Annotated in this window: 53 protein-coding genes and 2 tRNA genes (2 of these 55 running past the window's edge); 35 read left to right on the top strand and 20 right to left on the bottom strand. The window is 67.2% G+C overall.

Annotated elements, in window-relative coordinates:
- Window positions 1–268, bottom strand: the 5' portion of a protein-coding gene (locus AB0H61_RS05895; protein WP_357299672.1) for a PQQ-dependent sugar dehydrogenase. 833 nt of this gene lie to the left of the window's left edge; 268 of the gene's 1,101 nt are visible here — the first part of the coding sequence; it begins with the start codon at window positions 266–268; the stop codon falls past the left edge of the window.
- Between the two features lie 213 nt (window positions 269–481).
- Between AB0H61_RS05895 and AB0H61_RS05890 the strand changes: the two genes are divergently transcribed.
- Window positions 482–1,339, top strand: coding sequence for a DoxX family protein (locus AB0H61_RS05890; protein ID WP_357299669.1), 858 nt, complete (start codon window positions 482–484; stop codon window positions 1,337–1,339).
- A gap of 61 nt (window positions 1,340–1,400) precedes the next feature.
- Here the strand turns inward: AB0H61_RS05890 and ilvD are convergent, their stop codons facing one another.
- Together ilvD and AB0H61_RS05880 are read right to left on the bottom strand one after the other, a co-directional pair.
- Entirely contained in the window at window positions 1,401–3,242 is a 1,842-nt protein-coding gene (gene ilvD / locus AB0H61_RS05885; protein WP_357299666.1) for a dihydroxy-acid dehydratase, read from the bottom strand.
- A 523-nt stretch (window positions 3,243–3,765) separates the two neighbouring features.
- Window positions 3,766–4,275: a PH domain-containing protein gene (locus AB0H61_RS05880; protein WP_357299663.1), complete on the bottom strand. Its 510-nt coding sequence runs from the start codon at window positions 4,273–4,275 to the stop codon at window positions 3,766–3,768.
- 455 nt (window positions 4,276–4,730) lie between these two features.
- Between AB0H61_RS05880 and AB0H61_RS05875 the strand changes: the two genes are divergently transcribed.
- Genes AB0H61_RS05875 through ilvC form a run of 3 tightly spaced genes read left to right on the top strand, consistent with a single transcriptional unit; the run spans window position 4,731 to window position 8,237 of the window.
- Entirely contained in the window at window positions 4,731–6,677 is a 1,947-nt protein-coding gene (locus AB0H61_RS05875; RefSeq protein ID WP_357299660.1) for an acetolactate synthase large subunit, read from the top strand.
- Window positions 6,674–7,177 carry an acetolactate synthase small subunit gene (ilvN, locus tag AB0H61_RS05870; RefSeq protein WP_040708923.1) on the top strand — a complete coding sequence of 168 codons (504 nt, stop codon included), beginning with the start codon at window positions 6,674–6,676 and terminating at the stop codon, window positions 7,175–7,177. The genes AB0H61_RS05875 and ilvN overlap by 4 nt, the downstream gene beginning before the upstream one ends.
- Before the next feature lie 58 nt (window positions 7,178–7,235).
- Complete coding sequence (gene ilvC, locus AB0H61_RS05865) at window positions 7,236–8,237, top strand: ketol-acid reductoisomerase (protein ID WP_357299930.1); 1,002 nt, start codon at window positions 7,236–7,238, stop codon at window positions 8,235–8,237.
- Between the two features lie 56 nt (window positions 8,238–8,293).
- On the opposite strand, the gene AB0H61_RS05860 is transcribed toward ilvC, so the two are convergent.
- The 3 genes from AB0H61_RS05860 to AB0H61_RS05850 all read right to left on the bottom strand — a co-directional run bounded on the left by AB0H61_RS05860 (window position 8,294) and on the right by AB0H61_RS05850 (window position 9,771).
- The gene (locus AB0H61_RS05860) at window positions 8,294–8,746 is read right to left on the bottom strand and encodes a hypothetical protein (protein WP_357299657.1); all 453 of its coding nucleotides are present in this window, start codon (window positions 8,744–8,746) and stop codon (window positions 8,294–8,296) included.
- Window positions 8,747–8,890: 144 nt separating this feature from the next.
- Complete coding sequence (locus tag AB0H61_RS05855; RefSeq protein ID WP_357299654.1) at window positions 8,891–9,307, bottom strand: hypothetical protein; 417 nt, start codon at window positions 9,305–9,307, stop codon at window positions 8,891–8,893.
- A gap of 146 nt (window positions 9,308–9,453) precedes the next feature.
- Entirely contained in the window at window positions 9,454–9,771 is a 318-nt protein-coding gene (locus AB0H61_RS05850; RefSeq protein WP_357299651.1) for a hypothetical protein, read from the bottom strand.
- A 548-nt stretch (window positions 9,772–10,319) separates the two neighbouring features.
- Here AB0H61_RS05850 and AB0H61_RS05845 point away from each other — a divergent pair.
- The 3 genes from AB0H61_RS05845 (at window position 10,320) to AB0H61_RS05835 (ending at window position 15,217) form a co-directional block, all read left to right on the top strand.
- Window positions 10,320–11,684, top strand: a complete 1,365-nt coding sequence (locus tag AB0H61_RS05845; protein ID WP_357299648.1) for a DUF2252 domain-containing protein — start codon at window positions 10,320–10,322, stop codon at window positions 11,682–11,684.
- A 202-nt stretch (window positions 11,685–11,886) separates the two neighbouring features.
- Window positions 11,887–12,780, top strand: a complete 894-nt coding sequence (locus AB0H61_RS05840; RefSeq protein WP_357299646.1) for a MoxR family ATPase — start codon at window positions 11,887–11,889, stop codon at window positions 12,778–12,780.
- Window positions 12,781–13,792: 1,012 nt separating this feature from the next.
- Window positions 13,793–15,217, top strand: a complete 1,425-nt coding sequence (locus AB0H61_RS05835; RefSeq protein WP_357299643.1) for a VWA domain-containing protein — start codon at window positions 13,793–13,795, stop codon at window positions 15,215–15,217.
- Between the two features lie 61 nt (window positions 15,218–15,278).
- Here the strand turns inward: AB0H61_RS05835 and AB0H61_RS05830 are convergent, their stop codons facing one another.
- The 4 genes from AB0H61_RS05830 to AB0H61_RS05815 all read right to left on the bottom strand — a co-directional run bounded on the left by AB0H61_RS05830 (window position 15,279) and on the right by AB0H61_RS05815 (window position 19,504).
- A complete protein-coding gene (locus AB0H61_RS05830) occupies window positions 15,279–16,271 on the bottom strand; it encodes an HNH endonuclease (RefSeq protein ID WP_357299640.1) in 993 nt (330 codons plus the stop codon).
- Between the two features lie 132 nt (window positions 16,272–16,403).
- Window positions 16,404–17,033 (bottom strand): DUF559 domain-containing protein, encoded by a 630-nt coding sequence (locus AB0H61_RS05825; protein WP_357299638.1) that lies wholly within the window; start codon window positions 17,031–17,033, stop codon window positions 16,404–16,406.
- A 381-nt stretch (window positions 17,034–17,414) separates the two neighbouring features.
- Window positions 17,415–18,434: a Gfo/Idh/MocA family oxidoreductase gene (locus AB0H61_RS05820; RefSeq protein WP_357299635.1), complete on the bottom strand. Its 1,020-nt coding sequence runs from the start codon at window positions 18,432–18,434 to the stop codon at window positions 17,415–17,417.
- 65 nt (window positions 18,435–18,499) lie between these two features.
- Window positions 18,500–19,504 (bottom strand): LacI family DNA-binding transcriptional regulator, encoded by a 1,005-nt coding sequence (locus AB0H61_RS05815; RefSeq protein ID WP_357299633.1) that lies wholly within the window; start codon window positions 19,502–19,504, stop codon window positions 18,500–18,502.
- Window positions 19,505–19,764: 260 nt separating this feature from the next.
- On the opposite strand from AB0H61_RS05815, the gene AB0H61_RS05810 reads away from it, so the two are divergent.
- From AB0H61_RS05810 to AB0H61_RS05760, 11 genes are all read left to right on the top strand, one after another.
- The gene (locus AB0H61_RS05810; RefSeq protein WP_357299631.1) at window positions 19,765–20,706 is read left to right on the top strand and encodes a TIM barrel protein; all 942 of its coding nucleotides are present in this window, start codon (window positions 19,765–19,767) and stop codon (window positions 20,704–20,706) included.
- A gap of 85 nt (window positions 20,707–20,791) precedes the next feature.
- Entirely contained in the window at window positions 20,792–21,826 is a 1,035-nt protein-coding gene (locus tag AB0H61_RS05805; RefSeq protein ID WP_357299629.1) for a sugar ABC transporter substrate-binding protein, read from the top strand.
- 17 nt (window positions 21,827–21,843) lie between these two features.
- Window positions 21,844–22,896, top strand: coding sequence for an ABC transporter permease (locus tag AB0H61_RS05800; protein ID WP_357299627.1), 1,053 nt, complete (start codon window positions 21,844–21,846; stop codon window positions 22,894–22,896).
- Window positions 22,893–23,729 carry an ATP-binding cassette domain-containing protein gene (locus AB0H61_RS05795; RefSeq protein WP_357299625.1) on the top strand — a complete coding sequence of 279 codons (837 nt, stop codon included), beginning with the start codon at window positions 22,893–22,895 and terminating at the stop codon, window positions 23,727–23,729. Before AB0H61_RS05800 ends, AB0H61_RS05795 begins: the two co-directional genes overlap by 4 nt.
- A 25-nt stretch (window positions 23,730–23,754) precedes the next feature.
- Window positions 23,755–24,693, top strand: coding sequence for a 5-dehydro-2-deoxygluconokinase (iolC, locus tag AB0H61_RS05790; RefSeq protein ID WP_357299623.1), 939 nt, complete (start codon window positions 23,755–23,757; stop codon window positions 24,691–24,693).
- A gap of 126 nt (window positions 24,694–24,819) precedes the next feature.
- Complete coding sequence (locus tag AB0H61_RS05785) at window positions 24,820–25,713, top strand: aldolase (protein ID WP_357299621.1); 894 nt, start codon at window positions 24,820–24,822, stop codon at window positions 25,711–25,713.
- A gap of 106 nt (window positions 25,714–25,819) precedes the next feature.
- Complete coding sequence (iolB, locus tag AB0H61_RS05780; RefSeq protein ID WP_357299619.1) at window positions 25,820–26,707, top strand: 5-deoxy-glucuronate isomerase; 888 nt, start codon at window positions 25,820–25,822, stop codon at window positions 26,705–26,707.
- Window positions 26,708–26,756: 49 nt separating this feature from the next.
- Entirely contained in the window at window positions 26,757–28,595 is a 1,839-nt protein-coding gene (iolD, locus tag AB0H61_RS05775; RefSeq protein WP_357299617.1) for a 3D-(3,5/4)-trihydroxycyclohexane-1,2-dione acylhydrolase (decyclizing), read from the top strand.
- Between the two features lie 195 nt (window positions 28,596–28,790).
- The gene (locus AB0H61_RS05770; RefSeq protein WP_014987157.1) at window positions 28,791–28,994 is read left to right on the top strand and encodes a cold-shock protein; all 204 of its coding nucleotides are present in this window, start codon (window positions 28,791–28,793) and stop codon (window positions 28,992–28,994) included.
- A gap of 160 nt (window positions 28,995–29,154) precedes the next feature.
- On the top strand, window positions 29,155–29,649 hold the full coding sequence (locus AB0H61_RS05765) for a helix-turn-helix domain-containing protein (protein WP_357299614.1): 495 nt from the start codon (window positions 29,155–29,157) through the stop codon (window positions 29,647–29,649).
- A 110-nt stretch (window positions 29,650–29,759) separates the two neighbouring features.
- On the top strand, window positions 29,760–29,966 hold the full coding sequence (locus AB0H61_RS05760) for a cold-shock protein (RefSeq protein ID WP_357299611.1): 207 nt from the start codon (window positions 29,760–29,762) through the stop codon (window positions 29,964–29,966).
- On the opposite strand, the gene AB0H61_RS05755 is transcribed toward AB0H61_RS05760, so the two are convergent.
- Complete coding sequence (locus tag AB0H61_RS05755) at window positions 29,967–30,785, bottom strand: nucleotidyltransferase domain-containing protein (protein ID WP_357299608.1); 819 nt, start codon at window positions 30,783–30,785, stop codon at window positions 29,967–29,969.
- Between the two features lie 112 nt (window positions 30,786–30,897).
- Between AB0H61_RS05755 and AB0H61_RS05750 the strand changes: the two genes are divergently transcribed.
- From AB0H61_RS05750 to AB0H61_RS05730, 5 genes are all read left to right on the top strand, one after another.
- Complete coding sequence (locus AB0H61_RS05750) at window positions 30,898–32,424, top strand: hypothetical protein (RefSeq protein ID WP_357299606.1); 1,527 nt, start codon at window positions 30,898–30,900, stop codon at window positions 32,422–32,424.
- Window positions 32,425–32,736: 312 nt separating this feature from the next.
- Window positions 32,737–32,907 (top strand): hypothetical protein, encoded by a 171-nt coding sequence (locus AB0H61_RS05745; protein WP_357299604.1) that lies wholly within the window; start codon window positions 32,737–32,739, stop codon window positions 32,905–32,907.
- Between the two features lie 223 nt (window positions 32,908–33,130).
- Window positions 33,131–34,729 carry a phosphoglycerate dehydrogenase gene (gene serA, locus AB0H61_RS05740; RefSeq protein ID WP_357299601.1) on the top strand — a complete coding sequence of 533 codons (1,599 nt, stop codon included), beginning with the start codon at window positions 33,131–33,133 and terminating at the stop codon, window positions 34,727–34,729.
- A 310-nt stretch (window positions 34,730–35,039) separates the two neighbouring features.
- Window positions 35,040–36,047, top strand: coding sequence for a 3-isopropylmalate dehydrogenase (locus AB0H61_RS05735; protein WP_357299598.1), 1,008 nt, complete (start codon window positions 35,040–35,042; stop codon window positions 36,045–36,047).
- Window positions 36,048–36,157: 110 nt separating this feature from the next.
- Complete coding sequence (locus AB0H61_RS05730) at window positions 36,158–36,649, top strand: hypothetical protein (protein WP_357299596.1); 492 nt, start codon at window positions 36,158–36,160, stop codon at window positions 36,647–36,649.
- A gap of 82 nt (window positions 36,650–36,731) precedes the next feature.
- Here the strand turns inward: AB0H61_RS05730 and AB0H61_RS05725 are convergent, their stop codons facing one another.
- Window positions 36,732–37,805 carry an ADP-ribosylglycohydrolase family protein gene (locus tag AB0H61_RS05725; protein ID WP_357299594.1) on the bottom strand — a complete coding sequence of 358 codons (1,074 nt, stop codon included), beginning with the start codon at window positions 37,803–37,805 and terminating at the stop codon, window positions 36,732–36,734.
- A gap of 95 nt (window positions 37,806–37,900) precedes the next feature.
- Entirely contained in the window at window positions 37,901–39,088 is a 1,188-nt protein-coding gene (locus AB0H61_RS05720; protein WP_357299591.1) for an MFS transporter, read from the bottom strand.
- A gap of 331 nt (window positions 39,089–39,419) precedes the next feature.
- On the opposite strand from AB0H61_RS05720, the gene AB0H61_RS05715 reads away from it, so the two are divergent.
- The 4 genes from AB0H61_RS05715 (at window position 39,420) to AB0H61_RS05700 (ending at window position 42,121) form a co-directional block, all read left to right on the top strand.
- Window positions 39,420–40,196 (top strand): fumarylacetoacetate hydrolase family protein, encoded by a 777-nt coding sequence (locus tag AB0H61_RS05715; RefSeq protein ID WP_357299589.1) that lies wholly within the window; start codon window positions 39,420–39,422, stop codon window positions 40,194–40,196.
- A gap of 21 nt (window positions 40,197–40,217) precedes the next feature.
- Window positions 40,218–41,690 (top strand): glutamate--tRNA ligase, encoded by a 1,473-nt coding sequence (gene gltX, locus AB0H61_RS05710; RefSeq protein WP_357299586.1) that lies wholly within the window; start codon window positions 40,218–40,220, stop codon window positions 41,688–41,690.
- 133 nt (window positions 41,691–41,823) lie between these two features.
- A tRNA-Gln gene (locus tag AB0H61_RS05705) sits at window positions 41,824–41,895 on the top strand.
- Between the two features lie 153 nt (window positions 41,896–42,048).
- Window positions 42,049–42,121: transfer RNA gene (locus AB0H61_RS05700), tRNA-Glu, on the top strand.
- 620 nt (window positions 42,122–42,741) lie between these two features.
- Here the strand turns inward: AB0H61_RS05700 and AB0H61_RS05695 are convergent.
- The 3 genes from AB0H61_RS05695 to AB0H61_RS05685 all read right to left on the bottom strand — a co-directional run bounded on the left by AB0H61_RS05695 (window position 42,742) and on the right by AB0H61_RS05685 (window position 44,347).
- On the bottom strand, window positions 42,742–42,924 hold the full coding sequence (locus AB0H61_RS05695; RefSeq protein WP_357299584.1) for a DUF5302 domain-containing protein: 183 nt from the start codon (window positions 42,922–42,924) through the stop codon (window positions 42,742–42,744).
- Between the two features lie 187 nt (window positions 42,925–43,111).
- Window positions 43,112–43,612: a PPOX class F420-dependent oxidoreductase gene (locus AB0H61_RS05690; protein WP_357299581.1), complete on the bottom strand. Its 501-nt coding sequence runs from the start codon at window positions 43,610–43,612 to the stop codon at window positions 43,112–43,114.
- Window positions 43,613–43,645: 33 nt separating this feature from the next.
- Complete coding sequence (locus tag AB0H61_RS05685; protein WP_357299578.1) at window positions 43,646–44,347, bottom strand: IclR family transcriptional regulator; 702 nt, start codon at window positions 44,345–44,347, stop codon at window positions 43,646–43,648.
- 187 nt (window positions 44,348–44,534) lie between these two features.
- On the opposite strand from AB0H61_RS05685, the gene leuC reads away from it, so the two are divergent.
- From leuC to AB0H61_RS05670, 3 genes are all read left to right on the top strand, one after another.
- Window positions 44,535–45,959 (top strand): 3-isopropylmalate dehydratase large subunit, encoded by a 1,425-nt coding sequence (gene leuC / locus AB0H61_RS05680; RefSeq protein ID WP_357299575.1) that lies wholly within the window; start codon window positions 44,535–44,537, stop codon window positions 45,957–45,959.
- Window positions 45,960–45,996: 37 nt separating this feature from the next.
- Window positions 45,997–46,605 (top strand): 3-isopropylmalate dehydratase small subunit, encoded by a 609-nt coding sequence (leuD, locus tag AB0H61_RS05675; protein ID WP_357299573.1) that lies wholly within the window; start codon window positions 45,997–45,999, stop codon window positions 46,603–46,605.
- Window positions 46,606–46,762: 157 nt separating this feature from the next.
- On the top strand, window positions 46,763–47,425 hold the full coding sequence (locus AB0H61_RS05670) for an HU family DNA-binding protein (protein ID WP_357299570.1): 663 nt from the start codon (window positions 46,763–46,765) through the stop codon (window positions 47,423–47,425).
- A gap of 143 nt (window positions 47,426–47,568) precedes the next feature.
- Here AB0H61_RS05670 and AB0H61_RS05665 read toward each other — a convergent pair whose 3' ends face one another.
- The 3 genes from AB0H61_RS05665 to cofC form a co-directional block, all read right to left on the bottom strand.
- Window positions 47,569–48,513, bottom strand: a complete 945-nt coding sequence (locus tag AB0H61_RS05665; protein WP_357299927.1) for a bifunctional NUDIX hydrolase/histidine phosphatase family protein — start codon at window positions 48,511–48,513, stop codon at window positions 47,569–47,571.
- 20 nt (window positions 48,514–48,533) lie between these two features.
- Window positions 48,534–50,660 carry an RNA degradosome polyphosphate kinase gene (locus tag AB0H61_RS05660; RefSeq protein WP_357299925.1) on the bottom strand — a complete coding sequence of 709 codons (2,127 nt, stop codon included), beginning with the start codon at window positions 50,658–50,660 and terminating at the stop codon, window positions 48,534–48,536.
- Window positions 50,661–50,856: 196 nt separating this feature from the next.
- A complete protein-coding gene (gene cofC, locus AB0H61_RS05655; protein ID WP_357299567.1) occupies window positions 50,857–51,531 on the bottom strand; it encodes a 2-phospho-L-lactate guanylyltransferase in 675 nt (224 codons plus the stop codon).
- 96 nt (window positions 51,532–51,627) lie between these two features.
- Between cofC and AB0H61_RS05650 the strand changes: the two genes are divergently transcribed.
- Genes AB0H61_RS05650 through AB0H61_RS05640 form a run of 3 tightly spaced genes read left to right on the top strand, consistent with a single transcriptional unit; the run spans window position 51,628 to window position 54,120 of the window.
- Complete coding sequence (locus AB0H61_RS05650; RefSeq protein ID WP_357299565.1) at window positions 51,628–52,638, top strand: NAD(P)H-dependent glycerol-3-phosphate dehydrogenase; 1,011 nt, start codon at window positions 51,628–51,630, stop codon at window positions 52,636–52,638.
- 43 nt (window positions 52,639–52,681) lie between these two features.
- Entirely contained in the window at window positions 52,682–53,773 is a 1,092-nt protein-coding gene (locus AB0H61_RS05645; RefSeq protein ID WP_357299563.1) for a D-alanine--D-alanine ligase family protein, read from the top strand.
- A 44-nt stretch (window positions 53,774–53,817) separates the two neighbouring features.
- Complete coding sequence (locus AB0H61_RS05640) at window positions 53,818–54,120, top strand: DUF6191 domain-containing protein (RefSeq protein ID WP_357299561.1); 303 nt, start codon at window positions 53,818–53,820, stop codon at window positions 54,118–54,120.
- 26 nt (window positions 54,121–54,146) lie between these two features.
- Here AB0H61_RS05640 and AB0H61_RS05635 read toward each other — a convergent pair whose 3' ends face one another.
- Entirely contained in the window at window positions 54,147–54,749 is a 603-nt protein-coding gene (locus tag AB0H61_RS05635) for a DUF3515 domain-containing protein (RefSeq protein ID WP_357299560.1), read from the bottom strand.
- 243 nt (window positions 54,750–54,992) lie between these two features.
- Here AB0H61_RS05635 and thiL point away from each other — a divergent pair, with 243 nt between their 5' ends.
- Window positions 54,993–56,048 carry a thiamine-phosphate kinase gene (gene thiL, locus AB0H61_RS05630; RefSeq protein WP_357299558.1) on the top strand — a complete coding sequence of 352 codons (1,056 nt, stop codon included), beginning with the start codon at window positions 54,993–54,995 and terminating at the stop codon, window positions 56,046–56,048.
- Window positions 56,049–56,059: 11 nt separating this feature from the next.
- Window positions 56,060–56,411: the 5' portion of a uracil-DNA glycosylase gene (locus tag AB0H61_RS05625; RefSeq protein WP_357299556.1), read on the top strand. Its footprint extends 332 nt past the window's final position; only the first 352 of its 684 coding nucleotides appear in the window; its start codon is at window positions 56,060–56,062; the stop codon falls past the right edge of the window.

Genomic DNA, 56,411 nt, shown 5'->3' with positions numbered 1-56,411 from the left:
CCACCAGCGCGCCCTCGCCGGTGGCGATGATGCCGCCGGTGGTATCCAGGCAGGTGGCGACGACCGCCGGATCCGGGTCGATGCACGGTCCGCTCGGCCGGGTGGTCGAGGCGGGCGTCTTTTTCGGCGCTTTGGGGTCCGCGGGATTGAATGTCGGTTCCGGTGTGAACGGGCTCGACGCGGAATCGTCGAACCGGGCGCATCCGGCCACCAGAACGGAGCCGAGCGCAAGACACATCGCGACGCGACCCACGACAACCAAACTCATGGTTCAGACGTTACGGAAATACCGGCGACCGCGCCCCTCCCGGGTCGGTGTTGCGGCGTCGACGGGCGCGCCGGGGCGATTGACACGCCGTTGCGTTGCGCTGCCGAGACCATGAGGGTCGGCATAGGGTGTGGCGGTGAGTGAGTGCAGCGATCGAACCATCGACACAGTCCCGTCGGGCCCGGCGGAGCCGAGTGACAGCGAGGCGCGGCGGTGAACGAGAAGTCATCGATCGACACATCCGGGCCGGCTACGGCGTCGATAGACGCGCAGGAGGCGGTGTCGACCACCAGCCGAGGGGTGACCAGCCCCTACGATTCACCGACCGGGCAGCTACCACGCGTCGATATGTCGAAGGCTCCCGCACCGCGCAAGGACGTGCCACGGACGGATGAGGAACTGGGCCTCGACCCCGACGTGCCCACGGTGTCGGAGAGCGCGGATTCGGCCTACGCCTACGCCAGCATCCCGCCCGCCATGAATCCGCCGGGCGAGCCGAGTAGGTCCCTGCGCCGCCGCAATGCCGAAAACCGGCGCGGCACCCTGGATCTCGGCCTGTTCCTGTTGCGCCTGGTCGTCGGCGGTACCTTCATCTACCACGGCCTGCAGAAGCTGACCGGATGGTTTCACGGCTCCGGCCTGGACGGCACCCGCGACATGATGGCCGACGGCGGCTGGGATCACGCCACCGTGTGCGCCCTCCTGGTCACCGCCGGCGAACTCGGCGGTGGCGCACTCCTGGTCCTCGGCCTGATGACCCCGCTCGCCGCGGGCGCGGTGCTGGCCGTAATCCTCGATGCCTGGGCCTGGAAGCAGGGCATGATTCCCGGCTTCCAGTACCAGGGCAGGGTCCCCAGCGGTGTCGAACTCGAAAGCGTCCTCGCGGGCACCGCCGCCGTCATCATCTTGACCGGCCCCGGCCGCTGGTCCTTCGACCGCAACCGCGGTTGGGCCAGCCGACCCGCCTATGGATCCTTCGTGGTCCTGCTGCTCGCCGTCGCGGCCGCCGCCGTCACGTACTGGTACCTGCACGGCGGCAACCCCCTTACCGGCATCGGTCCCTTCGACTGACGAGGCCGACCTATGAGCGACGCCCCGTAACCCGCGGGGCGTCGCTCTTCGGTTCTTCCGGCTATGGCACGCGGCGGACGGCGCCCTTGTCGGCGGACGTGGCCAGCGCGGCGTAGGCACGCAGCGCGGTGGTGACCGTTCGCTGGCGGTCCACCGGCTGCCAGGGGCGTTCGGACGCTTCCATTTTGGCGCGGCGTTCGGCGAGCACGGCATCGTCGACGACGACCTCGAGGGTGCGGGTGGCGACGTCGATGCGGATCTGGTCGCCGTTCTCGACCAGGCCGATCACGCCGCCGCTGGCCGCCTCGGGTGAGATGTGCCCGATGGACAGGCCCGAGGTGCCGCCGGAGAAGCGGCCGTCGGTGATCAGCGCGCACTGCTTGCCGAGGCCCGCGCCCTTCAGGAAGGCGGTGGGGTGCAGCATCTCCTGCATGCCGGGGCCGCCCGAAGGACCCTCGTAACGGACCACGATCACATCGCCCGGCTTGATCTGCTTGCCGAGGATGACCGAGACGGCCTCCTCCTGCGACTCGACCACCACGGCCGGGCCCTGGAAGGAGAACAGTTCCTCGTCGATGCCCGCGGTCTTGAGGATCGCGCCGTCCGGAGCGATGTTGCCGCGCAATACGACCAGACCGCCTTCGACGGTGTAGGCGTGCTCCTTGTCTCGGATGCAGCCGCCCGCGGCATCGGTATCCAGCGAGGACCAGCGGTTCTCGGTGGAGAACGGCTCGGTGGTCCGCACGCCGCCCGGCGCCGCGTGGAACAGTTCGATGGCTTCCTCGGAGGCCTTGCCGGAGCGGATATCCCAGGTGTCGAGCCACTCGTCGAAGCCGGCGGAGTGCACGGTGGACACGTCGGTCTCGAGCAGACCGGCGCGGCGCAGCTCGCCGAGGATGGCGGGGATGCCGCCCGCGCGATGCACGTCCTCCATGTGGTAGTCCGAGTTCGGCGAAACCTTGGACAGGCAGGGCACCCGGCGGCTGATCTCATCGATGGTGGTGAGATCGAAGTCGATCTCACCCTCCTGCGCGGCGGCCAGCGTGTGCAGCACGGTGTTGGTGGAACCGCCCATCGCGACATCCAGTGCCATCGCATTGCGGAAGGCCTTTTCGTCGGCCACATTTCGCGGCAGCACCGACGCGTCGTCCTCGCGGTACCAGCGGTTGGCGATATCGACGATGACCGTGCCTGCCCGCTCGAACAGTGCGCGGCGCGCGGCATGCGTGGCCAGGGTGGAACCGTTGCCGGGCAGCGTGAGGCCGAGCGCCTCGGTGAGGCAGTTCATCGAGTTGGCGGTGAACATGCCGGAACAGGAACCGCAGGTCGGGCATGCGCTGCGCTCGACCTCGGACAAACCCTCCTCGGAGACAGCCTGATTCGCGCTGGCGGCGATCGCGGTGATCAGGTCGGTCGGCGCCTGTGCGACACCACCGACCACGACCGCCTTACCGGCCTCCATCGGACCGCCGGAGACGAATACGGTCGGGATGTTCACCCGCATGGCGGCATTCAGCATGCCGGGAGTGATTTTGTCGCAGTTGGAGATACAGACCAGTGCGTCGGCGGTATGCGCGTTGACCATGTATTCGACCGAATCGGCGATGATCTCGCGCGAGGGCAGCGAGTAGAGCATGCCGCCGTGACCCATGGCGATACCGTCATCGACGGCGATGGTGTGGAATTCGCGCGGCACACCACCCGCGGCGCGCACCGACTCGGCCACGATCTCGCCGACATCCTTCAAATGCACGTGGCCAGGGACGAACTGGGTGTAGGAGTTCGCGATGGCGACGATCGGCTTACCGAAATCGGAGTCGGTCATACCGGTGGCCCGCCAGAGGGCGCGAGCGCCCGCGGCATTGCGGCCGATGGTGGTGGTGCGTGAACGAAGCGGTGGCATGAAATGGTCCTCGATGGGGTCGCGGGGGCTGATGTGCGACTGCGCAGAGTTGGCTCGGCGGCGTCCCCACGGTACTCCCGGCGGGCGTTGGCGCTGTCGGCGGGAGCAGCGCGGATGAGCCGGTCGCGGAGCCCGTTCGGCGCCGCGGCGCGCGGCGCTGTGCGGACCGCGCGGCACCGTCGCGGCATACGGACCGGTGCACCCGGCGAACTACTGTGCGGTCGCGCACGCTGTCGGTGTCGCCGCGAGGGTGTCGTCGGCGCTGGCGGTGTCATCGGGGAGGTGTCGGTACCCGAACCGTCTGGGCGGCACGCGGATCGGAGTGTGTCGCCGGATCCGAGCACCTGATTGTGGAGCTGTACCGAGTCTATCGGGGCCGCGCCACCGGATATTCCCTCGGTGTAATCGGTCACAGCTCGCTTGCCGCGCGCGCCCATCGATGCCGATCGCCCCGCTCGCGTCGAACAGCGTGCGCGCGGGGTCGGTGCGGCCGTCGCTCGGCGACCCGCGGTCCGCGGTGAGGTCAGGCGTCTTTGGTCGGCCGCTGCTCGTCGCCGGATGTGTCGTCACTGGATGTGGCGTCGCCGGGTGTGGCGTCGTCGCGGTTGTCGGCCGATTCCTCGGACGCGACGCGTTCGGCGTAGGCCCGATCCTCGGCTTCCGCCGCCGCCGCGAACAGATCCGGGATCCGGCCCTTGGACGCGGCGATCAGGTCGCGCAGCCGGTCGTAACTCACCGCGGGCAGCTTCACCTCGGAATCGTCGGCGAGATGTGCCCGGACGAAACCGCGCTTGGGGATGCGCACGCCCTTGACCTGCGCCCAGTCCAGGTGCCGGGAACCGAAGACGGTCCGCAGATCCAGCCCCTTCTCCGAGACCGTCGTCTGCGTGCGCGTCACCCACACCGCCACCGCGACCGGCAGTAACAGCAGCCACCACAGGAAGGTCGGTGAGCCGACGAAAAAGAAGAACACGCAGAACAACAACACGACCACGCCCAGGTAGGCGAGCCGCGGGATGCGAATGATCTTCACGTCGGCCTCCGGCCGCGTCGGGGCCGACTCGCTACCCGTATCCGATCCCTCGGGTGCGGTATGGGACGATTTAGCCGGTGGCACGGACTGATGCGGTGATGACACACCACCATCCTCGCATCCTGGTGAACGGACACAAGCAACCGCACTGTCCCACATAATGGGACGCAATGGGTCATCTGTTTGACTCTTCGGTTCACGCCCGCTTAACGTCGTGCGCGTGAATCGGAACGAGTTGCTCGTAATCGGCCGGCGCGTCCAGCGTTGAGCCTGACTACCTGAGTCGAATACGTCAGCTCGCGTTGCGACGCGCCACCCTCGATCAGCCATGCGCTGACGGGGGCTTTTTTGTGTTCGGACAAAAGTCCGCACGTGGCGACTCGCAAGGCACCACGTGTCAATCACACGAAGCAGTGTTGTCCGGGGTCTAGTACGAACAGTTAGGAACGAAGACGGTGAGTGCACCAACCGCACGGCCCGGGCCATCGGCCCGCAGGCCAGCGCCTTCGGCGAGTCAGCAGGCCACGCCCGCTGGTCACACGACGTCCGCGGCGAACCGCCGCCAGGTCCCGCCCGAGCGGGTCACCGGCGCGCAGTCCGTCGTCCGCTCGCTCGAGGAGCTCGGCGTCGACACCGTATTCGGCATTCCCGGCGGCGCGATTCTCCCGGTGTACGACCCGCTGTTCGACTCCACCAAGGTGCGCCACGTGCTGGTGCGCCATGAGCAGGGCGCGGGCCACGCTGCCACCGGTTACGCCCAGGCCACCGGCAAGGTCGGTGTGTGTATGGCCACTTCCGGCCCCGGAGCGACCAACCTGGTCACCCCGATCGCCGACGCCCAGATGGACTCGGTCCCGATTGTCGCGATCACCGGCCAGGTCGGTCGCAGCCTGATCGGCACCGACGCGTTCCAGGAAGCCGACATCTCCGGCATCACCATGCCGGTCACCAAGCACAACTTCCTCATCACCGAGGGCACCGACATACCGCGCATCATCGCCGAGGCGTTCTACCTGGCGGCCTCGGGCCGCCCGGGCGCCGTGCTGGTCGATATCCCGAAGGACGTGCTGCAGGCGCAGACCACCTTCAGCTGGCCGCCGGAAATGCGGCTGCCCGGCTATCGTCCGGTCACCAAGCCGCACGGCAAGCAGGTGCGCGAGGCCGCCCGGATGATCCTCGAGGCCAAGCAGCCGGTGCTCTACGTCGGCGGCGGTGTGATCAAGGCCGACGCCTCACCCGAACTGCTCGAGCTGGCCGAACTGACCGGCATTCCGGTGGTGACCACCCTCATGGCCCGCGGCGCCTTCCCGGACAGCCACCAGCTGAATATGGGCATGCCCGGTATGCACGGCACCGTCGGCGCGGTCGCCGCGCTGCAGAAGTCCGATCTGCTGATCACCCTCGGCGCGCGCTTCGACGATCGCGTCACCGGTCAGCTGGACTCCTTCGCGCCGGACGCCAAGGTGATCCACGCCGATATCGACCCGGCCGAGATCGGTAAGAACCGGCACGCGGACGTGCCGATCGTCGGTGACTGCCGCGAGGTGATCGTCGAACTGATCGAGACGCTCAAGGCCGATCCCTCCGGCTCGCCCAAGCTGGACCTCACCGACTGGTGGGAGTACCTCGACGGCATCCGCAAGAGCTACCCGCTGGGCTGGTCGCAGCCGAGCGACGGCTCGCTCTCGCCCGAATTCGTCATCGATGCGCTGGGCAGGCTCGCCGGACCCGACGCGATCTACTGCGCGGGCGTCGGCCAGCACCAGATGTGGGCCGCCCAGTTCATCAAGTACGAGAAGCCGCGCACCTGGCTGAACTCCGGTGGTCTCGGCACCATGGGCTACGCCGTCCCGGCCGCCATGGGCGCCAAGATGGGCGCGCCGGACCGGGAAGTCTGGGCGGTCGACGGTGACGGCTGCTTCCAGATGACCAACCAGGAACTGGCCACCTGCGCCGTCGAGGGCGTGCCGATCAAGGTCGCGCTGATCAACAACGGCAACCTCGGCATGGTCCGCCAGTGGCAGACCCTGTTCTACGAGGAGCGCTACTCCAACACCGATCTCGGCACGCACACCCTGCGCATCCCCGACTTCGTGAAGCTCGCGGAAGCGCTCGGCTGCCACGGCATCCGGGTGGAGCGCGAGGAGGATGTGGAGGCCGCGATCCGCGAGGCGCAGTCGATCAACGACCGTCCCGTGGTGATCGACTTCATCGTCGGCAAGGACGCGCAGGTGTGGCCGATGGTCGCCGCCGGCACCAGCAATGACGAGATCATGGCCGCGCGCGGCATCCGCCCCCTGTTCGACGAGGACGAGCAGGCCGCCGAGCCCGCCGTCATCCACGAGGCCCTCTCGCACGACCGAGAGAAGGCCGAGCACGAGAAGACCAAGGTGAGCGAATGAGTACGACCCACACCCTGAGCGTTCTCGTCGAGGACAAGCCGGGCGTGCTGGCGAGGGTCGCGAGTCTGTTCTCGCGCCGCGGCTTCAATATCGAGTCACTGGCGGTCGGCGGTACGGAGCTCCCCGAGATCTCCCGCATGACCATCGTCGTGACCGTCGACGATCTGCCGCTGGAGCAGGTCACCAAGCAGCTCAACAAGCTGGTGAACGTCATCAAGATCGTGGAGCAGGATGCCGACGCCTCGGTGGCTCGCGAACTGATCCTGGTGAAGGTGCGCGCCGACGCCAGCGTGCGGACCCAGGTCATCGAGGCCGTTACGCTCTTCCGTGCGAAGGTCATCGACGTGTCCCCGGACGCGCTCACCGTCGAGGCGACCGGAACCCGGTCCAAGCTCGACGCGCTGCTGCGCATGCTCGAACCGTATGGCATTCGCGAGATCGTGCAGTCCGGTGTGGTGGCGGTGGGTCGCGGTCCCAAGTCGATCACCGCAACCCGCTAACCAAAGAATCAGCCTAAGAAGAGAATCCGAGAAGGGACCAACAACAGTGGCAGTCGAGATGTTCTACGACGACGACGCCGACCTGTCGATCATCCAGGGCCGCAAGGTCGCGGTGATCGGCTACGGCAGCCAGGGCCACGCGCACTCGCTGAGCCTGCGCGACTCCGGCGTGGACGTCCGCGTCGGCCTCGCCGAGGGTTCGAAGTCGCGTCCCAAGGCCGAGGAGGCGGGCCTGACTGTCGGCACCCCGGCCGAGGTTTCGGCGTGGGCCGACGTGATCATGGTGCTGGCGCCCGACACCGCGCAGGCGTCGATCTTCACCAACGACATCGAGCCGAACCTGAAGGACGGCGACGCGCTGTTCTTCGGCCACGGCCTGAACATCCACTTCGGCCTGATCAAGCCCCCGGCGAACGTGACCATCGGCATGGTCGCGCCGAAGGGCCCGGGCCACCTGGTGCGTCGTCAGTTCGTCGACGGCAAGGGCGTTCCGGCCCTGATCGCCGTCGAGCAGGACCCGAAGGGTGAGGGCCAGGCGCTGGCGCTGTCCTACGCCAAGGGCATCGGCGGCACCCGCGCCGGCGTCATCAAGACCACCTTCAAGGAAGAGACCGAGACCGACCTGTTCGGTGAGCAGGCAGTGCTCTGCGGTGGTACCGAGGAACTGGTCAAGACCGGTTTCGAGGTTATGGTCGAGGCCGGTTACGCGCCGGAGATGGCCTACTTCGAGGTGCTGCACGAGCTGAAGCTGATCGTCGACCTCATGTACGAGGGCGGCATCGCGCGCATGAACTACTCGGTTTCCGACACCGCCGAATTCGGTGGCTACCTGTCGGGCCCGCGGGTCATCGATGCCGACACCAAGAAGCGGATGCAGGACATCCTGAAGGACATTCAGGACGGCAGCTTCGTCAAGCGTCTGGTCGCCAACGTCGAGGGCGGAAACAAGGAGCTCGAGGCACTGCGTAAGCAGAACGCCGAGCACCCGATCGAGGTCACCGGCGCCAAGCTGCGCGGCCTGATGAGCTGGGTCGATCGCCCGATCACCGAAACCGCGTAGGTTTCGGCAGAACCGAAAGGGCCCGTTCGTCATTCGACGAACGGGCCCTCGGTGTATCAGCCCTGGTACTTCTCTACGGTGAATGCGACCTGACCGGATTCGCCCAGATGCGCCGCGCCCACCGTGACGGTGCCGACGAAATTGCCGAATCCCGGTTGGAAGATCGACGATTTCGGATCGCTGACCCAGGAACCGGGACCGGTGGCATGTGCCGTGCGGGTCCCGGATTCGCCGGTATCGACATTCTTCCAGTGCAGCGTGACGTCCAGGCCACAGGATCCGAACCCGATCATGTTGGTGCTGACCGTGAACGACGCCGAATTCGGGTATCCGGGACCGTGCACCGACGAATCGACCACCGCGACGCACGCTCCGTCGGTGAGCGAATAGATCGTCTGGAACTTACCGCCCGATGCGGCGGATGCGGGTCCGGCGTTGACCATGAGCAATGCCGTTGCGGCGAGGGCGCCGGTCGCGGGAAGCACGAATACTCTGCTGACCGATTTCATCTGAACCTCTGTCGAGTGGGATGAACCTATCCGATGACGAGGTCGAACCATACCCGCTGTGATGGTGCGCCCGCGTCGAATCCGGAACCCTGTTACGCGGAAACGGGTTGCGCTCCCGCGTGATCGGCGACTCGTGGTCGGCGGTTATGGATTGTGCGTGCCCGGGAAGGCCGGGGTCTGACCCGCACGATGCGGGCTATTGGGATTCGATGGATTCAATGGATGCATCGGATTGAGCGGGCTCGCCGGGTTCGTCGGATCATTGAGATCGTTGAGCCTGTTCCGGTTGTTCGGGTGGTGGGGACTCAGCGGATTCGCCGGATTGGCGAGGCTGGACGCCCACCGGATCCGCGCGCATTCGGCCTGCACCTCCGCATCGGAGATCCACTCCGGCTGGTCGCATTCCGCGAGCTGACCCGCCCGGATCTGCGACAACACCACATCGCGCGACAGGTGATCGGCCGCGGCGGGAATCGCCGAGAACACCAGGGGAACAGCGGCGATCGTGCCCGCTATGGCAGCGCGGGTCAGCAGCCGAGGTGACATCGTCAACGAGAACATCGAGGGACCTTTCTCATCGGCGGTTGGCGGGCAGACCAACCGGCCCGCATGGCGGGCCAACGACGGTGTGCCGCAACCGAACCGGTTGCGGCACACCGAGTAATCCCCGACCTCCGAGGCCCGCCGTGTCCGGGGCCGTATCGCTGCTAGCTGCTGCCGAACAGGCCGCGCGGACGGTGGTGACGCCAGGGGTTACGCCACGGATCGTGGCGGTCCCACCGATCGCAGTCATCCCAGAAGCTGTCCCACGGGTCGTAGCGGCGGTCGTCCCAGAAGTCCTCCCACGGGTCGTTGCCGCGGCAATCCCACCTGTTATGCCTGATCTCGGTGGCTTGCGGACCGGTGGCCTCCGGGGAGGCCGCGGCGGGGCCGGCCGCGACCAACGGGACCGCGGTGATCGCACCCGCGATCGCGACCCCCGCCAGCATCCGGCGCGAGGCGGCGGACTTTCTCGTCGTGAACAACGTAAATCCTTTCAACTCTTCGATATCCGGCGCGCGTCACTCGTGACGGACCGCCCGCGCAATGACGCGGGCAGGTCGGCATCGGTGTGCCCGTCGTCGCCGACGGGCCGCGACCGAATCTGCCGACGAAGCAGTGACCGCACGACCTACACTGTGCCGCACTCGGATTGAATGGTCACGGGTGGTAACACCACTCGCGGGAAGGTTCATCCGAAGGTATGACAGTGCGGCTTCCCCGGATACGGTGAAACCCCGAGTGGCGTGGGTGTGACCCCTCATGGTCGAAATCCGCTGCGGCGTAATGAAGCCGGGTGCTGTCTCGCCGCCGAGATCGTGGTTCGCGCGTCGGCCTTCTCGGGACGTGAGTCGGACGTCGGGGTCGCGCGAACATGCGGCGGAGCCGTTGGCGAGAGCAGACAGTCTGCGAATGGCTCAGCGAACTATTGGCAATTCTTCAGAGGCTGCCCGGGGTCGACATCGATGACACGCATACGGCCGCCGGGGGGAGATGTCTTGCGATGCCGCATCCGGAGCGCCAGACTGGGCAAATGACGAACGTGATCGAGGTAGCGAACGATCGTCCCGCCTCCGGCATCGGCCGCGAGGTCCGCAAGCGAGTCCCGCGTTCGGCACTCGGTGAATGGCGGGCACCGGCCGACCGCATCGATCCGGTTACCATCCTGGAGCAGCAGGCCAGGACCCGGCTGCCCGATCTGGTGCCCATCCGGTACGCGCGAATGGCCGCCGCGCCCTTCCCCTTCCTGCGCGGCGCCCCGGCGGTCATGGCCGCCGATCTGGCCGCGTCCCCGAGCACCGACCTCGGGGTGCAACTCTGCGGCGACGCCCACCTGTCGAACTTCGGGCTGTTCGGCTCGCCGGAACGCACACTCGTCTTCGACCTCAACGATTTCGACGAAACCCTGCCCGGCCCGTTCGAATGGGATGTCAAACGTCTCGCCGCCAGCGTCGCGGTCGCCGCGCGCGCGAACGGCTGCGATGACGCCCAAGCCATGCGCGCGGTGCTCGATGGCGCCCGCGGATATCGGGAATCCATGATCCGGCTGGCCGGGCTCGACGGTATGACGGTCTGGTACGAACAGGTCAACGCCGATGCGGTCGCCGAACTGGCACGCAAAACCAAGCGTCGCAAGGATGTCGAGAAGACACTGAATACGGCCCGTTCCAACACCAGCCTCCAGGCCTTCGTCAAACTCACCGAGCCGGGCGCGGACGGCAACCCACGTATCCGGCACAAGCCGCCGCTGCTGGTACCGATCGAAGAGCCGGAGGCGCTGGATGTCTCGGCGGTGTTCGCCGCCTACCGCAGCACCCTGCCGGAGGAGCGCCGGGTACTGCTGGACCGGCACCGCTTCGTCGAAGTCGCACGCAAGGTGGTCGGCGTCGGCAGTGTGGGCACCCGGTGCTTCATCGTCCTGATGGCCGACCGCGATACCTGCAGCCCGCTGTTCCTCCAGGTGAAAGAGGCCGAGGCCTCGGTGCTCTCGCCGCATCTCAGGCCGAGCAAATTCAAGCATCAGGGCCACCGCGTGGTGCAAGGGCAACGTCTCATGCAGGCCGCCAGCGACATCTTTCTCGGCTGGGCGACCGGTCCGCAGGGCCGCCACTACTACTGGCGGCAGCTGCGCGATATGAAGGGTTCGGCGGTACTGGAGAATTTGTCGCCGGGCGATCTGGCGAAATACGCCACCCTCTGCGGGCATACCCTGGCCCGCGCCCACGCCAGATCGGGCGACCGCGTCGCCATCGCCACCTACCTCGGCAGCGGCGACGCATTCGATCGTGCCATGGCACAGTTCGCGATCGCCTACGCCGACCAGACACTGATAGACCATCGGGCACTGATCGAGGCGATCGAATCGGGTCGAGTCGTCGCCGCGACATCGGGGTTCTGAGGATACGAACGCGGCCCGTGATGGACGTCACACTGTCCGTGCCGCGCGCGACGTTCGGCAGCGCGGAACAGGCTGCGGCGGTACTCACGGCGTTGTCGGGTACGACTGCGGGCGCTGCTGGCCAACCACCGTGCGGCCACCTACCGGCGGTGCCGGACGTCCGCGCGATACCGGAGCGAGTGCTCTACTACACTAGCTACTGATGAGTAGGTTCTTTGATTCGGTAGACCAGGTGACTCAGCGGCTCACCACCGCGGGCTATCTGCCGTCCACCGACATCGCCACCGCGGTCTTCCTCGCCGGTCACCTGGGCAAGCCCCTGCTGATAGAGGGACCGGCGGGCGTCGGCAAGACCGAACTGGCGCGCGCGGTCGCGACCGCGACCGATGCCGCGATGGTGCGCCTCCAGTGCTACGAGGGTATCGACGAGGCCCGCGCCCTCTACGAGTGGAACCACGCCAAACAACTGCTGCGCATCACCGCCACCGAGAACGAAGGCTGGGACAGCACCCGCGACCACGTCTTCACCGAGGAATTCCTCCTCCAGCGCCCCCTGCTCGCCGCCATCCGCAACCCTGACCCGACCGTGCTGCTCATCGACGAACTCGACAAGGCGGATGTGGAGCTCGAGGGACTACTGCTGGAGGTACTCGGCGACTTCCAGGTGAGCATCCCCGAACTCGGCACCATCACCGCCGTCCGCAAGCCGTTCGTCATCCTCACCTCCAACGCCAACCGAGACCTCTCCGAAGCCCTGAAGCGCCGCTGCCTGTACCTGCACATCGACTATCCGACAGCGGAATTGGAACGCGCGATCGTGCGCCTGAAGGTGCCCGAGCTGGATGCGGTCACCGCCGCGGCCGCTGTCGAGGTGGTCGGTGCGCTCCGACAGTTGTCGCTGCGGAAATCGCCATCGATTGCCGAAACCGTGGACTGGGCACGGACTTTGGTGACACTAGGTGCCCGCAATCTGACCAGCGGTGTTGTGCGGTCCACGCTGGGCGTGCTGTTGAAGTATCAATCCGACCACCGCATCGCCGTCGAACGTCTCGCGCTTGGTGCGGATGTGTTGCCCGGCAAGGACACCGAGCAGTGACGTCGGCATATCGACTCGACGCGACTTACACCTGCGCGGATATCGCTGCGTTTGACGGGCGGTCGACTGCGCGTGCTTGCGCCGCTCAGGTCCCGTTGTCGCAGAAGCGCTTCGGCCTGCGCGCACCTGCCGGTCGCCGAATGACTACACGAGGAATCGTGCCGATCCGTGAAGTCCGCGAGATCGACCGGCAGTTCACCGGTGTCTTGCATGCATTCGCTGCGCGGCTGACGCGGCGTACCTGTGCCGCTCGGGTCCCGTTGCCGCGGACTCGCTTCGGCGTTCGCGCACCTGTCGGTTGTCGGAGGGGTGTACGAGGAGTTGTGCGGATCTGCGATGACTGTGAGGTCGACCGGCGGTTCACCGGCGTCCTGCCTGTATATGCCGCGCGGCGGATGGCGCGCGCTCGCGCTGCTCGGGCGATGCCGCGTGCCTGCGTCGCTCGGGTCCCGTCTTCGTGGGAGCACGTGCGCGACGCGATCGGCCATACCGGCGAGGGCCGGACGAGCGGGCCTATGGGCCGCCGACCGAGCGGCCAGGTCCGGAACCGGCATCGGGGCGGCAAGGAGCCTTTCACACCCACGGGAATTGCGCCCATTCCGCTGGTGCTGGAGGCCGCGTGGACGTTTGCGGCGGGGGCGTCAGCCGATCACGCTGGATCTGAGCCGCCTTTCGCGCCCATACGAATTGCGCTCATCTCGCTCGCGTTGGAGGCAGCGGGGGCGTTTGCCGCGGAGGCGTCGGCTGATCACGCTGAGTCTGAGCCGACGCCGGGATCGATGGCATCCGCGCCCTCGCCCGCCTTGCGGAGGATGGACCGGGCGCTGGATGGCGGCGCCGAGTGGCGTCCGAGCTGTCCGGTTCTCACGCCCACCATGTGGCTCACAGCTCGGCGTGTCACACCGCAATTCTCTGCGCGCGAGGCAAATCCGTGTGCGGTATGCCGGAAACAGCACCCAGCGGGGCTGGACGAAAGATGGCTCGGTCACGTGGTGCGGCCCGGGAGCGCGCGATGACCGCGCCGCCCCGGCGTGAGCAGCGCGCCACCGACCAGCCGGTCCAATCGATGACCGACCGTCTCGTCGACTTCGTCAGCATCCTGCGCGAGCACGGCATCACCGCGGGTCCCAGCGAAACCGTCGACGCCGCCGAAGCGATTCGCGCGCTCGGCCTATCCGATACGAACCGCCTCCGCTCCGGCCTCGCCGCAACCCTATTGCGCCGCAATGGCCAGCGCAGCGTCTTCGATCAGCTCTTCGACCTCTACTTCCTGGGCCCGGGGGAGACCCAGCCGATGCTGCCCGAGACACCGGAGTCTCTCGATTCGCTCCGCGACCGTCTCGTATCGGCCCTCACCCAGGATGACCGTGCTGCCACAACCGAACTCGCCCGCCAGGCCCTCACCGAACTCGGCGGCTACGGCGGCGCGGGCACCGGCCAAACCTCCGGCCCCGTGTCCGCTGCTTCCGGCATGGGTTGGTCCTCCTACTTGACCATGAAAACCCTTGAGCCAGAAGACCTCATCGATCGCATCGTCGACGGCATGGGCGGCACCAGCCAACTCGACACCACCGTCCACACCATCGAAGCCCAACGCCGCGTCGACGCCTTCCGCACCGCGGTCCAAACCGAGGCCCGCCTCCGCTCGGCCCAACTCCGCGGCACCGACTACATCGCCCGCCGCGGCATCGAATCCGCCACCGACCAGGTCGACTTCCTTGGCGCCCGCGAACAGGACCTCGCCGAAATGCGCCGCCTGGTAACCCCTTTGGCTCGCAAACTAGCCACCCGCCTCGCCGCCCGCCGCAAGAAATCCGTCCGCGGCCAGATCGACATGCGCCGCACCCTCCGCCGCTCCATGGCCACCGGCGGCGTCCCCATCGACCCCGTCCTCCGCGCCCGCAAACACGGCCGCCCCGACCTCGTAGTCCTAGCCGACCTCTCCGGCTCGGTCACCGGCTTCGCCGAATTCACCCTCCAACTCGTCCAGGCCCTCCAAGACCAATTCAGCCGAGTCCGCAGCTTCGGCTTCATCGACACCTGTGACGAAATCACCTCGTACTTCACCCCCGGTGAACCCCCCACCCCCGGCCTCTCCACCCGCATCATCCGGGAATCCCGGGTCGCCCGCTTCGGCAGCAGCAACTACGGCGAAGCCCTCCAAGGCTTCACCGACCACTACCTGGACGCCCTAGGCCCCCGCACGTCGCTGTTGATCCTCGGCGACGCCCGCACCAACCGCACCGACCCGAATCTCGAAGCCCTCCAACTCATGTGCGACCGTGCGAAGCACACCTACTGGCTCAACCCGGAGCCCGCCCGCTCCTGGTCCACAGGCGACTCCGCCGCTGGGGTGTACGCCGAGCACGTCACCATGCACGAATGCCGCAACGTCAAACAGCTCACCGAAGTAGTCGCCCGCCTATTGCCTGCTTGAGCCAGGTATATGGCAGCAATCTGACCCCAGGACGTTCAGCGATTCGGTGAACGGACAGTCACTATTGCGTCGGGGAGCCGTCGGCGGGGTCGAAGGCTTGCTGGACCCGGAGCACCGAAACCGGCTGGGCCGGCCAGGACTGATCGTAGGTAGCCCCGCTGTTATTGGTTTCTTCGAAATCGGCAAACCGCTCCGCCAACCGTTCCGGCGAAGGCTGATCGGCCTGTCGACGGGGCCTGAAGATGTCCGCGCCATCCATTTCTTTCAGGGCGTATTTGAGCGTCGGACTGTCGCCGGGATCCGCCATGAGCTTGGTCCCGATATGGATTTTGCCCGCGGGTGATATGCCGAGCAGATTTGCATCGTAAGCAGCATGGTGGATCTTGCAGAGGCAAAGCCCGTTGTCGACCTCGGCTGTGCCGCGCTCTTCGGTATCGCCAATGATGTGTGCAGCGTCGAGGAGTTGCCCATGCCCCAAGTTACATACGGCGCATCGGGTCTCGTAGGCGAGGAGGACTCGGCCGCGGAACTGGGGCTGGTGCAGGCGCTGTCGGGCGGTCCGTTCGGCGTATGCGCGTTTGATCGGGTCTTGGTGGCCGTCGGCCACAGGTTGGAGATTCGGATCCAGTGCGAGGATGAATTGTGCATTCGCAGAGTCGTCCGCGACGACGTAGACCGGGTACACGGGAACGAAGCGGATCAACGTTCCAACCTTGATCCAGCGCAGCCAGATGATGGGGAGTTCCAGCTCGAAGGCGCGCCGCAACTTCGCGTTGTCACCGTTATGGTTCCCTTCCCGGTATGCGTAGGCGTAGCGGGACTCACCTACTTCCTTGTCGTGATAGTTACTGTCAGGCTTCGTGAGGATGGACACGGTTGCCGCGAACGCTCGAGGATTCCATATCCCCTTGTTGCGATCGATCAGGCGGTACGCAGTGCCATCGACGTCAAAACTGGTGAGCTGATCTCGGGTCAGCGAACCCTTCTCGGCGACTTCCTCATCCAGTCGCTCGAAGATCCGCCTCCGCAGCTCCTTTTCCTCCCCAAGGTCCACAAGTGGAGTGTGCCATGTTCACAGGGGCAGTGAGTCGCGGAGGATCACATTGGGCGGTTGTGGGCTGGTCTGCGCGGACAGTTTCGACGGCCGCGGACCGGGAATCGGGCAATTGGGCGTGGGACTGTCCGCTCAGCCCGGTCGGGATGCTCGCCGCCGCCGGACCACCGCGGCTACCTCGTCCGCGCAGGCGTCGAGCGCGGTGTACACATCCGCGGCGGCGTAGCGGAGAATCAGCCATCGGTCGAGTAACAGTCGGTTCTGGCGGCGGCGGTCACGGCGGAATACTCCGGGCTCGCTGTGGAATTCGCGGCCATCGATCTCGACGATCGTGCGTGAACGTTCGTCTACCAGATCGCAGACGTAGGGGCCGATCGGATGGTTGGGCAGCAGGTGTACGTGTCGTCGGGCCAGGGCTCGAGCGAACAGTCGTTCCGGTTCGGACGCGGCGTGGATGGCAGCTTCGCCGAGTTGCTTTCGTGCGGCGGGGGAACCGCGCCGACCTGCACGGCAGAGCTCGAGGATGTCGCGGGCCGCGACGGTACGGCCGACGTTGTCGTCGATCAGCCGGGCCGCGTCGTCACAGGGTAGGACCGCCGCGCAATCGAGCAGCGTTTGGGCCGCACTGACGGTGGGCAGGTCCCACATCTCATCGTGGACCTCGAAAGGAAGATCGCGACGGTACAGCGCGAGCCAGTCGGGAGTCTTGCGATGTATCGCGGGGGGCACCGTGGCCTCGAGGATGTCGGGTTCGGGCAGCATATTACGGAGCCAGGCTGCTGTGCGGTGGCTCAAACGGGCCGCCGGTAGCCATGCGACGATCGCCGTACACCGTGCCAGCGCGGTGGGAGCCCCGAGACAGTATGTGCGGGGCAGCAACCGGGTATACATTCCGCGACGACAGCGCTCATCGATCGTCGCCGAAGGCACCCCTTCAGCAAGCAGCTCGCTTCGGGTGCGTATGTAGCTCATGGGTGCACGATGCCGTAGCGGTGCGGGTGCACTTCAGAATTGACCAGGGGGAAGGTTCGCCTGTGGAAAGGTTCGGGGCTGGGGAGAACTGTAGTGGGCGGACAGTTTTCATGCGAAGTCCCCGAAAACTGTGGAAGTGGCGTCAAAACTGTCCGCGTAGCCCAATGCGCCCTACTTCCGAACCTCCGCCACCCGCACCGGTCGGCGCTCACGGCGTGAGAGTTCGCAGGCTTCGGCGATGTAGAAGGCCTCGAGCGCGTCGGATGGACTGCACGGGCTTTCCAGATCCCCGGTCGCGACGGCGACGAAGGCGGCCAGTTCGTCGGTGTATGCCTGCCGGAAGCGCTCCATAAAACTGGGATAGGCGGGGAAGACGGATCCGGAGTAGTCCGGTTCGACCGAGCGGAGGGGTGCGCGGTCGTCGAGACCGACGATGGCGTTGCCTTTGGAGCCCAAAACCTCCAGCCGGACGTCGTAGCCCGCCCCGTTGTATCGGGTGAGGGAGATAGTGGCGAGGGTGCCGTCGTCGAGGGTCGAGACGACCGCGGCGGTGTCGACGTCGCCCGCGTCGACGAAGAATTGGTCGCCGCGGTTGGCGCCGACGGCGTAGACCTCCACTATCTCGCGGCCGGTGACCCAGCGGATGATGTCGAAATCGTGGACGCCGCAGTCGCGGAAGAGGCCGCCGGAGCGGGGGATGTAGTCGGCGGGTGGGGGTGTGGGGTCGAGGGTGGTGGCGCGCAGGGTGTGCAGCCAGCCGAGGTCGCCGGAGGTGACGGCGGCGCGGGCGGCGCGGTAGCCGGCGTCGAAGCGGCGTTGGAAGCCGATTTGGACGGGGACGGTGGAGTTTTCGAGGTGTTCGAGGACGGCGAGGGTGCCATGGATGTCGGCGGCGACGGGTTTTTCGCAGAAGACGGGGATGCCGCGGTCGACGGCGCGGGTGATGAGTTCGGGGTGGGAATCGGTGGCGGTGGCGATGACGAGGCCGGTGAGGTCGGCGGCGAGCAGGGTGTCGATGTCGGGGAGGGCTTCGACGCCGAGTTTGGCGGCGGCTTCGCGGGCGCGGGGAGCGTCGATGTCGGCGACCAGGACTCGGTCGATATGGGGGAGATTCTTGAGGGTTTCGGCATGTGAGGTGCCAATGCGCCCGGTACCTGCCAGGCCAAGGGTGACGGTGCGGTCGTGTGTCATCGACTCTCCTCCTGCTGGTGTGGTGGTGATCGGTGTGCCCACCCGCGAACGGCGGTGGGACCGGTTCAGTTGGTGGGTGCGGCGGTGGTCGCGCGGACGACGAGCGAGGGTTCCACGCGGCGGCGGACCGGGTCGGTGCGGCCGTCGCGCAGGCGTTCGGCGAGTGCTTCGACGGCCAGTCTGCCCATCTGGATGCGGGGCTGGTCGATCGTGGTGAGGGAGATGTGGCGGAGTGCGGCGAGCGAGGTGTTGTCGTAGCCGACGATGGAGACGTCGTGCGGCACCCGCAGACCCGCTTCTTCGAGGGCGGACATGGCGCCGACGGCGTTGAAGTCGTTACCGCAGATCAGTGCGGTGGGGAAGGTGTCGCGGGAGAAGAGATTGAGCAGCTTCCGCACGGCGGCCATGCCCGCGGAGTCGGTGTGCTCGCTGGGGACCACCATCGGTTCCAGGCCGTGTCGTTGCATGGCGGTGCGGTAGCCGCGCCGGCGAGCGGCGGAGGTGAAGGCGGCGCCGCCGTCGAGGTGCACGATGCGGCGGTGGCCGAGGGCGACCAGGTGGTCGACGGCGAGCGCGGCGCCGATATCGCCGTCGTCGTTGACGGTGTCGATATCGGCGACGGTGGAGCTGCGCGACACCAGCACGACCGGACCCTGTTGTGCCGCTTGCCGAATGGCCGCGGCGGGCAGTACGGGCGACAGCAGGATGATGCCGCCGGGGCGGAAGGCGAGCAGGCTTTCCAGCGCGGTGCGTTCCCGGGCGGCGCTGCGGCGGCCGGTGTTGAGGATGAGTTCGAAGCCCGCGTCCTGTGCGGCGGCGTCCATCCCCTCGACCACATCGGCGAAGAAGGCGTTGCGCAGGTCGGAGACCATGACCCCGACGATATTGGAGGTGCGGCTGGCCAGCGAGCGGGCCATGGTGTGCGGCTGGTAGCCGAGATCTTTCGCGGCGGCGAGGACGGCGCGGCGGCGGTGCGCGCTGACCTTGGGGGAGTCGCGCATGACGAGTGAGACCAGGGCCCGTGAGACGCCTGCGCGAGCGGCGACGTCTTCCATGGTCGGTCGCGCCATTTCACCTCCGCTCCTGGTCCGGTCCTGCCTACCGTGACGGACGTTACAAGGTTGGCGCGTGCCAATCAATAGAGCGCTCTAATCGGACGAACTCGCCACTTCGGTCCGGCGGCATTTTGCCTGTAGGTCAACATTTTCCGAGGTGAGAGGAGGCAAATCGCCGGTGATCGACCCCCTTGACACACTGTGGCCTTCGTTACATAGTTGGAGCGCTCCAATAGTCCTGAGTCACACTCCACGTCGAAGGTCGGAGAGTCCCGATGAACACAGCGCCGCGCAGTGACTCGATGACGGGCGGGCCCGAACCGCTCACCGCGCTGCGCATCGCGGCCGCGCCGATCTCCTGGGGAGTCTGCGAAGTCCCCGGCTGGGGTCGTGTGCTCGACCCGCGGACCGTGCTGTCGGAGATGGCCGCGCTCGGGCTCACCGCGACGGAGCTGGGCCCACCGGGTTATCTACCCCGCGATCCGGTCCGACTGCGCACCCTGCTCGACGGCTACGGCATCGCGGCGATCGGTGGGTTCCTCGCCCTCACCCTGCACCGCGAGCCCGCGGGGGCGGTCGATACCGCACGGGACACCGCCGCCCTGTTCGCCGCGACCGGCGCCGAGGTGCTGGTGCTCGCGGCCGCGACCGGGCTGGACGGCTATGACACCCGCCCGCGGCTCACCGACTCCGAGTGGCGGACCCTCGTCGGTACCGCGGCCGCCATCCGTGACGTCGCCGCCGAATACGGACTGCGCGCCGTGCTGCATCCGCATGTCGGCACCCATGTCGAACGCGAGGACGAGGTCGAGCGCTTCCTCGCCGACTCCGATCTCGATATCTGCCTCGACACCGGGCATCTGCTGATCGGCGGCACCGACCCGGTCCGATTGGCGCGGCGGCACGCCGTTCGCATCGGCCATATCCATCTCAAGGATGTTCGTGCCGCCGTTGCCGATGAAATACGCGGGGGCGGAATCGAATACAGCGAGGCCGTGCGCCGCGGACTCTATGTCCCGCTGGGTGACGGCGATGTCGACATCTCCGCACTGGTGCGCGAGATGCACGCGGGCGGATACCGCGGCTGGTACGTCATCGAGCAGGACACGGCCTTGGGCCCGGACGATTCGGGGCAGTCGCCGAGCCGGGACACCAGCCGCAGCCTGCGTCACCTCGCGGACATCGGTGCCGCGCTGATCTCGGCACATATTCGGTAGGGAAGTGATGACAACGATGCCTGTGCGATCACAACGTGGTCCCGGATCCGGTAGAAGAGTTTGGATTCCCGGGTTCTCGGGACGCGTGGGTGCGACCGCGCAATCGAATGGCATAGCACCGCACGGCAATCGGCGTTTCACTACCGGAAGGTCGAGTGCCGCACGTCTGCTGCCGTGGCTGGCGATCGCCGCGCTGCTCGCGGCATGCAGCGGACCGGGGGCCGATGTTCCCGCCCCGACCCAATCCCCGGTTGCCGCAGGGAAATTGGAGTCGGTCGCGGTGGTCACCCACGGCAGCCCCGGCGACGCGTTCTGGAATGTGGTGAAGAACGGCGCCGAGGCGGCGGGTAAGGAGTTGGGTGTCGGCGTCGAGTACAACTCCTCCGGTGACCCCGGCCAGCAGGCCAAGCTGATCGATAACGCGATCGCGCAGGGCGTGGACGGGTTGGTGGTATCGATGGCCAACCCCGAGGCATTGCGCCCCTCGATCGAACGGGCCGTCGCGGTGGGCATTCCGGTCATCACCATCAATTCCGGCGAGAGTGACAGCGCGAAGTTCGGCGCGGCCGCCCATGTGGGGCAGAGCGAGGCGCTGGCGGGGCAGGCCGCGGGTAAGCGACTCGCCGACGCGGGCCGCACGAAGATGTTGTGCGTCATCCACGAGGCGGGCAATATCGGCGCCAACCAGCGATGTGACGGCGCCACAAAGGCTTTCGGCAATGCCGCCACATTGCAGGTCGATATCAACAATCCGACCGACGCTCAGTCGCGGATCAAGGGCGCGCTGGAGGCCGATCGGTCCATCGACGCCGTACTCACCCTGAACTCCCAGGTCGCCGCCCGCGCGGTGGATGCCGTGCAGGAATCGCGTTCGGCCGCGACGGTGGCCACCTTCGACCTCAATACCGATGTGGTCGAGGCGATTCGGGCGGGCAAGCTGCTGTTCGCCGTGGACCAGCAGCAGTACGAGCAGGGTTATCTGCCGATCGTGCTGTTGCAGCTGTATCGAACCAATCTGAACACCGTCGGTGGCGGCGCACCGGTGCAGACCGGGCCCGGGTTCGTCGACAAGAACAATGTCGACGCCGTCGCCACGCTCGTGGCCCAGGGCACCCGGTGAGGCCAGGAGCGGATGAAATGACCACTGCCACGAAAACCTCGGAAACAACGCCCGTCCCGGAGCCCGCGGGACCCGCGCTGCTACAGCGGCTGGCGGTGCGGCCCGAGATCGGCGCCGCACTGGGCGCCCTGCTGGTGTTCGTCTTCTTCTCGATCATTACCGACCGCTTCCTCAGCCCGCTGGGCGTCGCGACCTGGTTGGACGATTCGTCCACGCTGGGCATCATGGCGGTCGCGGTGGCGCTGTTGATGATCGGCGGTGAGTTCGATCTGTCGGCGGGCGTGCTGACCGCGTCCACGGCGCTGGTCACCGCGCTGTTGGCGGTGGAGGCGGGCTGGAACGTCTGGTTCGCGCTGCTGGTCTCGCTGGTGTTCGCGCTGACCGTGGGCGCGTTCAACGGCTGGGTCGTCGTGCGCACCGGGCTACCGAGTTTCATCGTCACCCTCGGCACCTTCCTGGCGTTGCAGGGCCTGAATCTCGGTGTGACCCGGCTGGTTACCGATACCGTGCAGGTGTCCGGGGTGCGCAGCGCCGACGGCTACGAATCGGCGGGCTGGGTCTTCGCCTCGACTTTGAATATCGGCGACGCGCGTATTCAGGCGTCGGTGGTCTGGTGGATCGTGCTGACCGCACTGGCCTCGCTGGTGCTGGTGCGCACCAAGTTCGGTAACTGGATCTTCGCGGTAGGCGGTTCGCTGACCAGCGCGCGGGCGGTAGGGGTCCCCGCGGACCGCACCAAGATCCTGCTGTTCATGACCACCGCCTTCGCCGGTTGGGTGGTCGGCTCCTGCAATATCCTGCGCTTCGGCAGCGTGCAGGCGAATCAGGGCGTCGGACTCGAACTGCACTACATCATCGCGGCCGTAGTCGGCGGGTGTCTGCTCACCGGGGGCTTCGGCTCGGCGATCGGCGCCGCGATCGGTGCGCTCATTTTCGGCATGGCGCGGCAGGGCATCGTGTTCGCCCGGTGGGACAGTGACTGGTTCATGCTGTTCCTGGGCGTGCTGCTGCTGGCCGCGGTGCTGGTGAACAACAGATTCCAGAAGCGAGCCGAAAGGGTACGCCGATGAATGCGGTATCGCGCGATTCGATAGGGGGCGGTGGCCGGGAGGCGGGCGGGCATGTCCCACTGATCGAAGCGATTGATATCGGCAAGAGCTACGGCGGTGTCGTTGCGCTGCGGGATGTTTCCACGGTGGTGAATGCCGGGGAGGTCACCTGCGTGCTCGGCGACAACGGCGCGGGTAAGTCGACGCTCATCAAGATTCTGGCCGGGGTACACCAGCACGATCGCGGCGAGCTGCGCATCGATGGTGAGCCGGTCCGATTGTCCTCGCCGCGTGCGGCTTTGGATCGTGGCATCGCGACGGTCTACCAGGATCTCGCGGTGGTGCCGTTGATGAGTGTGTGGCGCAATTTCGTGCTCGGCTCGGAGCCGACCGTCGGCTACGGCCCGTTTCAGCTGCTGGACCGGCGCAAGGGCCGCGAGATCGCGCGGCAGGGTTTGGCGGATATGGGAATCGATATCCGCGATATGGAGCAGCCGGTCGGGACGCTGTCCGGCGGTCAACGCCAGTGCGTGGCCATTGCCCGCGCGGTGCATTACGGGGCCAGGGTGCTGATCCTGGACGAGCCGACCGCTGCGCTGGGCGTGAAGCAAGCGGGCGTGGTGTTGCGGTATGTCGTGCAGGCTCGAGATCGCGGGCTCGGCGTCGTGTTGATCACCCACAACCCACACCACGCCTATCCGGTCGGCGACCGCTTCCTGCTACTCGAGCGCGGCAGTGTGCTCGGTTCCTATGCGAAGTCCGACATCGATGTGCAGGAGCTGACCCGGCAGATGGCCGGTGGCGCGGAACTCGATGCGCTGCGGCACGAACTGGAAAGAGTGGTGGCCCCGTGAGCAGGTGCGCAATGGCGGTGGTGCGATGACCGGCTTGGAAGCATTGACCATCGGCAGAGTCGGCGTGGATCTGTACCCACAGCAGAGCGGCGTCCGGCTCGCCGAGGTCGAGACGTTCGCAAAGTCGCTGGGCGGCACGGCAACCAATGTCGCCGTCGCGGCGTCGCGGCTCGGCAGGCGCAGTGCGGTACTGACGAAGGTCGGTCCCGATGGGTTCGGCGATTACGTCCGCGGTGCCCTGGAGGATTTCGGCGTCTGCGCCCGCTACGTCGGCACCGCGCCGAATCTTCTCACCCCGGTGGTCTTCTGCGAACTGACCCCGCCCGCGGATCCGCCGTTGCTCTTCTATCGCGCGCCCATCGCGCCGGATCTCACGCTGGAACCGGGCGAAGTGCCATGGGATGTAGTGGATTCGGTGCCGCTGCTGTGGGTGACCGGCACCGGTGTCAGCGCCGAACCCGGTCGTACGACGCAGCGCGCGATCCTGGAGCGCCGCGCCCGCCGGGGGCATACCGTCTTGGACCTCGACTACCGGCCCATGTTCTGGCCGGACGAGACAACCGCCCGAACAGAGATCGGCTGGATGCTCGATCACGTGAACGTGGTGGTCGGCAACCGCACCGAGGCGCGGGTGGCCGTCGGTACCGCGGATCCGGATGCGGCGGCCGACCGGCTGCTGGGTCGCGGCGTGCGCCTGGCGGTGATCAAGCGCGGCGCCGAGGGGGTGCTCGTCGCCACCGAACACGAACGCTGGACCGTGCCGCCGTGCCCGGTCGAGGTGGTGTGCGGGCTCGGCGCGGGCGATGGATTCGGCGGCGCACTGATCCACGGACTGCTGGCGGGCTGGGGTCCGCATCGCATCGCGACCTTCGCCAATGCGGCGGGTGCACTGGTGGCGTCGCGACTCGCCTGCGCCGACGCGATGCCGACGAGCGCGGAGATCGAGGAGTTGCTGTGTGGATGAGCCGGTGGACCGCGCTGGGCGGACATCATTCGGCAGAACTGTCGGATTTTCGCACGTGAGGGCGAAAAGTGGACGCGTAGAACAGAGGCCGTGCCGCGCATGACCGATCGAGACCGAGGAGGTGCGATGTATCTGACCGATGAGCGCTGGCGGGAGCTGTTGCGCGTCCGCGCGACCGATCCGGCGGCGGTGGACCGGGCCTACTCGAAGCGGATCCGTCGCCGGACGCTGCTGGCGGACAAACAGACACTCTTCCTGGTTGCCGCCGACCATCCGGCCAGGGGCGCGCTCGGCGTCGGTTCGGATCGAACGGCGATGGCAGATCGGAGGACCCTGCTGGAGCGGCTGCTGGTCGCCCTGGCCGATCCGGCCGTGGACGGTGTGCTCGGATCCCCGGATGTGGTAGAGGAATTGCTGCTGCTGGACGCCTTGGACGACAAGGTGGTGATCGGTTCGATGAATCGCGGTGGCTTGGCCGGCGCCGAGTGGGAGATCGACGACCGCTTCACCGGCTACGACGCCGACGCCCTGGTGAAGTTCGGCCTCGACGGCGGCAAAATGCTTCTGCGCCTGGTCGATTCCGATCCGGGCACCGTCCCGACCCTGCACGCATGCGCCCAGGCCGTGTCGGAACTGGCCGCGCACGGTCTGATGGCCATGGTGGAACCGTTGCCATACCACCGCGACGACTCCGGCCAGCTGGTCATGAGCAAGGACGCGCCTTCGCTGTCGCGCGCCATCACGGTCGCTTCCGGGCTCGGTGTCACCTCCGCCTACACCTGGCTGAAAATCCCGGCACCCGAGGACAGCTCGGTGCTGGATGCGACCACGCTGCCGGTCGTCGTGCTGGGCGGCATCCCCTCCGGCGACCCGGCCGCCGATCTCGCGGCCTGGGGCGGCGCGCTGACCCACGACGTGGTCCGCGGTTTGGTCATCGGTCGCACGCTGCTCTATCCGCCGGACGGCGATGTCGCCGCGGCCGTCGATGCCGCGGCTCGCATGCTGAAGGAGGCCCGATGAGCCCCTGTCGCGCACGTCCGATCCCCGCGACGGTGCACCGCTGCTTCCCGAGCCGAACTGCCGGGTTTCACAGTTCGGTCGCGGGCGTAGCGCGGGAGGAGATCGGATGAACCTTCATCGACCCGCCGGAACACTCGGCGACGGAGCGGATCCGGTGCTGCTGACTCCCGAGGGCGCCGGATGGAGCTACGCCGGGCTGCGGGTGGTCGTCGTTGCCCCCGGTACCTCACGCGCCCTGCACACCGGCGAATTCGAGGCCTTCGTGCTGCCGCTGGCCGGTTCGGGCACCGTGCGCGTCGATGGCTCGACGTTCGAATTGCGGGGCCGTGAATCAGTTTTCACGAGGGTGACCGACTTCGTGTATGTACCGCGCGACGCCGAGGTCGAGCTGTCGAGCATGACCGGCCTGGAGGTCGCCCTCCCGATGGCCCGGTGCGAGCGCCGTCTCGCACCGAAATACGGCCCGGCCGAAGAGGTTCCGGTCGAGATCCGCGGTGCGGGCAGCGCGACCCGCCAGGTCACCAATTTCGGCGTTCCCGGAGTCTGGGAGCATGCCGACAAACTCAACGCCTGCGAGCTCATCACCCCCGACGGCAACTGGTCCTCCTATCCACCGCACAAGCATGACGAGGCGAGTGAATGCGAGGTCGTCAACGAGGAGATCTACTACTTCCGTATCGCGGGCCGCGACGGAATCACCCCGTCCCGGGAGGGTTTCGGCCTGCACCGGACCTACACCGTCGACGGCGCACTCGACGAGACCGTCGTGGTCCGCGACGGCGACGTCTTCCTGATCCCGCACGGCTATCACGGCCCGTGCGTCGCCGCACCGGGCTATCCCATGTACTACCTCAATGTGCTCGCCGGTCCGGCGCCGCAGCGCTCCATGGCTTTCTGTGACGACCCCGCGCACGGCTGGATTCGAGGACAGTGGCGCGACGAATACCGCGACCCGCGCTGTCCGGTCACCGATCATCACGGCAGGCGAGTATGAGCGTGGCTCTCGCCCGGCATGCGTCCACCGACTATCGAGGACGGGTCGAATGAAGCTGACCACCGCCCAGGCCCTGGTCGCCTGGCTGATCGCCCAGCGTTCGGAAACCCTGGACGGTCGCGAAGTCCCCATGTTCCCGGCGGTTTTCGCCATTTTCGGGCATGGCAATGTGCTCGGTCTGGGTACCGCCCTGCAGGAACGGCGTACCGAGATCCCGGTCTGGCGCGGACATACCGAAGAGGGCATGGCCCTGGCGGCCGTCGGCTACGCGAAGGCCACCCACCGCCGCCAGGTGGGCGTGGCGACGTCCTCGATCGGTCCCGGTGCGCTGAATATGGTCACCGCCGCCGGTGTCGCCCACGCCAATCGCCTCCCGCTGCTGCTGCTTCCTGGTGACACCTTCACCGGTCGCGCGCCGGATCCGGTGCTGCAACAGGTGGAGAACTTCGGCGATGCGACCGCCACGGTGAACGATGCCTTCCGCGCGGTGAGCCGGTACTTCGACAGAATCACCCGCCCTGAGCAGCTGATCGCGACCCTGCCCCAGGTGGCGCGGGTGCTCACCGATCCGGCGGAGACCGGACCGGTGATCCTGGCTCTGCCGCAGGATGTCCAAGCCGAAACCTTCGACTACCCGGACGCGCTGTTCGAACCGGTGCTGCATCGAATCCCGCGCCCCCGCGCGGATATTCATGAGGTGGCCGCGGCCGCACAGGCGCTGGCATCGTCGCGGCGGCCGTTGCTGGTGCTCGGTGGTGGCGTCCGCTATTCCGGTGCGGCCGCGATAGCGGTGGAATTCGCCGAACGACACGGCATTCCGATGACCGAGACGACCGCGGGCCGGACCCTGGTGTCGCACGACCATCCGCTCTACGCGGGCCCGCTCGGCATCACCGGCTCGGAATCGGCGAATATCCTTGCCGCCGAAGCGGATACGGTACTGGCTGTCGGCACCCGGTTGCAGGACTTCACCACCGCGTCCTGGTCGCTCTTCGGGCCCGATGTCCGGTTGATCACCGTCAATACCGCGCGTTTCGACGCGGTGAAGCACGGCGCCCTAGCCGTCGTCGGTGATGCCGCCGCTACGGTGCCCGAGCTCGCGCCTGCGCAGTGGCGGGCCGACCCGGAGTGGACGCGCCGCGCGGCCGAACTACGCGGCACCTGGGACGCGTACATCGATGAACTCCGGGCGGCCACCACGGGGTCGCCGACGTACGCCCAGGTAGTCGGCGTCGTCAATGAGCTCAGTGCCGCGAACGATTACGTCATGACCGCCTCCGGAGGATTGCCCGGTGAGCTGATCGGCGGTTGGCGCGCATACGGCGGGGCGCCGACGATGGATGTGGAGTACGGCTTCTCCTGTATGGGCTACGAGTTGGCGGGAGCCTGGGGCGCGGCCATGGCGCACGACGGGGGTCTGGTCACCACCATGCTCGGGGACGGCTCGTATCTGATGCTGAATTCCGAGCTCTTTTCGGCCGCCTTCGCCGGCCATCCATTCGTGGCCGTGGTCTGCGATAACGACGGCTACGCGGTGATCGCCCGGCTCCAGGAGAGCCAGGGTGGCGCTCCCTTCAACAACTTCTACCCCGACTGTCGCACCAACCACACCGCGCCGCCCCGGGTCGATTTCGCCGCGCATGCCCGCGCACTGGGTTGCTCGGTCTTCTCCGCGCACGATCTCGATGGCTTCCGCGACGCCTACGCGGGGGCGCGGGCCGCGGCGATCACCGAATCGCGTCCCGCGGTGGTTGTGGTCCGCACCGCCCCGGCCGCCTGGACCGAATCCGGAGCATGGTGGGAAGTCGGTGTGCCGCAACATCTTTCCGGCCGGGCCGGATACGACGCGACGAAGCCGTTACAGCTACGCTACCTGCGTCACCGATGAATCCGAACCGGTGAAAAGGCGCCCGCGAGGCCGGTCACAACGATGGGAGGTAGCGCATACAACCGGCACCCGGAGAGTGATAGCTCACAGTGGGGGGTGCCGAATGTGGAGGAATTCGTCGGATCATGGCATCGTTGATCTACGAGACCAGGACATTCCGTTGTCAGAATCTGGCTCGTCTACAGAAAGTATGAAATGGCTCAAGGCATTGTGAAGTGGTTCAACAGCGAGAAGGGCTTCGGCTTCATCGCGCAGGACGGTGGAGGCCCCGACGTCTTCGTGCACTACTCGGCTGTTAGCGGCTCGGGCTTCCGGTCCCTCGACGAGGGTCAGCGCGTGGAGTTCGAGATCGGCCAGGGTCAGAAGGGCCCGCAGGCTCAGGACGTCCGCGTCCTCTGATTCTGACGGCCGCGTTCTCTGAACGCGACTAAGCTTCGACGGCCCCCGCACCGACACGGTGCGGGGGCCGTCCCCTTTTTCGCCGGTTGTCTCCCGACCGATCAGCCGTAGGCTGGTTGTATATTGCAAGCAGTAGTTGCTGTCGGAACGAAGGAGCACCATGCGCGACGACGGACGCTCGGGCTGCCCGATCAATGCCACGATCGAGGTGATCGGCGATCGGTGGACCCTGCTGGTGCTGCGGGACGTGATGTTCGGTAATCGTCGCCACTTCCGGGAACTGCTGGCCGGGTCCGAGGAGGGTATCGCCAGCAATATCCTGTCCGACCGGCTCAAGCGCCTGGTCGCGGCGGGCCTGCTCAGTCGCGAGGATGTGGGCCGGGGCCAGAAGGCCGAGTACCGGCTCACCGAGGCCGCGATCCAGCTGGTCCCGATCATGGCGCAGCTGGGCGCCTGGGGATTGCGGCACCGTCCGACCACCAAGCGATTGCGGGTTCGCGCCGAACTGCTGGAGGAGGGCGGATCCGAATTGTGGGCGGATTTCATGGACGAACTCCGCGAATCGCACCTCGGCATCCCGCGCCCCGATCCGACCCGGCCGACCGCGGCCGACCAGCTGGCACAGGCCTACGCGAACGCGGTCGCCGAAGGGTAGTCGCTTGGGGCACAGCCGGATGCGGCCACGCGATCGGCGCATGTCACCATGGACCGATCGGGCACGGCCGCAGTGGGCGGTCGGCGCCGGGTACGGAGGAAGCGCGACCGATGATCCACGGCACGGTGAAGTGGTTCGACACCGAGAAGGGGTTCGGATTCATCGCACAGGACGGCGGCGGCCCGGATGTATTCGTGGATTACCTCGAGCTGGAGGGCTCGGGCTTCCGCGCGCTGGTGGCGGGACAACGGGTCGAATTCGAGCTGCGCCAGGTCAAGGCCGGGCCGGAGGCCGTGGGCGTCCGGATCGTGGACTGACTACCCGGCCGCGCCCACTGTCATCGCCTCACCACGGAAGAACTCCGCGGTCAGCGCCTTGACCTGATCCATATCCCGGTCCGGCGTCTTCGGGAAAGCGTCGACGGCCGAAGCGAATTCGGCCGTGATGAACGTCGCGATCGGACGCGGAGGCTCGCCGCCGCCCATTTCCCTTGTGCGCGACTTGAGTTCGGTCAGCTCTGCGACGGAGGCGACGAGATCGCCTGGCAGCTCGCACTGTTCGAGCAAGGTAGGCAGATGCATCGGCGCCACCGCGGCGTCCGGGTGTTCACGTAGCCAGCGCAGCGCCATGGCCGGACGCAGCGAGTAGAACACCTTCTTCAGCGACCGATGGTGTTCGGCCAGCTCCCATTGCTTGACGCCGAGGTGCAGGTAGTGCCGCGCCACCTTGTTCCGGTCGGCGACCCGATTCGCCAAGTCCCGCAGGTCTTGTCGGAAGTTCGCGTCGCCCCGGTACACAATCGGCGACATCAGCCACTCGATGAGCACGGCGTTGCCGTTGACCAGCAGCCGCAGCGCCTTGGTCAGATCCCAGCCGTTGACATCGAGCAGGCCGACCAGCGGCGTCTCGATCACGTCGCGTTCCCGCCACGGTGTCAGGTAGCTGTCCAGGCTCGCCACGTACACGAACCGGCAGTCGTAGTCCGAGTCGGGGGAGGGGAATCCCCAGGCGCGGCTGCCACTTTCGATGGCCAGCCGCACCGATACCCGGTAGTCGCGCTCGATCCGCGCCAACTCGTCATCGATGGAGCGGACAACGGTCGGGTCCATCGAATCGGGAATCGCGCGCAGAGCCATGGCAGTGATGCTAGGCGGCACGCCGCCCCGCGTGCAGCTCGATTTCAGGACGCGGGAAGCAGGCCGACGCTCATGCCGTCGTCACCCGGGACGGGTGTGTGACGATGAGCGCGTGCCGGACTGGACTTATCACCCATTGCGTCCGCTGGCGAACGCCGTACTCGGCGAACGTCGCGCGCAACGGGCCGCCCTGCGATTTCTCGCCATGTTGAACGCGCTCCCGGGCGGGTCGGCGACCATTCGGCGGGTATTCGACCATCCCGAACTGCCCGCGGACTGGGCAGGCCGATTCGGTGCGGCGGTGCCGGTATCGGTGGCGCGCAACGCGATCCGGGTACTGCCGGTGCAGGGCGCGGGTTTCGTCGAGGTCGGCCCGGTCGGCCCGGACGATCTCGCGACGGTGCGCGCCGCCGCGTCGGGACGCCGCTGCCGGGTGCTGGCGCGGGTCACCGATGCCGAGGTCGGCGCCGAACTGATCGCCGATGTGGACGGCGTGATCGTGGGGGAGTCCGAGGACAGGCGCTATCTGACCGATCCTTCGATCGCGGATGCGGTGGCCGCGCTCGCGGACCCCGCTATGACCGTGCTCGCGACGCCCACCGTGCTGATCGCGGCGGGGCCCGGCTGGTTCCAGCGGGTGATCGAGGCGGCCGCCCCCGTTACGCCGCCCGGGCCGACGCTGCGCGATATCACGCTGGATCCGCGCCGGTGGCCGGCCTGGTTCTGGGGTGTACTCGTCGGGGTCGGGATGATGGTGGCGGGCCTGGGCGCCGCCGCCATCACACTCGGCCCGGTGCTGCTCTGGTACGACCGCGACTACCTCGGCACCGATCTGGCGGGCCTGCACCGGATCAACCATCACCTGGTGCATTTCTTGCAGCACGATCGGATCACCATGGCGGGCAATATGATCGCCCTCGGCGCGCTGTACACCGGATTGGCCTGGGGCGGCATCCGACTCGGCCGCGTCTGGGCGCGCAACGCATTGCTGCTCTCCGGGCTGGTGGGGTTCCCGACGCTCTTCTACTTCCTCGGCATCGGTTTCGTCGAGCCGCTGCACACCGCGGTGACGGTGGTGCTGTTTCCGATGTTCCTGCTCGCGGTATGGCGTACGCCGGGGCCTGCGCGTCGCCGGGCGCCCGCGGACTGCCCGGAGCCGGTGCGCAGGCGGGCGTTGATCGGTCAGTTGTTGATGATCAGAACCGGCGCGGGCGTGATGGTCGGCGGCATCGTCATCTCAGTGGTCGGGTTGACGGTGGTGTTCGTACCGACCGATCTGAGCTTCCTGCGGACCGATGCCGCCGCCCTGCGCGCCGCCAACGCGCATCTGCTGCCGTTCATCGCACACGACCGGGCCGGGTTCGGTGGGGCGCTGGTGGCGACGGGGCTGGCGATCTTGCTGATCGGATTGTGGGGGTGGCGACAGGGCGAGGCGTGGGTCTGGTGGGCGTTGCTGGCGGCGACCATCGCGGGCTCCGCCAGCGCGCTGACCGTGCATTTCCTGATCCACTACACCGCTTTCATACATTTGCTGCCGGTGTATTTCGGTACCGCGCTGCTCGCCCTCGGCTTGTTCCTCGCGCGGCCGTTCCTGTTGTGGTCCCGTGATGGCGTCGACGAACGTCTTCCGGTCGATTAGCGCGGGAGTCCACCCTGAATTACTGGTATATCGATCGATGTTTCCGTGAGTGGTCGTCCTGTCTTCTGTATCCGGTCGATAATTCGTCTACCTCGGGTTCCTCAGGCGTCTGCCATATTTCCTTCAGAGAATTCTCACAATTGCGTGTTGGTCGTGCGTCCAGCCGTAGTATTCGGCATATTGCGAGGTCAGAGCATGATTTTGGGTCTGGGTGCAACGGGTATGACGTGCCCTGGCTCACAGCTGGAGCTCCGACGTGTCCTGCATCACTAATTCCCGGAATTCCGTAACCGAATTCGTCGAGGTGCCGATGTGCCACATGTCAGCCAGTTCGACTGGATAATTTTCGAACGAAGAGGAATTCATATGATCCCCGTTATCATCGACACCGGTTCCGCTGCCCTGAACGGCCTCCTGGACACTGCCGGTGCCGCTCTGCACGGTATTTTCAATACCCTGTGGACGGGATCCTTCGGCGGCTGAGTCGCTTAACGGTCGAATAATTCGATCGGGTCCCGACCACATGAGTGTCGTGACCACCGTGGAAGGCCTCGCATCCGATGGTGCGGGGCCTTCCGTTGTCCCGGCGGACGCGGGCCACCGACACTGACGGCGGGTGCCTACCGGGGGGTAAAGGGGCCCGAAATCGTGCCGACTAAGCTGGTCGGCGGTAATTGCCGACCCCCTTCCCCAGGAGTAACCCACAGTGAGCCAAGCAGGCCGTCCTGTAGTTCTGATCGCCGACAAGCTCGCCCAGTCGACCGTCGACGCGCTCGGTGACGGTGTCGAGGTTCGGTGGGTCGACGGCCCCGACCGTCCGGCGCTACTCGCCGCGGTTCCGGAGGCCGACGCACTGCTCGTGCGTTCCGCGACCACGGTCGATGCCGAGGTGCTGGAGGCCGGGAAGAACCTGAAGATCGTCGCCCGCGCCGGCGTCGGCCTCGACAATGTCGACGTGCCCGCGGCCACCGAGCGCGGCGTCATGGTCGTCAACGCGCCCACCTCGAACATCCACACCGCCGCCGAGCACGCGGTCACCCTGCTGCTCGCCGCGGCCCGCCAGGTTCCGGCCGCCGATGCGACCCTGCGCGAGCGCACCTGGGCCCGCAGCAAGTTCAACGGTGTCGAGATCTTCGACAAGACCGTCGGCGTGGTCGGCCTCGGCCGCATCGGCCAGCTCTTCGCCGCGCGCCTGGCCGCCTTCGAAACCAAGATCGTCGCGTACGACCCCTACGTCTCGCCGGCCCGCGCCGCCCAGCTCGGCATCGAACTGCTGAGCCTGGACGAGCTGCTCGAGCGTGCCGACCTGATCTCCATCCACCTGCCGAAGACCCCGGAGACCAAGGGCATCATCGGCAAGGAAGCCATCGCCAAGACCAAGCCGGGCGTCATCATCGTCAACGCCGCGCGCGGTGGCCTGGTCGACGAGACCGCGCTGGCCGACGCGATCAAGTCCGGCCACGTGCGCGCCGCCGGTCTCGACGTGTTCGACACCGAGCCCTGCACCGACAGCCCGCTGTTCGACCTCCCGCAGGTCGTGGTGACCCCGCACCTCGGCGCGTCCACCTCCGAGGCGCAGGACCGCGCGGGCACCGATGTCGCCAAGTCCGTACTGCTCGCGCTGGCAGGCGAATTCGTGCCGGGTGCGGTGAACGTGACCGGCGGCGCCGTGAGCGACGAGGTCGCGCCGTGGCTCGAAGTCGTGCGGAAGCAGGGACACCTGCTCGGTGCGGTCTCCAGTGAGCTGCCGGTCTCCATCGAGGTGCAGGTGCGCGGCGAGCTGGCCGCCCAGGATGTCGCGGTGCTGGAGCTTTCGGCGCTGCGCGGCATCTTCTCGGCGCTCGTCGAGGACCAGGTCACCTTCGTCAACGCGCCCGCGATGGCCAAGGACCGCGGTATCACCGCGGAGGTCACCACCGCGTCGGAGAGCCCGAGCCACCGCAGCGTGGTCGACCTGCGCGCCGTCTTCGGCGACGGCCGCACCCTGAACGTGGCGGGCACGGTGACCGAGCCGCAGCAGGTCGAGAAGATCGTCAACATCAACGGCCGCAACTACGACATGCGCGCCGAGGGCCTGAACCTGGCCGTCCTGAACTACGAGGACAAGCCGGGCGCGCTGGGCAAGATCGGCACCAAGCTCGGCGAGGCCGATATCGACATCCTCGCCGCGCAGCTGAGCCAGGACGTCGACAAGGAAGGCGCCACCGTCGTCCTGCGGGTCAACCGCGAGGTTCCGGCCGAGGTCCAGGCCTCGATCGCCGAGGCCGTCGGCGCGGCCAAGATCGTCTTGGTCGACCTGTTCTGATCCCCGCCCGCGGGCGAACGGACCGACGCCGCGCGTGAATCGGCGCGCCGCGCACGAGATCTCCGATGATCACGTGCCCGGCCGCCGGGGAGCGCGCGGCGTCTCCCGTCCCGGGCTTCGTCCGCGGGTCCGCCCACCGGCTGTGTGCCCGCCGCCACCGAGTACGGTGGCGGTGCTGCTGTTCGCGCGGCGGGTTGGCCGCACGGACTCACGGATAGGCGCAGGTCCGCGCGACACCCGGGGCGGACGCATCACCGGCCGCGATTGTGCGCCGACCGTTGTCGGCACAACTGAACGGAGCATTGTTGTCATGAAGCTTGCTGTCATCCCGGGCGACGGGATCGGTCCCGAGGTCATCGCCGAGGCGCTGAAGGTGCTCGACGTGGTCGTGCCCGGCGTCGAGAAGACCCACTACGACCTGGGCGCCAAGCGCTACCACGCGACCGGCGAGATCCTGCCCGATTCGGTGCTGCCGGAGTTGAAGCAGCACGACGCCATTCTGCTCGGCGCGATCGGTGACCCGTCGGTCCCCAGCGGTGTGCTGGAGCGCGGGCTGCTGCTGCACACCCGCTTCGCGCTGGACCATCATGTGAACCTGCGCCCGTCGAAGCTGTATCCGGGCGTCACCAGCCCATTGGCGGGCAACCCGGATATCGACTTCGTGGTGGTGCGCGAGGGCACCGAGGGGCCCTACACCGGCACCGGTGGCGCGATCCGTGTCGAGACTCCGCACGAGGTCGCCACCGAGGTCAGCACCAATACCCGCTTCGGCATCGAGCGCGTGGTGCGCTACGCCTTCGCGAAGGCGCAAGCCCGCCGCAAGCATTTGACCCTGGTGCACAAGAACAACGTGCTCACCTTCGCCGGCTCGCTGTGGCAGCGCACCGTGAACGAGGTTGCCGCCGAATTCCCCGAGGTGCAGACCGCCTACCAGCACATCGACGCCGCGACCATCCATATGGTCAATGATCCGGGCCGGTTCGACGTGATCGTCACCGACAACCTCTTCGGCGACATCATCACCGATCTCGCGGCCGCGGTCAGCGGTGGCATCGGCCTGGCGGCCAGCGGCAATATCGATGCCTCCGGCACCAACCCGAGCATGTTCGAACCGGTGCACGGCAGCGCGCCCGACATCGCGGGCCAGTCCAAGGCTGATCCGACCGCCGCGATCCTCTCGGTCTCGCTGCTGCTCAACCACCTCGGCAACACCGACGCCGCCGCTCGCATCGAAGCGGCTGTCGCCAAGGATTTGGCCTCGCGCACCGGCGCCGCCTCCACCGTGGAGATCGGCGACCGGATCGCCGCCGCGGTCTGAATTCTGTTTCCGAAGGCCCCGCGTTCGAGCGCGGGGCCTTCGGCGTTTCCAGGTCGGGGAGCTGTAAACCCAGCCTTGACATGCTCCTGGCGTCAAGACAGACTTGACATATGACCGAAGAGCAGCACACTGCCGCCGAGGATGAACGGGCAACACTGGGAATGTTGTTGTCCGCCAATGCGGAACTCGTCGTCGGGGTCCTGCGCCCCGCGGAAGGCGCACCCGCGGTGCCGGTACTCGCCGCACTCACCGCCACTCGAAATCTCGGCCATCTGGTCGACGACATCCTGCACACTCTGGCTCGCCAAGCCAGGGAGGAGGGCCACACCTGGGCCGAACTCGGCGACCTGCTCGGAACCTCCCGACAGGCCGCCTTCCAACGCTTCAGCGGCCCGATGCCGCCGACCGGTCCCTTCCCGCCCCCGCCGCAGTTTCCGCCCCCGCCCCCGAATATGCCGCCGCCCCCGAATATGCCGCCGCTTCCGGCAATGCCGCCGCCCCCGAACCTGCCGGGCGGTCCCGACCTGCCCGGTCCGCGCGGTCATCACGCGCCGCCGAAGTTCGGGCCCCCTCCGGTTCCCCCGACCCCGCCCGCGCGATAGCGGCACACCGCCGAACGGGTAGGGCCGCCGCGGATTCCGGGTTGCGAGTCGACCGTGCGGTGGCCCGATGCGCGCTCGGACGTCAGCTCATCGAGTCGAGGGGGTAGCGGTCGGCGATCCGGGTGTGGTCGTGGAGAACGAAGTTCACGATCAGGTCGTCGGCGATCTGGATCAGCACATCGCGGCCTTCGACCGCGGCGGCCCAGGGTCGTGGCAGGGCGGACAGGCCGTGGATGGCGCCGAGCAGGTTTCCGGTGACCGCGCCGGTGGAGTCGGAGTCGCCGGAGTGATTCACCGAAAGGAGGAGTGCCGCACGCACATCCCCGGATTCGGCGCGCAGCGCGCAGTGGACGGCGATGGCGAGGCACTCCTCGGCGGTCCATCCGGCGCCCACCTGTTCGACGACTTCCGGTGTGGCCGGTGCGGTATCGGCCAGCGCGCTTGCGCGTTCGAGCGCGACCACGGTCTCCGCGCTGTCCGGTACGGCGGTGAGTTGAATGATGGTTTCCCGTAACGCTGTTCGCAAGTCCGCCCCACTCACGATCCGATCGATCAGCGCCGCGAACGCGCCCGCGGCCAGGTAGCCGGTGGGATGGCCATGGGTCAGCTGGGCGCAGCGGGCGGCCGCGTGGAAGGCTCGCTCGGGACCGAGACCGGCCAATCCGAATGGCGCCGAACGCATTACGGTGCCGCACCCCTTGGATCCCGAGTTCACCGGCCCCGCCTTGCCGAGCGGCACCGGTGCGATATAGCCGCGTTTCTGCTGCTGCAGCCCGCTCATGCACGCATTGCCGGGTGCTCGGACCGCGTAGAGGAATCGCTGATCCAGGAGCCAGCCATCCGGTGTCGTACCGGGGCCGGACTCGTGCTGGGTGTGCAACCAACGCAGATACGACCGCCGCAGTGCCGGTACGGGATCGGCGCCCGGCGGACAACGCAGTAGACCTTCCGCGGTGAACAGCGTCATCTGCGTATCGTCGGTAACCTGCTGCGGCGCACCGTACTCGGGCAGGAAGTCGGTCACCCCCGCGTCGCCGTGCCCGGCTCGGATCTGCGCCGAACTCAGGAACTCGATCGGCCAACCGAGTGCGTCTCCGATGGCCCCGCCCAGCAGCGCGCCACGAACGCGATCGACAATCTCCCCGTACTCCCTCATGGCAGACGATCTTGTCAGACCCGGGAGGACGATGACCAGCAGCCCCGATCCCGTTGTGGGGCAGCGTCGACGAGTGCCCGCGGCGACAACGCGGCCTATTCCTGTTCGCGCACCGACCTGGCCCCTGGTACCAGGGGAACCGCTGCCGCCGCGAGGATTCCGGCGACCAGGTAGGCGGCGGGAAAGCCGCTGGTGGTGATCAGGGCGCCGAAAGCCGGTGGGATGGCGGCCATCGCGAGGTTCTGGCCGGTGTTCTGAACACCCAGGCCTCGCCCGCTCCAATATGGTCCGGCGATCTCGGCGACGGCGGTGAATGCCAGTCCGTTGTCGGAGACGGTGATCACCGAGGCGGCGATCAGCAGCGGGATGGCGGCCCACCACCAGTGCGTCCACGCGGTGAGTCCCAGTGCGCCCATGGAGATCACGGCCGCGACGGCCACGGTGCGCAGCGGACCCAACCGGCTGCCGACCCGATCGGACCAAGCGCCCGCCCCGATCCGGCCGAAGGCGCCCAGGATCTGGGTCGCTGTGACCAGCGCGCCCGCCACCGGCAGCGACCAGCCGACATCGCGGTGCAGCCACAGCAGCGCAAAGGTCCACACCACGCCCTGCGGGATGCACAGCAGTACCGATACCGCGTGAATGCGCCACAATGTGGAGTCCCCGCGATACGGGTTCGTGCGGTCGGCGGCCTTTCCTTCCGGCCGGGGTGGGTCGACAATCCCGAAGAAGCATCCGGCCGCGGCGATTCCGGCCATGACCGCGGGCACCAGGATGGCGGCCGAAACGCCGTGCGCCGCAGCGACGGCGGGGATGGCCAGGGCTCCGACCCCGACGCCCAGCGGCTGCGCGGTCTGCCGAATCCCCATGGCCAGCCCGCGTCGCTCCGGTGGGAACCAGCCGACGATGACCCGTCCACTGGCGCCGTTGGTGCTGGCCGCACCGACGCCGCCCAGCAACAGCAGCGCACCGAGCGCGACCGTATTCGTCACGGTGGCCGCCGCGCTGCCCGCGGCCAGCATGACCAGCGGTCCACCGACCAGCACCTTGCGCTCGCCGATGCGGTCGACGACATATCCCCAGGCGATCAGGGTGCAGACCAGGCCGACGGTGGGCATGGCGACCAGCAGCCCCGCCGTCGGCAGCGACATGCCGCGATCGGTCAGTGCGGGCAGCAGGAAGGGGACGCCGTGGATGAAGACCGCGCTGGAGGCCTGCGCGAAGACGCCGAGGCCGAGCATGGACCACCGCCGGACGTCGGGCATCAGTGTCACGGTAGCCATCGGCCTCACCCCTGATCTCACTCACCGAATCTCAATTAAGAATCTCAATATGTGGAATTCGGTTCTCACTGTATGAACATCGTTGCCTACGCTACACCGTGCGAGCAAGACGATTTCGCGTCCGAGTTGTCGAACTCCTCACATCTGGCGGTATTCGGGCATGCCGGTCGGCCTGGTTCGCGGCGGTGGTGCGGGCCCCGGCGCCGATCGTGGTGTCCCAGTGGCGCTCACCCGCGCGGCCCCGCATTCGGCGCCGCGCCCACCGCGCGGTAGCGGACCGCTCGGTCGGGCGCGTTCGGGCAGGTCGAGGCCGGTCGATAGACTGCCGGGCATGCGCTTAGGTCGAGTTGCCAGTCCCGATGGGGTCGCGTTCGTCAGCATCGAAGGGGAGGGAAGCGACAGCATCGCCAAGGAGATCGCGGAGCATCCGTTCGGTACTCCGACGTTCACCGGGCGGAGCTGGCCGCTGGCCGATGTCCGGCTGCTCGCGCCGATCCTGGCCAGCAAGGTCATCTGCATCGGCAAGAACTACGCCGCACACGCAGCAGAGATGGGTGGGCCCGCACCGGAGGATCCGGTGATCTTCATGAAGCCGAGCACGTCGATCGTCGGCCCCAACGCCCCGATCATCCTGCCGCCCAGCTCTTCTCAGGTCGACTACGAGGGCGAGCTGGCCATCGTCATCGGCAGGCCGTGCAAGGACGTACCCGCCGCCCGTGCCAAGGATGTGATCCTGGGTTACACCGTCGCCAACGATGTCACCGCCCGCGACCAGCAGCGCAAGGACGGGCAGTGGACCCGCGGCAAGGGCTACGACACCTTCTGCCCGCTCGGTCCGTGGATCGAAACCACGATCGATCCCTCGGATCTGGAGATTGTCACCGAACTCGACGGCGAAGTGCGTCAGCGCAGCCGCACTTCACTTCTGCTGCACGATATTCCGAAGCTCATCGAGTGGGTGACCACGGTGATGACGCTGCTGCCCGGCGATGTCATCCTCACCGGCACCCCCGAGGGCGTCGGCCCGATCCGGTCCGGCCAGCAGGTATCCGTGACCGTGGAGGGCATCGGCACCCTCACCAATCCCGTTGCCGCCAAATCTCGCTAGCGACCGATTCGAAAGAGAGCCATGACTGAAGTACGGGTCCGCTTCTGCCCGTCACCGACCGGAACACCGCACGTCGGCCTGATCCGAACGGCGCTGTTCAACTGGGCCTACGCCCGCCACACCGGTGGCAAATTCGTCTTCCGGATCGAAGACACCGACGCCGCACGCGATTCCGAGGAGTCCTACCGCGCGATCCTGGACGCGCTGCGCTGGCTCGGCCTCACTTGGGACGAGGGTCCCGAGGTCGGCGGCCCCTACGAGCCGTACCGGCAGTCACAGCGTCGTGATCTTCATCTCGACGTGGTCCGCAAGCTGCTCGAGGCGGGTGAGGCATACGAATCCTTCTCCACCCCCGAGGAAGTCGAGGCACGCCACCGCGCCGCGGGCCGGGATCCCAAGCTCGGCTACGACAACTTCGACCGCGATCTCACGCCCGAGGCGATCCAGGCATACCGGGAGGCGGGGCGCCCCGCGGTGATTCGGCTGCGGATGCCCGACGCCGACCTCGGCTGGCACGACCTGGTGCGCGGCGAGACCACCTTCAAGGCCGGTACGGTGCCGGACTTCGCGTTGACCCGCGGCAATGGCGACCCGCTCTACACACTGGTCAATCCGGTCGACGATGCCCTGATGCGGATCACCCACGTGCTGCGCGGCGAAGATCTACTGTCGTCGACCCCGCGTCAGCTCGCCTTGTACGCGGCATTGCAGCGGATCGGCGTCGCCGAGTTCACCCCGGAGTTCGGTCACCTGCCGTTCGTCATGGGGCAGGGCAACAAGAAGTTGTCCAAGCGTGATCCGGAGTCGAATCTGTTCGCCCATCGCGATCGCGGATTCATCCCCGAGGGTTTGCTGAATTACCTGGCACTACTCGGCTGGGGCATCTCGGATGATAACGATGTGTTCTCTATGTCGGAGATGGTGGCCGCGTTCGATATATCGAAAGTAAATTCGAATCCGGCGCGTTTCGATCAGAAGAAGGCGGATGCGCTGAACGCCGAGCACATCCGATTGCTGAAACCCGGTGATTTCGCACATCGGTTGCGTGAGTTCCTCACCGAACACGACCACATCGGCGCCGACATCGATGACAAGTTGTTCGCCGCGGCGGCGGAGTTGGTGCAGACCCGGATCGTGGTGCTTTCCGACGCGTGGGAACTCCTGCGATTCCTGTTCGCACCCGCCGAAGAGTTCGCGATCGACCCCACGGCGGGCGCGAAGAATCTGGGCGCGGATGCCACTCCGGTTTTGGATGCCGCCATTGCCGCGCTCGAGCCGCTGCCGGCCTGGACCACCGCCGCCATCGAGGAGGCGCTGAAAACGGCGCTGATCGATGATCTGGGGCTCAAACCGCGCAAGGCCTTCGCGCCGGTGCGGGTCGCGGTGACGGGTTCGCACATCAGCCCGCCGCTGTACGAGTCGCTGGAACTGCTCGGCCGGGAGACCGCCCTGGACCGGATGCGCTCGGCGCGGGAGTGGACGGCAACCGCCTGATCGTCTGAAAAGAGCCAAAAACATGGCTCTGAACAGGCGATTTGTAGTTTACCGGCGGAGGTTTGGTACTCTTCTTCTCGGCCGGAACGCGGCCCTCGAGCCAGCCAGGCTCGAGGGTAAACGTCCTGGTCATTGGGGTATGGTGTAATTGGCAACACAGCTGATTCTGGTTCAGCCATTCTAGGTTCGAGTCCTGGTACCCCAGCGGAGAATGTTGTTCCTCTCTCGGTGCGCGGCCGAAAGTTGTTCAGCATCCGGCGATTTGGTCGCCGGGCTTCGGTCAGCTAAGCTAACCGAGCTTCCAACGATCGAAAGATCAACCGGTTGATCACCGCAGAAATGCGGGAGATCAAGTCCTGGCCCCGTCGTCTAGCGGCCTAGGACGCCGCCCTCTCAAGGCGGTAGCGCGGGTTCGAATCCCGTCGGGGCTACGCAAGATGGAAGGCCCATGCTCACACAGAGCGTGGGCCTTTCTTGCTTCGCAATGTCTTGTGGGGGTGCAACCCCCACACCCCCAGCCCGGCGGGCTTTGCCCCCGGACCCCCTGCGGGGCGGCTTCGCGCCCCGGACCCCCTGATTTTCTCGGTTGCGTTGGGGGCGCATCGTGCGGCTTGTGTGGGGTGGGGGGATTGTAGGGCTGTGTGGGATCGGGGCATGTGCGGCTGTGTGGGGTGGGGCATCGTGCGGCTGTGTGGGGTGGGGGCATGTGCGGCTTGTGTGCGGATCGTGGGCTTTGAGGCGGGGATTGTGTTGCGGTCACCGGGAAGGCTGCCGGAAGCGGTTCGGCGAGGTGCGGGGGGCATTTTGGGGCTTGTGTTGCGGGCGGTTTCGGGCGGCTTATGTTGTGGGGCTTGGGGGATTCCCTTGGTTGTTCTCGGGGGATCTGTTGGGTGGGGGGATCGGGTGGGTTTGTTTAGTGTGATGTGTCACGTCTTTGTGGGCTTCGGGCTGTGATCTGGGGCGATGGCCTCACTTGATGCCTACGCGGTGATCTAGATTTGCTGCCGAAAAAGGCCCCCCAGTTGGCTGGGGGGCCTGATTGTTCCGAGGGCTATCCGCTCTTGCGGCGGAATTCCCGCTTGTGGCTGGCGTTGCCGTGGGCCGAGGACGCCTTGGAGCGGCCGTCCAGGTGGTCGTTGGCCCGGGCGTGCTGGGAGTTCTTGCGTTCCAGCGCCTCTTTGAACTTGCGCTTCACCTCGTCAGCACCGCCATTGGAACTACCCGATTCCGTCATCGCCTGCTCCTCGTCGTCGCGGCCGCGCGCGGCGCCCTCGCGGGCGGCGGCGCCCGGCCGATTCGTGTCGAACTCCTCGAACGCTAATCTGCCCGCGCGACGCTGTCAGTTGGATATCCAGCGCGTCGCGCCTCGAATGCGTCCGAACGGGGCGTGCGCCGGTCGAACGGGCCCCCGTCGTGCATGATCAGTCCAGGGCGCCCGCGGTGGTCCCGCCGAGGGGGAGTGCGGGCAGGCCCAGCTTGCGGTGATCCCAGCTGCGCACGCGCTCGGGCACCACGCGGACGGCGACGCGCTTGTGCAGCATCGTCTCCACCATCGGGCGGACCTCCTCGCTGTACGGCCCGGTGTAGCGCTCCCAGACGCTCACCCCGACCGCGAACAGCTTCTCGGGGTCCTCGACGATCTCGGCGTGGCCCTCGATGGCTACACCGCGCAGCTGGTCGTAGGTCTGGCCTGCCTCGAGCATGCACGTGACGCGCGGGTCGCGTCGCAGGTTCACGGCCTTCTGCGATTTGGCTTTGGTTTCGAACCAGATCTCGCCATCGAGCACCGCGTACCACATCGCCGTCAGGTGCGGCGTCCCCTTCGGCCCGATGGTGGCCAGGGTTGCGATGCGGCTGCGCTGCATGAACTCGGAGATCTCGGTATCGGACATCACGATCTGCGCCCGTTGGTTGACACCCATGGGCCCACTGTAGAACGCATCACATAGAACGTGTTACAGACGCTTGTGCAACGCCTCGGCCGCGGCGACCAGATCCGCGGCCCAGCGGGCGCCCGGCCTGCGGCCCATTCGGTCGATCGGCCCGGAGACCGAGACCGCGGCGACCACGGCGCCCGCGGCATCCCGCACCGGCGCCGAGACGCTGGCCACACCGGCCGCCCGCTCGGCCGCGCTCTGCGCCCAGCCGCGTTTGCGCACCTCGGCCAGCGCGCGCTCGCCGAAGACGGCGTCGGCCAGGATGGTGCGCTGCAATTCGGGATCGGCCCACGCCATCAGCACCTTGGCCGCCGAGCCCGCGGTGAGCGGGAGCCGGGCGCCGATCGGCACGGTGTCGCGCAGCCCGACGGGCGGCTCCAGCGCGGCGATGCAGACCCGCGCGTTGCCGTCGCGGCAGTAGACCTGGACGCTCTCGCCGGTGATCTCGCGCAGCCGGGGCAGGATGGCCGCCGCTGCCTCCTGGAGTGGATCTGTAGCGCCCGCGGCGAGCTCGGCGAGGGCGGGGCCCGGTCGCCACAGTCCGTTGTTGTCGCGGGCCAGTAGGCGATGCACCTCCAGGCCGACGGCCAGGCGGTGGGCGGTGGCGCGGGGCAGGCCGGTGCGGGTGCAGAGTTCGTTGAGACCGCAGGGGTGCTCGGCCACGGCGTAGAGGACCGCCACTGCTTTGTCGAGTACGCCGATACCGCTATGCTGTCTCATAGAACGATACTAGCGTCTCGGATACTGGGAAAGTCAACGCAGCGCCCACCCCCATCGCGGGTCGGCATCGAGTGGTTCGGCTCGACCCCGGAATTCCGATGACGTCGCTATCCCCAACTTGTGCAGCAGGCGCCGCGCTCTCAGCCCGGATCGCGGCCCGGTTGCTCGTCGGAAAGGTGATCGAAAAATGGCCGACCGCCCACGCACCCTGGCAGAGAAGGTGTGGGAACAGCACGTCGTCGCCCACGGAGCGGGCGAGGGCGCCGCGCGCGAACCCGATCTGATCTATATCGACCTGCATCTCGTGCACGAGGTGACCAGCCCGCAGGCCTTCGACGGCCTGCGCGCGGCCGGCCGCCCGGTGCGCCGCCCCGATCTGACCATCGCCACCGAGGACCACAACGTCCCCACCATCGATATCGATAAACCGATCGCGGACCCGATTTCCCGCACCCAGGTCGAGACGCTGCGCCACAACTGCGCGGAATTCGGTGTGCGCCTGCATCCGATGGGTGATCTCGATCAGGGCATCGTGCACGTCGTCGGCCCGCAACTCGGCCTGACCCAGCCCGGCATGACGGTGGTCTGCGGCGACAGCCACACCTCGACCCACGGCGCGTTCGGCGCGCTGGCGATGGGCATCGGCACCTCCGAGGTGGAGCATGTGCTTGCCACCCAGACGCTCTCGCTGCGCCCGTTCAAGACCATGGCGATCACCGTGGACGGCGCCCTGCCCGCCGGCGTCACGAGTAAGGACCTGATCCTGGCCGTGATCGCGAAGATCGGCACCGGCGGCGGTCAGGGCTACGTCTTGGAGTACCGCGGCGAGGCCATCCGGGCAATGTCCATGGAAGCCCGAATGACCATCTGCAACATGTCCATCGAGGCGGGCGCGCGGGCGGGCATGATCGCGCCGGATGAAACGACCTACGAATTCCTGAAAGGCCGCCCGCACGCCCCGCAGGGCGACGATTGGGACGCCGCGGTGGCCGCTTGGGAGGCGCTGAAGACCGACGAGGACGCGGTTTTCGACGCCGAGGTGCATATCGACGCGACGCAGCTGAGCCCGTTCGTCACCTGGGGCACCAACCCGGGTCAGGGCGCCCCGCTGGGCCAGACCGTGCCGAATCCCGCGGAGATTGCCGACGAGACGGCACGCGAGGCCGCGGAGAAAGCGCTGCGGTACATGGATTTGGAGCCGGGAACTCCGCTTCGCGACGTTGTGGTGGACACCGTATTCGTCGGTTCCTGCACCAACGGGCGCATCGAGGATTTGCGCGCTGTGGCCGACATTTTGAAGGGGCGTCGCGTCGCCGAAGGTGTCCGAATGCTGGTTGTACCGGGCTCGATGCGGGTGCGCGCACAGGCGGAAAAAGAAGGATTGGGCGAGATTTTCGACGCGGCCGGAGCCGAATGGCGGCAGGCCGGTTGTTCGATGTGCCTGGGAATGAACCCCGATCAGCTGTCGCCGGGCCAGCGCTGCGCTTCGACCTCGAACCGCAACTTCGAGGGCAGGCAGGGCAAAGGCGGCCGTACGCACCTGGTTTCCCCGCTCGTGGCGGCCGCGACGGCGGTCCGTGGAACTCTGTCCTCGCCTGCGGATCTGGACTGAATCCGGCCGAATACCTCTACTTACTCAGGAGAATCTGATGGAAGCCTTCACCGTGCACAAGGGCACCGGGGTGCCGCTGCGCCGATCCAACGTCGATACCGACCAGATCATCCCGGCCGTGTACTTGAAGCGGGTGACCCGAACTGGATTCGAAGACGGACTGTTCGCTGGTTGGCGAACGGATCCGGACTTCATTCTGAACACTGAACCCTTCAATCGGGGCACCGTGCTGGTCGCCGGTCCGGATTTCGGTACCGGATCCTCACGTGAGCACGCCGTTTGGGCGCTGTCGGACTACGGCTTTCGGGTGGTCATCTCCTCTCGATTCGCCGACATCTTCCGCGGCAATGCCGGTAAGGGCGGGTTGTTGGCCGCGCAGATGTCACAGAACGATGTCGAATTGCTCTGGAAGATGATCGAGGAACAGCCGGGTCTCGAATTGGTTGTAGACCTCGAAGCACGCACCGTGACGGCTGGAACCGTCGTGTTGCCGTTCGATATTGATGACTACACCAGGTGGCGTCTGCTGGAGGGTTTGGATGACATCGGGCTTACGCTGCGGCGTAGTGACGTCATCACCGAGTTCGAAAAGGCAAGGCCGAGTTGGAAGCCCACTACCCTGCCCGCACATATTTCGCAGGCGTAAACACTCCGGACTGATAGCTGAGTACCATGGTGAGCGGTAGCTAGACGTGTGCTAAACCACCATGAATTTTGGCGTGGCACATAGACTCTTGCCCAAAGTGGGTTTACCGTGGTACCTAGTCGGTCCGACGACGGGCCATTAGTCTGCGGAGGATTCAATGAACAAGGCGGAACTGATCGACGTTCTGACCGAAAAGTTGGGTACGGACAGGCGCACGGCTACCGCGGCAGTCGAGCATGTTGTCGACACCATCGTGCGCGCGGTGCACAAAGGCCAGAGCGTCACGATCACCGGATTCGGTGTCTTCGAACAGCGCAAGCGTGCCGCCCGTGTCGCCAGGAACCCGCGCACCGGTGAAACCGTCAAGGTGAAGCCGACTTCGGTGCCCGCGTTCCGTCCGGGAGCCCAATTCAAGGCCGTTATCGCCGGCAAGCAGAAGCTTGCCGCGAGCGGTCCTGCGGTCAAGCGGGGCGTGAATGCCCCTGTGGCGGCTAAGAAGGCCGCTGCGAAGAAGACGGCGGCCAAGAAGACCGCCGCCAAGAAGGCGACCGCCACCAAGGCGCCCGCCAAGACGACGGCGAAGAAGGCCGCGGCCAAGGCCCCGGCAAAGACTGCCGCACGCAAGGTGACTGCGGCCAAGACGGCCGCCAAGAAGGCGCCCGCCAAGAAGACGGCGGCCAAGGCCGCGGTCAAGAAGGCCGCCCCGGCCAAGAAGACGACCGCGGCCAAGAAGACCACCGCCGCCAAGAAGACCGTCGCCAAGAAGGCGCCCGCCAAGAAGACGGCGGCCAAGAAGGCTCCGGCTCGCCGCGCTCGCTGATTCGAGCGTATGCGGCCCACTGCCGCCAGGTGATTCACCCCTACGCAGCGGAATCACCTGCCATACGGCATCGAAACGGCCCTGGGGTTCGCCCCGGGGCCGTTTCGCGCTGTCAGGCCAGGATTTCGGCCGGGCGAATCAGCTCAGGACTTCACCACATCGGTCGAGAGCGAACGGTCGAGGTGATCGGCGGCCACCAGCCTGCCGTTCACGAAGGACAGCACCCAGGCGCTGCCCTTGCGATTACGCGCCGGCTGCAGTGTGAGACCGTCCTTCTCGGCCCACCAGGCCAGCAGATCGGGAATCACCTTGCCCTGGCTGCACACAACCCGCACCGCGCGCTCGGAGACGAGCGAGACGATCCGCTCACGGGCTGCGTCCGGCGCTGCCGCATAACCGATTTCGGACAGCAGCGGCTCCCGCACGATGGGGGCGCCCAGCTTGTCGGCGAGCGGCTGCATGGTCTGCAAGCAGCGCACCGGATCGGCCGAATGGATCTCGCTCGCGCCGAATGCGAGCATATTGGGGACCAAAGCCCGGGCCTGGGCTTGTCCGGGCCGATCCAAGGGCCGCAGGTCGTCGGGGCCGTCGAAGCGATCCCGGCGCCCGGCTTTGGCGTGGCGGATCAGCAGCAGGGTGCTCGTACGCGCGGGCAGCCGGGTGAAAGCGCGCACGACCTGCCGATCCATCGGATAGGACAGCTGGTCCATCACCCGGTCCAGCGGCTGCCAGGTGAGCACGTCCACCTCGGAATTGGCGCTGAATTCCCCGCCCGCCACCTGTGCGGCCCAGTAGTCGACCCGCTTGAGCTTGCGATGACCCGGAATCGGATACGTGATGTGCCCGAGGTAGCGGCCGAGCGTGCAATCGAGGCCGGTTTCCTCCCTGACCTCACGCGCCGCCGCGATGACCGGCGTCTCACCGGGATCGAGCTTGCCCTTCGGCAGGGACCAATCCTGGTATTTGGGGCGGTGCACTACGGCGATCTCGACGACGCGCGGGTCCTTCGGTGATGGCCGCCAGACCAGCGCACCCGCGGCGTGAATATTGGCTGTGACTCGAGGATCCCAGAACGGCCCGCCGTCCATCTCGTATCCAGTCGAACCGCTCACTGCTGATCCGGTCTCCGTAGTCGCATGAGGAACTCTTGGTGATCTCTGACCTGGACGCCATCGGTATCCGCATGGTCCGGCCAGGCGTGCCAGCCGCCATCGGATTGGAGTACCCAGCAGCGGGTATCCGGATTCAGCGCCGAGTCGAAGACCCCGCTCAACTGCTCGCTCAACCGCGGATCCTTCACCTGCGCCATCACTTCCACGCGCCGGTCCAGGTTGCGGTGCATCATGTCGGCGCTGCCGATCCAGTACTCGTTCTGAGCCTGGAAGTGCATGATCCGCGAATGTTCCAGGAAGCGGCCGAGAATCGAGCGCACCTCGATGTTGTCACTCATACCGGGAACACCGGGGCGCAGACCGCAGATGCTGCGCACCACGATCTGCACCGGTACCCCGGCCTGTGAGGCCCGGTACAGCGCGTCGATCACCTGTTCGTCCACGATCGCGTTGGCCTTCAACCGGATTCGCGCGGGCTTGCCCTCGCCGGCCAACTCGATCTCGCGCTGGATCCGTTCGATGATGCCGGCCCGCACACCCTGCGGTGCGACAAGAAGGTTGCGGTAGTTGGCTTTTCGCGAGTAACCGGTCAGCGAATTGAACAGGTCCGTCAGATCGGCCCCGATTTCCGGTGCGGCGGTGAGCAATCCGACGTCCTCGTACAGGCGCGCGGTCTTCGGGTTGTAGTTGCCGGTGCCGATATGGCAGTAGCGGCGGATGGTCGAGCCCTCGCGGCGCACCACGAGGCAGGTCTTGCAATGCGTCTTGAGACCGATGAGGCCGTAGACCACGTGCACGCCCGCCTGCTCCAGTGCGCGGGCCCATTTGATGTTGGCCTGCTCGTCGAAGCGGGCCTTGATCTCGACCAGCGCCACCACCTGCTTGCCCGCCTCGGCGGCGTCGATGAGCGCATTGACGATCGGGGAGTCGCCAGAGGTGCGGTACAGGGTCTGTTTGATCGCCAGCACCTGCGGATCGGCGGCGGCTTGTTCGATGAAGCGTTGCACGCTGGTGGAGAACGAGTCGTACGGGTGGTGCACCAGCACATCGCCCTCGCGCAGCGCCTGGAAGACGTTGCGCGGGGTTTCGCGTTCGCCGAAGGCGGGCGGGGTGGCCGGAACGTAGGGTGCGTCCTTGAGTCCCGGCCGGTCGACGCCGTACACCTGCCACAGGCAGGACAGGTCGAGCAGACCGGGCACCTGGATCACATCACCGGGGTCGACGTCGAGTTCGCGCAGCAGTAGATCGAGCATGTGCTCGGTCATATCGTCGGAGACCTCGAGGCGCACCGGGGAACCGAAGCGACGGCGGGCGAGTTCGCGTTCCAGCGCCTGCAACAGATCCTCGTCGCGGTCCTCGTCGACCTCGAAATCGGCGTTGCGGGTGATCCGGAAGGAATGGTGCTCGACCACCTCCATACCGGGGAACAGCATATGCAGGTGCGCCGCGATGAGCGCCTCCATCGGCAGGAACGCGGCGATGGGGGAGCCGGAATCCGAGCGCCGCACGCGCACGAACCGATCCACATTGTCGGGCACCTTCACGCGCGCGAAATGCTCGCCGCCGGTCGCGGCATCCTTCACCGTCACCGCGAGGTTGAGGCTCAGGCCGCTGATGTACGGGAACGGATGTGCCGGATCCACCGCGAGTGGCGTCAGGACCGGGAAAACCTGATCCTGGAAATGCCCCGAGAGACGCTGGCGCTCATCGTCGTCCAGATCGGACCAGTCGATGATCGCGATGCCCTCCGCGGTGAGCGCGGGCAAGACCGAATCCAGGAAGGCCTTGGCGTGCCGGTCGGCGATCTCCTGGGCACGGGCCGCGATCAGCTCCAATTGCTCGGTGGGCGAGCGACCGTCTGCCGAGCGGACCGAAAGCCCGGTTTCGGCGCGCCGTTTCAGGCCCGCTACCCGCACCATGTAGAACTCGTCGAGATTGGAGGCGAAGATCGCGAGGAACTTCGCGCGCTCCAACAGGGGCAGCGACGCGTCCTCGGCGAGGGCCAATACTCGGGTGTTGAAGTCGAGCCAGCTCAGCTCGCGATTCAGATAGCGATCACGTGGCAATCGTTGCGCAGAATCGGCGGACGACGGCGTCACGGCGGGCGGCGGCATGGGAAGCAGTTGCTGCTGCTTGACAGTTTCCGTACCGCTCACGACCGTGCCTCGCTGGCGCTCAGCCTCGTAGTGCGCGATGACGCGCTGTGCTGTTGCTTCACTCGCTGACGCTCGTTCACGATATTGATCATCCCCCACTTGCCGGTCGAAATGCACGTCGACGACGGGATTGCCTGCCACATAACCATCGTGTGGCGATCGGCTAGCACACGCGTCGAACGGCCTCGTGAACGCGGCCGGACCACCCGATGTCACGCAGGAGAGCGCGGGTGGAATCGCCCGCACCGAGTTCCACGGCCCGGTCGAGATCCGCCGCGGTGTCGACGTCGAGCCGCAATCCCGGCCAATCCCCGATCAGATCTATTGCACCCGCGGCGATATGCGCGCGGGCCGAATCGGGGCCGAAGCGCGGATCCAGTGCGATGGCGCCGCCGCCGATATACAGCGCCGCGGTACCGGTGCCCGCGTGATCGACCACGATCGAGCGCCGGCCGACAGGTGCGGCCGCCAGCATATCGGCCAATTCCTCCGGGCGCAGCGCGGGCAGATCGGCCTGAAGGGCCAGCAATTCGATCGGCCCGTGCCGGTCGCGCAGCGCGGCGGCGGCATCGCCGAGCGCGGCGTTCAGGTCGGAGATCCGCGGCTCGGGGTGCACCTCGGCGCCCAGCGCGCGGACCAGTGCGGACACCGCGGGATCCGGGGTGACCACGGTGACCGACCGAACCCGCGGGACCGCCAGTGCGGCGGTCACGGTATCGGCGAGCATGGCCAGCACCAGTCGCGCCCGGTGTTCCGGGCGCAGCCGATCGGCCAGTCGGCTCTTGGCCTGATCGAGGCTCTTGACCGCGATCACGGCATGCACGGCGTGCGGGCGCATGCGCCCAATCCTTCCACGGCGCGATGAATGCATCGCGATGCGAGTCTTTCGGGGGTATCGCGGAACCGGGCAGGCGACGGATGGCATATTGGGCAGATGACGAGGGCGGCGGTACTTGGTGCGGGGTCATGGGGCACGGCGTTCGCGAAGGTGTTGGCCGACTCGGGCACCGACGTCACGATCTGGGCGCGCCGGCCCGAGGTCGCCAAGGCGCTCGCCACCGAACACCGCAATCCCTTCTACCTGCCGGGCGTGCAGTTGCCCGCGGTCGCGGCCACCGATGATCACGTTCAGGCGTTGCGCGGCGCCGAGATCGTGGTGCTCGCGGTGCCGTCCCAATCCCTGCGGGCGAATCTGGAGAAGTGGAAGGGCGCGATCGATGATGCGCTGACCCACCACGACGCCACACTGCTGAGTCTGGCCAAGGGCATCGAAACCGGCACGCTGCTGCGGATGAGCCAGGTGATCGGCGAGGTCACCGGCGCCGACCGGGACCGCATCGCGGTCTTGTCCGGCCCGAACCTGGCCAAGGAGATCGCCGCCGAGCAGCCCGCGGCCACCGTGATCGCCTGCACGGACGCCGCCCGCGCGGTGGTGTTGCAACAGGCCAGTGCGAACGGCTACTTCCGGCCCTACACCAATACCGACGTCATCGGCTGCGAGATCGGTGGCGCCTGTAAGAACGTCATCGCGCTGGCGTGCGGGATCGCCGCCGGAATGGGGTTGGGCGACAACTCGATCGCCAGCCTGATCACCCGCGGCCTGGCCGAGATCATCCGGCTCGGGGTGGCACTGGGCGCCGAGCCGGTGACGCTGGCCGGACTGGCCGGGGTCGGCGATCTGGTCGCCACCTGTACCTCGCCGCTGTCGCGCAATCGCTCCTTCGGGCATGTGCTCGGGGCGGGCGGGTCCATGGAGGCCGCACAGGACGCGACTCATGGCCAGGTCGCGGAGGGTGTGAAGTCGTGCACATCGGTGCAGGCGCTGGCGGCCGCGCACGATGTGGAGATGCCGTTGACGAATGCGGTGCACCAGGTGTGTCACGAGGGTGTGTCGGTGGCCGAGGCGGTAGGCAATCTGCTGGGCAGGCGCATCAAGCCGGAGTAGGCGGGGAGGGGTAGCGCATCGCATAACGGGTACGGTTCCGAACATGACGAACCGGATCAGGGTGGCCGTAGTGTTCGGCGGGCGGAGCGATGAGCACGCCGTGTCGTGTGTGTCTGCCGGCAGTGTGCTGCGCAACCTTGACCCGGAAAAGTACGAGGCCGTCCCGATCGGCATCACCACCGAGGGCAGCTGGGTGCTCGGCAGCGCCGACCTGGCCGCACTGGGGCTGCGCGACACCGAACTGCCGTCGGTGGACGCCACCGGTACCGCGCTGACCCTGGCCGCCGACCCCAACCGGGCGGGCAGGCTGGTCGCGCTCGACGATCCGAGCGCCGCGCTCGGCTCGGTCGACGTCGTGTTCCCGATCCTGCACGGCCCGTTCGGTGAGGACGGCACCGTGCAGGGCATGCTCGAACTCGCGGGCATCCCCTATGTGGGGCCGGGCGTGCTGGCCAGTGCGGCGGGTATGGACAAGGAGTTCACCAAGAAGCTGTTCGCCGCCGAGGGCCTCCCGATCGGCACCCAGGTGGTGCTGCGCTCCGGCACCGCGACATTGACCGAGGCAGAGCGGGCACGACTGGGACTGCCGGTATTCGTCAAGCCCGCACGAGCCGGTTCCTCGATCGGCATCACCAAGGTGAGCGACTGGGCGGAGCTGGACGCGGCGATCGCGGCGGCGCGCGAACACGATCCGAAGGTCATTATCGAAGCCGGCATCGTCGGACGCGAAGTCGAATGCGCCGTACTGGAATTCCCGGATGGGCGGGTCGAGGCCAGCGTGGTGGCCGAGATCCGGATGCCGGACGCCGAAGCCGCCGGGTTCTACGACTACGACACCAAATACGTCGACGACGTCTGTGAATTCGACGTCCCCGCCAAGCTCGACGACGACATCACCGAGCAGATTCGCGAACTCGCGGTCCGCGCCTTCCGTGCCCTGGACTGCCAAGGTTTGGCCCGCGTCGATTTCTTCGTGACCGCCGACGGCCCGGTACTCAACGAGATCAACACCATGCCCGGCTTCACCGCCATCTCGCTGTACCCCCGCATGTGGGAGGCCAGCGGACTGGAGTACGGGAAGCTGGTCTCGACGCTGATCGAGACGGCGCTGGCCCGGGGGACCGGCCTGCGTTAGGTGCAAACCGGCTGGCCCGCCGCCGCCTTGGGTAGCCTCGGAACATGCTTGTAGCGACAACAATTCCCGGACTGGCGCTCCTGCTGATCGCCTTCGCCTTCGCCGAGATGCTGTGGCGCCAGGTGGCCGGCAAAACGCTGGTGCCGTGGATGCGTGGCGACGGACGGCCGGTTTCGGCGGTCGGCCTCGAACAGTTCGACGCGGTGTTCGCCGCCGGTCGCCATCACGAATTCGCCCAGCAGCAGTCCACCCTCATGTACCGGGAAAACCCCGGGGACGGTGCGCCCGGTGGCGTCGAGGTAGACCTACGCTCCGGCACGGCGACGCTGGCGCAACGTCAGGCGTGACGCGTTACCACCGGCGGCTCGGCAGATCAGTTCGGTAGCGGTCCCGGATCCAGCGGTCGCTCCGGGAGATTCGCGGTGATGGTGTCCGAGACCTCCTGCAGAGGTGTCGGGCCGGAACCATCGGGGACGGTCAGCGCGATATAGGTCTCGCGGTCGACGGCGAACCAGGTGCTCGCCTTGGCGGCCGGATCACGGGCCTCGAACCACTGCACATTGTTGACGATCTGCAGGGGCGAGGCGCGGTTGAACTCCAGTGGGCGATCCAGTCCGCAGCGCAGCACGACCGCATCACCGCCGTCCTTGCGCTGCCAGGCGCGGGTGGCGGGCGGGGCGGGCTCGACCAGTTGGGACTTGGTGTAGTCGCCGAGGTCGGCCGGGAGGGCGGGGAGCAGCGTGGTGCAGGCGGGGCCGTCCGCGGCGGGCGCGGGCACGGGGCCGAGCACCAGGGGCTCGCGTTCGACCGGCGCGCGCCGGGCCAATACCGCGGCGACCAGGATGGCGACGATGAGCACGACGGGCAGCGCGACGGCGGTGGCGATCAGTGCGGGCGGGTAGCCCGCGGTATCGGCCTCGGCGGGGTTGTCCGCCGCTGCCTTCGACGAATCGCTGTCCGACGATTCCGCCGCCATGTATCGACCTTCCTCTTCGCTCTCGCCGAGCCGATATCCGGCGCTGGCGCGACGGGTACCGCGCAGCGGCTCGGTAGTCTCGATTGCCCTGGACAGGGTACCGTCGACCCGATTTCAGCCAGCGCAGTGTCTTGTTCGCCGAACGTCTTATTCGTCGAACGGGGCGGCCAACCACGTCGGGAAGGATCGGTCATCAGCGAGAGCACGGGGCCGCGGACGGTAGGCGAGCTGGGGGAGTTCGCGGTGATCGAGCGCATCAACGCGGGCCGGGTGCAGGCGCGGGGTGTGCTGCTCGGTCCCGGTGACGACGCCGCGCTGGTGGCCGCGCCGGACGGCCGGTTCGTGGTGACCACCGACATGCTGGTGCAGGGGCGGCACTTCCGGCTCGATTGGTCGAGTCCGCACGATATCGGCCGCAAGGCCATTGCCCAGAACGCCGCCGATGTGGTCGCGATGGGTGCGGTCCCGACCGCGTTCGTGGTCGCGCTCGGCTGCCCGGCCGACACCCCGCTCGAAATGATCGACAGTCTGGCCGACGGTATGTGGGTCGAGGCGGGTCGCGCGGGCGCCTCCATCGCCGGCGGCGATCTGGTGCGCAGTCCCGAACTCGTCCTGTCGGTGACGGCCTTCGGTGACCTGCGGGGCCGGGCGCCGATCACCAGATCCGGTGCGCGTGTCGGCGACACGGTCGCGGTGGTGGGCAGGCTCGGCTGGTCGGCGGCCGGGCTGGCGGTGCTGAGTGCCGGGGCCGATACCGAAGCATTCGCCGATGTGGTTGCCGCGCATCGGGTTCCGCAGCCGCCCTATGACGCCGTCCTCGACGCGCTGCACGGCGGCGCCGAAGCATCCACGGCGGAGGACGGCGCAACCGCGCCCGGGTCACGCGGTGCCGCCGGTCCGTCCGATGTCGAGTCGGCGTGTGCCGCCACGGGATCCGGTCGCCCGGCGCCGAACGCTCTGACCGATGTATCCGACGGTCTGCTGGCGGATTTGGGACATATCGCGGCGGCGTCGGGAGTCGCCATCGACCTCGATTTCTCCGCGCTGCGCGATCCGGTTCTGGAGGCGATCGCCGAGCAGTTGGATGCCGATGCGGCGCAATGGATTCTGGCCGGCGGCGAGGAACACGCCTTCGTCGCCGCCTGGCCGGACGCGGCGGAGTTGCCCGCGGGCTGGCGGCGGATCGGGCGAGTGTTCGCAGGTCACGGTGTCACCGTCGACGGTGCGGTGCGGCCGGGCAATGGGGGCTGGGAATCGTTCGGCGGGGCGGACTCGGCGGCGAACGCCGAGCCACGATAGGTTGTGCGGTCATGAGCGCGAAACCACTGTCGGAAATCATGGATCCGGGCTGGGCGCAGGCACTGGAACCGGTCTCCGATCAGATCACAGCCATGGGCGAATTCCTGCGGGCCGAGAATGCCGCGGGCCGAGGCTATCTGCCCGCGGGGGAGAATGTGCTACGCGCCTTCCAGCGGCCGTTCGACGCGGTGCGCGTATTGATCGTCGGCCAGGATCCGTATCCGACCCCCGGTCATGCGATGGGGTTGAGTTTCTCTGTCGCGCCGGATGTTTCGCCGGTGCCGCGCAGTCTCGTCAATATCTTCGCCGAGCTGGCCAAAGACCTCGGGCACCCCACCCCGTCCTGCGGTGATCTGAGCCCGT

The organism is Nocardia sp. NPDC050710, assembly GCF_040654375.1.
Classification (GTDB): Bacteria; Actinomycetota; Actinomycetes; order Mycobacteriales; family Mycobacteriaceae; genus Nocardia.
This window is presented reverse-complemented; position numbering and strand designations above follow the sequence as displayed.

What these genes read in the sequence shown, in the direction of transcription:
- ilvD (WP_357299666.1), bottom strand. Translation starts at nt 3,242, where the DNA reads ATGCCACCGCTTCGTTCACGCACCACCACCATCGGCCGCAATGCCGCG.
- ilvN (WP_040708923.1), top strand. Translation starts at nt 6,674, where the DNA reads ATGAGTACGACCCACACCCTGAGCGTTCTCGTCGAGGACAAGCCGGGC.
- ilvC (WP_357299930.1), top strand. Translation starts at nt 7,236, where the DNA reads ATGTTCTACGACGACGACGCCGACCTGTCGATCATCCAGGGCCGCAAG.
- AB0H61_RS05860 (WP_357299657.1), bottom strand. Translation starts at nt 8,746, where the DNA reads ATGAAATCGGTCAGCAGAGTATTCGTGCTTCCCGCGACCGGCGCCCTC.
- AB0H61_RS05855 (WP_357299654.1), bottom strand. Translation starts at nt 9,307, where the DNA reads ATGTTCTCGTTGACGATGTCACCTCGGCTGCTGACCCGCGCTGCCATA.
- AB0H61_RS05845 (WP_357299648.1), top strand. Translation starts at nt 10,320, where the DNA reads ATGACGAACGTGATCGAGGTAGCGAACGATCGTCCCGCCTCCGGCATC.
- AB0H61_RS05840 (WP_357299646.1), top strand. Translation starts at nt 11,887, where the DNA reads ATGAGTAGGTTCTTTGATTCGGTAGACCAGGTGACTCAGCGGCTCACC.
- AB0H61_RS05835 (WP_357299643.1), top strand. Translation starts at nt 13,793, where the DNA reads ATGACCGCGCCGCCCCGGCGTGAGCAGCGCGCCACCGACCAGCCGGTC.
- AB0H61_RS05825 (WP_357299638.1), bottom strand. Translation starts at nt 17,033, where the DNA reads ATGCTGCCCGAACCCGACATCCTCGAGGCCACGGTGCCCCCCGCGATA.
- AB0H61_RS05820 (WP_357299635.1), bottom strand. Translation starts at nt 18,434, where the DNA reads ATGACACACGACCGCACCGTCACCCTTGGCCTGGCAGGTACCGGGCGC.
- AB0H61_RS05815 (WP_357299633.1), bottom strand. Translation starts at nt 19,504, where the DNA reads ATGGCGCGACCGACCATGGAAGACGTCGCCGCTCGCGCAGGCGTCTCA.
- AB0H61_RS05810 (WP_357299631.1), top strand. Translation starts at nt 19,765, where the DNA reads ATGAACACAGCGCCGCGCAGTGACTCGATGACGGGCGGGCCCGAACCG.
- AB0H61_RS05800 (WP_357299627.1), top strand. Translation starts at nt 21,844, where the DNA reads ATGACCACTGCCACGAAAACCTCGGAAACAACGCCCGTCCCGGAGCCC.
- AB0H61_RS05795 (WP_357299625.1), top strand. Translation starts at nt 22,893, where the DNA reads ATGAATGCGGTATCGCGCGATTCGATAGGGGGCGGTGGCCGGGAGGCG.
- iolC (WP_357299623.1), top strand. Translation starts at nt 23,755, where the DNA reads ATGACCGGCTTGGAAGCATTGACCATCGGCAGAGTCGGCGTGGATCTG.
- AB0H61_RS05785 (WP_357299621.1), top strand. Translation starts at nt 24,820, where the DNA reads ATGTATCTGACCGATGAGCGCTGGCGGGAGCTGTTGCGCGTCCGCGCG.
- iolB (WP_357299619.1), top strand. Translation starts at nt 25,820, where the DNA reads ATGAACCTTCATCGACCCGCCGGAACACTCGGCGACGGAGCGGATCCG.
- iolD (WP_357299617.1), top strand. Translation starts at nt 26,757, where the DNA reads ATGAAGCTGACCACCGCCCAGGCCCTGGTCGCCTGGCTGATCGCCCAG.
- AB0H61_RS05770 (WP_014987157.1), top strand. Translation starts at nt 28,791, where the DNA reads ATGGCTCAAGGCATTGTGAAGTGGTTCAACAGCGAGAAGGGCTTCGGC.
- AB0H61_RS05765 (WP_357299614.1), top strand. Translation starts at nt 29,155, where the DNA reads ATGCGCGACGACGGACGCTCGGGCTGCCCGATCAATGCCACGATCGAG.
- AB0H61_RS05760 (WP_357299611.1), top strand. Translation starts at nt 29,760, where the DNA reads ATGATCCACGGCACGGTGAAGTGGTTCGACACCGAGAAGGGGTTCGGA.
- AB0H61_RS05755 (WP_357299608.1), bottom strand. Translation starts at nt 30,785, where the DNA reads ATGGCTCTGCGCGCGATTCCCGATTCGATGGACCCGACCGTTGTCCGC.
- AB0H61_RS05735 (WP_357299598.1), top strand. Translation starts at nt 35,040, where the DNA reads ATGAAGCTTGCTGTCATCCCGGGCGACGGGATCGGTCCCGAGGTCATC.
- AB0H61_RS05730 (WP_357299596.1), top strand. Translation starts at nt 36,158, where the DNA reads ATGACCGAAGAGCAGCACACTGCCGCCGAGGATGAACGGGCAACACTG.
- AB0H61_RS05725 (WP_357299594.1), bottom strand. Translation starts at nt 37,805, where the DNA reads ATGAGGGAGTACGGGGAGATTGTCGATCGCGTTCGTGGCGCGCTGCTG.
- AB0H61_RS05720 (WP_357299591.1), bottom strand. Translation starts at nt 39,088, where the DNA reads ATGGCTACCGTGACACTGATGCCCGACGTCCGGCGGTGGTCCATGCTC.
- AB0H61_RS05715 (WP_357299589.1), top strand. Translation starts at nt 39,420, where the DNA reads ATGCGCTTAGGTCGAGTTGCCAGTCCCGATGGGGTCGCGTTCGTCAGC.
- gltX (WP_357299586.1), top strand. Translation starts at nt 40,218, where the DNA reads ATGACTGAAGTACGGGTCCGCTTCTGCCCGTCACCGACCGGAACACCG.
- AB0H61_RS05695 (WP_357299584.1), bottom strand. Translation starts at nt 42,924, where the DNA reads ATGACGGAATCGGGTAGTTCCAATGGCGGTGCTGACGAGGTGAAGCGC.
- AB0H61_RS05690 (WP_357299581.1), bottom strand. Translation starts at nt 43,612, where the DNA reads ATGGGTGTCAACCAACGGGCGCAGATCGTGATGTCCGATACCGAGATC.
- AB0H61_RS05685 (WP_357299578.1), bottom strand. Translation starts at nt 44,347, where the DNA reads ATGAGACAGCATAGCGGTATCGGCGTACTCGACAAAGCAGTGGCGGTC.
- leuC (WP_357299575.1), top strand. Translation starts at nt 44,535, where the DNA reads ATGGCCGACCGCCCACGCACCCTGGCAGAGAAGGTGTGGGAACAGCAC.
- leuD (WP_357299573.1), top strand. Translation starts at nt 45,997, where the DNA reads ATGGAAGCCTTCACCGTGCACAAGGGCACCGGGGTGCCGCTGCGCCGA.
- AB0H61_RS05670 (WP_357299570.1), top strand. Translation starts at nt 46,763, where the DNA reads ATGAACAAGGCGGAACTGATCGACGTTCTGACCGAAAAGTTGGGTACG.
- AB0H61_RS05665 (WP_357299927.1), bottom strand. Translation starts at nt 48,513, where the DNA reads ATGGACGGCGGGCCGTTCTGGGATCCTCGAGTCACAGCCAATATTCAC.
- cofC (WP_357299567.1), bottom strand. Translation starts at nt 51,531, where the DNA reads ATGCGCCCGCACGCCGTGCATGCCGTGATCGCGGTCAAGAGCCTCGAT.
- AB0H61_RS05650 (WP_357299565.1), top strand. Translation starts at nt 51,628, where the DNA reads ATGACGAGGGCGGCGGTACTTGGTGCGGGGTCATGGGGCACGGCGTTC.
- AB0H61_RS05645 (WP_357299563.1), top strand. Translation starts at nt 52,682, where the DNA reads ATGACGAACCGGATCAGGGTGGCCGTAGTGTTCGGCGGGCGGAGCGAT.
- AB0H61_RS05640 (WP_357299561.1), top strand. Translation starts at nt 53,818, where the DNA reads ATGCTTGTAGCGACAACAATTCCCGGACTGGCGCTCCTGCTGATCGCC.
- AB0H61_RS05635 (WP_357299560.1), bottom strand. Translation starts at nt 54,749, where the DNA reads ATGGCGGCGGAATCGTCGGACAGCGATTCGTCGAAGGCAGCGGCGGAC.